Source organism: Pedococcus sp. NPDC057267 (assembly GCF_042668795.1).
GTDB lineage: Bacteria > Actinomycetota > Actinomycetes > Actinomycetales > Dermatophilaceae > Pedococcus.
Genome location: NZ_JBHUYG010000003.1, coordinates 1 through 57,671, shown reverse-complemented (window position 1 = coordinate 57,671; position 57,671 = coordinate 1). Strand labels below are relative to the sequence as shown.

Annotated in this window: 45 protein-coding genes and 1 riboswitch (1 of these 46 running past the window's edge); of the genes, 20 read left to right on the top strand and 25 right to left on the bottom strand. The window is 71.0% G+C overall.

The genetic code is table 11. The features are described 5' to 3' along the window. From ACFUC1_RS01495 to ACFUC1_RS01485, 3 genes are all read left to right on the top strand, one after another. On the top strand, nt 1-344 hold the end of the coding sequence (locus tag ACFUC1_RS01495; RefSeq protein WP_379116120.1) for a cation-translocating P-type ATPase. It extends 2,257 nt beyond the left edge of the window; 344 of the gene's 2,601 nt are visible here — the last part of the coding sequence; its start codon lies off the left edge, out of view; it ends in the stop codon at nt 342-344. A gap of 96 nt (nt 345-440) precedes the next feature. Beyond that, nucleotides 441-1,007: a Chromate resistance protein ChrB gene (locus tag ACFUC1_RS01490; protein WP_379116119.1), complete on the top strand. Its 567-nt coding sequence runs from the start codon at nt 441-443 to the stop codon at nt 1,005-1,007. Between the two features lie 1,441 nt (nt 1,008-2,448). Then, the gene (locus tag ACFUC1_RS01485) at nt 2,449-3,513 is read left to right on the top strand and encodes a sodium:calcium antiporter (protein WP_379116118.1); all 1,065 of its coding nucleotides are present in this window, start codon (nt 2,449-2,451) and stop codon (nt 3,511-3,513) included. 741 nt (nt 3,514-4,254) lie between these two features. Here ACFUC1_RS01485 and ACFUC1_RS01480 read toward each other — a convergent pair. Both ACFUC1_RS01480 and ACFUC1_RS01475 read right to left on the bottom strand, forming a co-directional pair. Beyond that, a complete protein-coding gene (locus tag ACFUC1_RS01480) occupies nt 4,255-5,004 on the bottom strand; it encodes a PspA/IM30 family protein (protein ID WP_379116117.1) in 750 nt (249 codons plus the stop codon). Nucleotides 5,005-5,130: 126 nt separating this feature from the next. Beyond that, nucleotides 5,131-5,721 (bottom strand): hypothetical protein, encoded by a 591-nt coding sequence (locus ACFUC1_RS01475; RefSeq protein WP_379116116.1) that lies wholly within the window; start codon nt 5,719-5,721, stop codon nt 5,131-5,133. A gap of 125 nt (nt 5,722-5,846) precedes the next feature. Here ACFUC1_RS01475 and ACFUC1_RS01470 point away from each other — a divergent pair, with 125 nt between their 5' ends. Further along, the gene (locus ACFUC1_RS01470; protein ID WP_379116115.1) at nt 5,847-6,047 is read left to right on the top strand and encodes an antitoxin; all 201 of its coding nucleotides are present in this window, start codon (nt 5,847-5,849) and stop codon (nt 6,045-6,047) included. 102 nt (nt 6,048-6,149) lie between these two features. On the opposite strand, the gene ACFUC1_RS01465 is transcribed toward ACFUC1_RS01470, so the two are convergent. The 4 genes from ACFUC1_RS01465 to ACFUC1_RS01450 form a co-directional block, all read right to left on the bottom strand. Further along, nucleotides 6,150-6,827, bottom strand: coding sequence for a DUF1345 domain-containing protein (locus ACFUC1_RS01465; RefSeq protein WP_379116114.1), 678 nt, complete (start codon nt 6,825-6,827; stop codon nt 6,150-6,152). Between the two features lie 39 nt (nt 6,828-6,866). Further along, a complete protein-coding gene (locus ACFUC1_RS01460) occupies nt 6,867-9,068 on the bottom strand; it encodes a lysylphosphatidylglycerol synthase domain-containing protein (protein ID WP_379116113.1) in 2,202 nt (733 codons plus the stop codon). 176 nt (nt 9,069-9,244) lie between these two features. After that, on the bottom strand, nt 9,245-10,657 hold the full coding sequence (locus ACFUC1_RS01455) for a hypothetical protein (protein ID WP_379116112.1): 1,413 nt from the start codon (nt 10,655-10,657) through the stop codon (nt 9,245-9,247). 682 nt (nt 10,658-11,339) lie between these two features. Beyond that, nucleotides 11,340-11,948 carry a mechanosensitive ion channel domain-containing protein gene (locus ACFUC1_RS01450; RefSeq protein ID WP_379116111.1) on the bottom strand — a complete coding sequence of 203 codons (609 nt, stop codon included), beginning with the start codon at nt 11,946-11,948 and terminating at the stop codon, nt 11,340-11,342. 454 nt (nt 11,949-12,402) lie between these two features. On the opposite strand from ACFUC1_RS01450, the gene ACFUC1_RS01445 reads away from it, so the two are divergent. The 3 genes from ACFUC1_RS01445 (at nt 12,403) to ACFUC1_RS01435 (ending at nt 16,241) form a co-directional block, all read left to right on the top strand. After that, entirely contained in the window at nt 12,403-13,893 is a 1,491-nt protein-coding gene (locus tag ACFUC1_RS01445) for an alkaline phosphatase (RefSeq protein WP_379116110.1), read from the top strand. 71 nt (nt 13,894-13,964) lie between these two features. Next, a complete protein-coding gene (locus tag ACFUC1_RS01440; protein WP_379116109.1) occupies nt 13,965-14,516 on the top strand; it encodes a hypothetical protein in 552 nt (183 codons plus the stop codon). 336 nt (nt 14,517-14,852) lie between these two features. Beyond that, nucleotides 14,853-16,241: a bifunctional DedA family/phosphatase PAP2 family protein gene (locus tag ACFUC1_RS01435; RefSeq protein WP_379116108.1), complete on the top strand. Its 1,389-nt coding sequence runs from the start codon at nt 14,853-14,855 to the stop codon at nt 16,239-16,241. Nucleotides 16,242-16,545: 304 nt separating this feature from the next. Here ACFUC1_RS01435 and mobF read toward each other — a convergent pair whose 3' ends face one another. After that, nucleotides 16,546-22,377 carry a MobF family relaxase gene (gene mobF, locus ACFUC1_RS01430; protein WP_379116107.1) on the bottom strand — a complete coding sequence of 1,944 codons (5,832 nt, stop codon included), beginning with the start codon at nt 22,375-22,377 and terminating at the stop codon, nt 16,546-16,548. Nucleotides 22,378-22,598: 221 nt separating this feature from the next. Between mobF and ACFUC1_RS01425 the strand changes: the two genes are divergently transcribed. After that, nucleotides 22,599-22,937 (top strand): hypothetical protein, encoded by a 339-nt coding sequence (locus ACFUC1_RS01425; RefSeq protein ID WP_379116106.1) that lies wholly within the window; start codon nt 22,599-22,601, stop codon nt 22,935-22,937. Between the two features lie 40 nt (nt 22,938-22,977). Further along, entirely contained in the window at nt 22,978-23,448 is a 471-nt protein-coding gene (locus ACFUC1_RS01420) for a hypothetical protein (RefSeq protein WP_379116105.1), read from the top strand. Between the two features lie 67 nt (nt 23,449-23,515). Here ACFUC1_RS01420 and ACFUC1_RS01415 read toward each other — a convergent pair whose 3' ends face one another. The 3 genes from ACFUC1_RS01415 to ACFUC1_RS01405 all read right to left on the bottom strand — a co-directional run bounded on the left by ACFUC1_RS01415 (nt 23,516) and on the right by ACFUC1_RS01405 (nt 26,150). Continuing rightward, the gene (locus ACFUC1_RS01415) at nt 23,516-23,803 is read right to left on the bottom strand and encodes a DUF932 domain-containing protein (protein ID WP_379116180.1); all 288 of its coding nucleotides are present in this window, start codon (nt 23,801-23,803) and stop codon (nt 23,516-23,518) included. After that, the gene (locus ACFUC1_RS01410) at nt 23,739-24,521 is read right to left on the bottom strand and encodes a DUF932 domain-containing protein (RefSeq protein WP_379116104.1); all 783 of its coding nucleotides are present in this window, start codon (nt 24,519-24,521) and stop codon (nt 23,739-23,741) included. The genes ACFUC1_RS01415 and ACFUC1_RS01410 overlap by 65 nt, the downstream gene beginning before the upstream one ends. Nucleotides 24,522-24,593: 72 nt before the next feature. Beyond that, a complete protein-coding gene (locus ACFUC1_RS01405; RefSeq protein ID WP_379116103.1) occupies nt 24,594-26,150 on the bottom strand; it encodes a ParB/RepB/Spo0J family partition protein in 1,557 nt (518 codons plus the stop codon). A gap of 257 nt (nt 26,151-26,407) precedes the next feature. Here ACFUC1_RS01405 and ACFUC1_RS01400 point away from each other — a divergent pair, with 257 nt between their 5' ends. Then, entirely contained in the window at nt 26,408-26,848 is a 441-nt protein-coding gene (locus ACFUC1_RS01400; RefSeq protein ID WP_379116102.1) for a hypothetical protein, read from the top strand. A gap of 857 nt (nt 26,849-27,705) precedes the next feature. On the opposite strand, the gene ACFUC1_RS01395 is transcribed toward ACFUC1_RS01400, so the two are convergent. Continuing rightward, entirely contained in the window at nt 27,706-28,662 is a 957-nt protein-coding gene (locus ACFUC1_RS01395) for a hypothetical protein (protein ID WP_379116101.1), read from the bottom strand. 437 nt (nt 28,663-29,099) lie between these two features. Then, complete coding sequence (locus tag ACFUC1_RS01390; RefSeq protein WP_379116100.1) at nt 29,100-29,957, bottom strand: hypothetical protein; 858 nt, start codon at nt 29,955-29,957, stop codon at nt 29,100-29,102. 226 nt (nt 29,958-30,183) lie between these two features. On the opposite strand from ACFUC1_RS01390, the gene ACFUC1_RS01385 reads away from it, so the two are divergent. The 5 genes from ACFUC1_RS01385 (at nt 30,184) to ACFUC1_RS01365 (ending at nt 35,572) form a co-directional block, all read left to right on the top strand. After that, nucleotides 30,184-30,540: a hypothetical protein gene (locus ACFUC1_RS01385; protein WP_379116099.1), complete on the top strand. Its 357-nt coding sequence runs from the start codon at nt 30,184-30,186 to the stop codon at nt 30,538-30,540. After that, nucleotides 30,537-32,021, top strand: coding sequence for a hypothetical protein (locus ACFUC1_RS01380; RefSeq protein ID WP_379116098.1), 1,485 nt, complete (start codon nt 30,537-30,539; stop codon nt 32,019-32,021). Before ACFUC1_RS01385 ends, ACFUC1_RS01380 begins: the two co-directional genes overlap by 4 nt. Before the next feature lie 277 nt (nt 32,022-32,298). Continuing rightward, on the top strand, nt 32,299-34,341 hold the full coding sequence (locus ACFUC1_RS01375; RefSeq protein WP_379116097.1) for a DEAD/DEAH box helicase: 2,043 nt from the start codon (nt 32,299-32,301) through the stop codon (nt 34,339-34,341). 23 nt (nt 34,342-34,364) lie between these two features. Then, nucleotides 34,365-34,607, top strand: a complete 243-nt coding sequence (locus ACFUC1_RS01370; RefSeq protein WP_379116096.1) for a hypothetical protein — start codon at nt 34,365-34,367, stop codon at nt 34,605-34,607. A gap of 224 nt (nt 34,608-34,831) precedes the next feature. After that, nucleotides 34,832-35,572, top strand: a complete 741-nt coding sequence (locus ACFUC1_RS01365) for a DUF5131 family protein (protein ID WP_379116095.1) — start codon at nt 34,832-34,834, stop codon at nt 35,570-35,572. On the opposite strand, the gene tcmP is transcribed toward ACFUC1_RS01365, so the two are convergent. The 5 genes from tcmP to ACFUC1_RS01340 all read right to left on the bottom strand — a co-directional run bounded on the left by tcmP (nt 35,569) and on the right by ACFUC1_RS01340 (nt 39,875). Next, a complete protein-coding gene (tcmP, locus tag ACFUC1_RS01360) occupies nt 35,569-36,714 on the bottom strand; it encodes a three-Cys-motif partner protein TcmP (protein ID WP_379116094.1) in 1,146 nt (381 codons plus the stop codon). The genes ACFUC1_RS01365 and tcmP overlap by 4 nt on opposite strands. A gap of 74 nt (nt 36,715-36,788) precedes the next feature. Further along, a complete protein-coding gene (locus tag ACFUC1_RS01355) occupies nt 36,789-37,538 on the bottom strand; it encodes a Fic/DOC family protein (protein ID WP_379116093.1) in 750 nt (249 codons plus the stop codon). Continuing rightward, nucleotides 37,525-37,797 carry a hypothetical protein gene (locus tag ACFUC1_RS01350; RefSeq protein WP_379116092.1) on the bottom strand — a complete coding sequence of 91 codons (273 nt, stop codon included), beginning with the start codon at nt 37,795-37,797 and terminating at the stop codon, nt 37,525-37,527. Before ACFUC1_RS01350 ends, ACFUC1_RS01355 begins: the two co-directional genes overlap by 14 nt. A 797-nt stretch (nt 37,798-38,594) precedes the next feature. Then, nucleotides 38,595-38,879 (bottom strand): hypothetical protein, encoded by a 285-nt coding sequence (locus ACFUC1_RS01345; protein WP_379116091.1) that lies wholly within the window; start codon nt 38,877-38,879, stop codon nt 38,595-38,597. A 114-nt stretch (nt 38,880-38,993) separates the two neighbouring features. Beyond that, nucleotides 38,994-39,875 carry an SDR family oxidoreductase gene (locus tag ACFUC1_RS01340; RefSeq protein WP_379116090.1) on the bottom strand — a complete coding sequence of 294 codons (882 nt, stop codon included), beginning with the start codon at nt 39,873-39,875 and terminating at the stop codon, nt 38,994-38,996. Nucleotides 39,876-40,029: 154 nt separating this feature from the next. Here ACFUC1_RS01340 and ACFUC1_RS01335 point away from each other — a divergent pair, with 154 nt between their 5' ends. Continuing rightward, nucleotides 40,030-42,162, top strand: a complete 2,133-nt coding sequence (locus tag ACFUC1_RS01335) for a hypothetical protein (RefSeq protein WP_379116089.1) — start codon at nt 40,030-40,032, stop codon at nt 42,160-42,162. Between the two features lie 65 nt (nt 42,163-42,227). Here the strand turns inward: ACFUC1_RS01335 and ACFUC1_RS01330 are convergent, their stop codons facing one another. The 3 genes from ACFUC1_RS01330 to ACFUC1_RS01320 all read right to left on the bottom strand — a co-directional run bounded on the left by ACFUC1_RS01330 (nt 42,228) and on the right by ACFUC1_RS01320 (nt 46,178). After that, entirely contained in the window at nt 42,228-42,416 is a 189-nt protein-coding gene (locus ACFUC1_RS01330) for a hypothetical protein (protein WP_379116088.1), read from the bottom strand. Between the two features lie 235 nt (nt 42,417-42,651). Then, a complete protein-coding gene (locus ACFUC1_RS01325) occupies nt 42,652-43,674 on the bottom strand; it encodes a ribonucleotide-diphosphate reductase subunit beta (RefSeq protein ID WP_379116087.1) in 1,023 nt (340 codons plus the stop codon). Beyond that, nucleotides 43,671-46,178 carry a ribonucleoside-diphosphate reductase subunit alpha gene (locus tag ACFUC1_RS01320; RefSeq protein ID WP_379116086.1) on the bottom strand — a complete coding sequence of 836 codons (2,508 nt, stop codon included), beginning with the start codon at nt 46,176-46,178 and terminating at the stop codon, nt 43,671-43,673. Before ACFUC1_RS01320 ends, ACFUC1_RS01325 begins: the two co-directional genes overlap by 4 nt. 144 nt (nt 46,179-46,322) lie before the next feature. Beyond that, nucleotides 46,323-46,551: riboswitch (cobalamin riboswitch) on the bottom strand. Nucleotides 46,552-46,716: 165 nt separating this feature from the next. Between ACFUC1_RS01320 and ACFUC1_RS01315 the strand changes: the two genes are divergently transcribed. Beyond that, nucleotides 46,717-49,500 (top strand): DUF4389 domain-containing protein, encoded by a 2,784-nt coding sequence (locus ACFUC1_RS01315; protein WP_379116085.1) that lies wholly within the window; start codon nt 46,717-46,719, stop codon nt 49,498-49,500. Next, nucleotides 49,497-49,865 carry a hypothetical protein gene (locus ACFUC1_RS01310; RefSeq protein WP_379116084.1) on the top strand — a complete coding sequence of 123 codons (369 nt, stop codon included), beginning with the start codon at nt 49,497-49,499 and terminating at the stop codon, nt 49,863-49,865. The genes ACFUC1_RS01315 and ACFUC1_RS01310 overlap by 4 nt, the downstream gene beginning before the upstream one ends. Before the next feature lie 13 nt (nt 49,866-49,878). On the opposite strand, the gene ACFUC1_RS01305 is transcribed toward ACFUC1_RS01310, so the two are convergent. Continuing rightward, nucleotides 49,879-51,573, bottom strand: coding sequence for a glycoside hydrolase family 13 protein (locus ACFUC1_RS01305; protein ID WP_379116083.1), 1,695 nt, complete (start codon nt 51,571-51,573; stop codon nt 49,879-49,881). 39 nt (nt 51,574-51,612) lie between these two features. Continuing rightward, a complete protein-coding gene (locus ACFUC1_RS01300) occupies nt 51,613-52,695 on the bottom strand; it encodes a helix-turn-helix transcriptional regulator (RefSeq protein ID WP_379116082.1) in 1,083 nt (360 codons plus the stop codon). A gap of 91 nt (nt 52,696-52,786) precedes the next feature. Here ACFUC1_RS01300 and ACFUC1_RS01295 point away from each other — a divergent pair, with 91 nt between their 5' ends. Then, nucleotides 52,787-54,346: an MFS transporter gene (locus tag ACFUC1_RS01295; RefSeq protein WP_379116081.1), complete on the top strand. Its 1,560-nt coding sequence runs from the start codon at nt 52,787-52,789 to the stop codon at nt 54,344-54,346. Between the two features lie 13 nt (nt 54,347-54,359). Here ACFUC1_RS01295 and ACFUC1_RS01290 read toward each other — a convergent pair whose 3' ends face one another. The 3 genes from ACFUC1_RS01290 to ACFUC1_RS01280 form a co-directional block, all read right to left on the bottom strand. Next, nucleotides 54,360-54,785 carry a hypothetical protein gene (locus ACFUC1_RS01290; protein WP_379116080.1) on the bottom strand — a complete coding sequence of 142 codons (426 nt, stop codon included), beginning with the start codon at nt 54,783-54,785 and terminating at the stop codon, nt 54,360-54,362. A gap of 148 nt (nt 54,786-54,933) precedes the next feature. Continuing rightward, the gene (locus tag ACFUC1_RS01285) at nt 54,934-56,163 is read right to left on the bottom strand and encodes a pyridoxal phosphate-dependent aminotransferase (RefSeq protein WP_379116079.1); all 1,230 of its coding nucleotides are present in this window, start codon (nt 56,161-56,163) and stop codon (nt 54,934-54,936) included. A gap of 109 nt (nt 56,164-56,272) precedes the next feature. Continuing rightward, on the bottom strand, nt 56,273-56,908 hold the full coding sequence (locus tag ACFUC1_RS01280) for a hypothetical protein (protein ID WP_379116078.1): 636 nt from the start codon (nt 56,906-56,908) through the stop codon (nt 56,273-56,275). Nucleotides 56,909-57,118: 210 nt separating this feature from the next. Between ACFUC1_RS01280 and ACFUC1_RS01275 the strand changes: the two genes are divergently transcribed. Further along, nucleotides 57,119-57,562, top strand: coding sequence for a MarR family winged helix-turn-helix transcriptional regulator (locus ACFUC1_RS01275; protein WP_379116076.1), 444 nt, complete (start codon nt 57,119-57,121; stop codon nt 57,560-57,562). The last annotated feature ends 109 nt before the right edge of the window (nt 57,563-57,671 follow it).

Sequence of the window (57,671 nt, the reverse complement as noted above, 5' to 3'; positions counted from 1 at the left end):
GCTCAGCCGCCACCGTCGCCTACCTGGCCTCCTCCGCGGTCGGGGCGAGCACCGGGCAAGCCCGGTGTGCCGCCTTGGTCGTGTGGTTGGTCGGGCACGTGGCGGTGGCCTGGTCGCTGCGGGCACGACCGGGACTGTCCTGGCGGGACAACCCGTACTTCCCGCTGTGGGCGTTCGCCGCCGTCGTCGTGTCCGTCGTGGCGGCGTGGACGCCGGCCGCGGCGCTGGTCCGGGCCGAGCCGCTGGTCCAGGCGCAGGTTCCGTTCGTGCTCGCTGCCGTCGCCGGGTGCGCCCTGCTGGGGTGGGCGGCACGCCCGGTGCTGGGCACCGGCACGGAGCTGTAGTTGGTGGAGGCTGTGTATCGTCCGAGCATGCCCCCCTCGAGTTCCTCTTGGCTCCTGGTGGCTCTGTCCACCGCAGCGGCTCCAGCCTCGACGCGCGTGACCGCGTGGCGCAAACTGCGATCCCTGGGGTCGCTATACCTGCAGCAGTCGGTGTGCATGCTCCCGGCCCGCCCCGACATCCGCACCGCCGTCGAGGCATTGGCCACCCGTGTGCGGACCGAGGGCGGCACCGCCCGCGTCGTGGAGGTCGCCGTTACCGAAGCCGCTGAGCAGGACGCCCTGGTGATCGAGTTGCAAGAAGCCCGGGACGCCGAGTACGAGGAGGTCCTGGCACGGTTCCCCGCGTTCTTCGCCGAACTCGACAGTGAGACCGCGAGAGGACGCACCACGTACGAGGAGCTCGAGGAGAGCGAAGCCGACCTCGACCGGTTCCGTGCCTGGATTTCCAAGATCGAGGCCCGCGACTACTTCGCGGCTCCCCGCGGTGAGGCCGCCCGTGCCGAGTTGACCCGCGCCGAGGCCGCACTCGCGGAGTTCGCGAACGCCACCATGGACGCCGAAGACGTCGAACCGCGGCCCGACCGTGAGGCAGCCACAGCGTCCGGGGCGCGCCGCGCGCGCCGCGGGTCCCGACTGGAGGCCGTCCCTCCCGCTAACGACTGACCTCGAGCCGGGCAACCTCCGGGCTGTTACGGGTGTAACGTGATTGCTCCCGAGGTTTGCGGGTGGTCCCGCGGCCGGAGTATCCGGAGGCTGTCATGCGATTCAAGCGAGTTCTTGTCCTGTTCGGTATGGCGGTGGCCGGCAAGCTAGCTGCTCAGCTGCTTGAGGGACGTGGTCATCACGTGTCCGCGCGCCGGGTCCGGTCGGTGGCAGCTCGACTGGACCTGCTCCGCGGGCGTCGGCGCCCCCGCCGGTGACCCGCGGATGACCCGCATGGGCTGCGCAGCTGGCGGGGTGTCGTGGTTGGCGGTTGGGGGCGCCTCGGTCGCTTTGGCCATGGTGTCCGTGCTGCCAACTCCCGGGTTCGTGTCGCTAGCTTCGGACCAGCGGGCCGCTCACGCAGCAGCGCTGGTGTGCGGGATTGCGACGTTGCTGGTTGCGGTGGCGGCTTCGGGTCGGTGCTGGGATCGGGTCGGGCTGCTGTTGTGGGGTTTGGCGTGGGCGGCAGGCACGTGGCTGGCGGTGGACGTGGTCGCCGGCGATGGGTACGCGTCCTTGATGGCGGCCGTGTTTCTTGCGATGTGCGGGGCTGGGGCGGTTGTGCGCGGTCAGGACTGAGCCGCTGACCGCTGCTGTGCAGTCCGGGGGCCAGGTGCTCGCGAGGGCGATGATGACCCCGCCGGACACTCTGGCACCTACGGCACCAGAGGAAGCCGAGGACCACATGACGCATGGTCGAGGTGGTGCGGCCCCCTTGAGGGTCAGGCGTCGGTGCTGGGGTCGCCGTCCGGTCGGCCCGCTGGTTCAGGGATTGTTCCCGCAAGGTTCGTGAGTGGCGACGAGGTCAGCTCGCGGTCGTGCGCGGCGAAGGGGGCCCCCACCCTGGTGTCGCGCCGTACCGTCGCGCACTTCAAGGCAAGTCGGCATGCCGCAGGCGCGCGCGGCGGTAGGTGGTCACCGTCGAGGCGGACGGCACCATTCCGGGCGCCCGCGTCCACGAGGGGGCCAGTCCTGGCGATCCGGCGCTGCCGGACCACGCAAGGTCGTGACCTGGCACATGGCCTACAGCTAGCGGGCTGTCAAGGAAGCCTCGGAAGTGTTACCCATCAATTGAAGCCGGTTGGTCACCCATCCTCCGGACCCAGACCCTGTGTTCGGCTATCCCTGCTGCACCGTCGTTGAGCCCTTCCTGCTGGGACGGCAGGACCTGTCTCGTCCGGTGGTTTGTGTAGAGTGGCGGGCGCGATGGGGAGTAGCCCTGTCAAAACCGGTCATCGACACGCTGGAGCATCATGCTTCCGGTGGCCGGGCTCGCCGCCAGGCGGGCGGGCGAGACCTTCGACCCAACGCCGATGACAACCAGTTGCGTCGGCGGGGTCGAAGTTGTCCGCCCCTCGCTGGAGCAGGCCTCGGATCCCGCCGTTGCGGAAAGGCTTGCCCCGTGATTCATTTCGTGCTCCTGATCGCCTGCGCCGTGGCGATCTATCTCTCGTGTGAGTGGTTCGTCAACGCGGTGGAGTGGCTGGGCGAGCGGCTGAACGTCGCCCGTATGGCCGTTGGCACCATCCTCGCCGCCTTTGGCACAGCTCTCCCTGAGTCGGTCGTGACGCTTGTGGCGGTAACCACCGGTGGCACGGAGGAGGCCAAGAACATCGGTGTTGGCGCGGCCATGGGCGGGCCGCTCGCCCTCGCGACGGTCGCGTACGGCGTCACCGGAGCGATGTTGCTGCTCAAGCGGCGCAAGGATCGCGCAACCGTGCGCGCCGCCGTCGGCGCGGGCCTCTCCGATGGTTCGGCCGGTTCAGCAGCGCTCGACGAGTCGGGTGTGGGCACTTCGGCAGACATGAGGCGGCTAACGAAGGACCAGGCGTGGTTCCTGCCCATTTTCGTTGTCAAGGTCGCCCTCGGACTGGTCGCCTTCGCCTTCAAGCCAGCTCTCGGCCTAGTCTTCTTTGCCGCCTACGCCATCTACTTCTGGCGCGAGATCCGCAACAACGACGAAAGCGGCGAGGATGAGTTCCTCGAGCCGCTCAAGCTGCAGCCCAAGGCAGCGTCTCCCAGCACCGGGGCCGTGGTCGCTCAGACTCTTGCCGCCCTCGTGGTGATCTTCTTCGCCTCGCAGTACTTCGTGCAGCAGCTGGACGCCGTCGGCCCGATGCTCGGCCTGTCCGCATCGGTCACCGCTCTATTGCTGTCCCCCGTCGCAACCGAGCTGCCCGAAATCATGAACGCCGTCATCTGGGTGCGCCAAGGGAAGACGAAGCTGGCCCTGGCCAACATCTCCGGCGCCATGATGATCCAGGCCACCGTCCCCTCAGGTCTTGGCCTGCTCTTCACGAGCTGGAAGTTCGACAGCGCCCTTCTGTGGTCCGGGCTCATCACGATGTCCGCGATCGTCTACCTGCTACTTGCCATGACGGCTCATAGACTGACCCCCACCCGCCTCACCGCGGCTGCGGCCTTCTACGCGCTGTTTGTAGTCGGATTGGTTCCGATCCTGATGTGAAAGGCCATGCGGACTCGGGGCTGAGGTGCGGAGGTGCTGAGGTGCTGAGGTGCTGAGGCAAGCATGGCCATGATTGACCAGGTCACCCCTGACGTCATAAGCCGAGTGCATGCGCCGCGACTGGGCACCTATGCCCATAGCCATTTCAGGTCCGAATTGAGCGGTGGTCGACGCGGTACAGCTCGTGAAATCTTGCACACCGGTGTGCCGATGGTCGCGGCCGGCGGGGCAGGCGCGTCCGCGACGCTGCGCGACCCCCGGCATCCGAGTCACGAGTGGGCTGCGGCACCTTGCGGCGGGCGTGGCCATCGCGGCCGCAGCCTCAGGGCTGCCGCCGAGGAGCTGGTAGCCGCGACCACCCAGCGGGGGATTACGTTGACAGGGGCGGATGACTGCTCACGGCCTTTGGCCAGGCAGGTGCTTTAGTGGGCGTTCGACCCGGTCGGCCGGAACCTGGCAGCGCTCGGTTCCGTGCCGCCACGCGGAGGCGCGGACACCTCCCCGAAGAATACGCCGCCGGGAAAGGGCTGTACCTCGTCGGCGGACGACGGCCTATCAGGTCCAACCCAACGGCGTCATCCGGCGGCTGGAGGAACCCCCCCAACGCCCTGGCCATGACTCACGGCGACTGGCTAGGCATGACTGAGCCGATGCACCATTCACAACGGCTCAGATAGCCCGTGATCGTCCGACCGTGTCGCTGCCAGGGTGAGCAGGCAAGCCCGGCTCCGGGACGTGTTGCTAGGACGGCGCGGTGTCTGGCCTAGCGGTCTCGCCCGGAGTCGCGGGCTTGTGTCCGATGTGGAGAGATGACTCCCGCAGCTGTTGGAGGCGCTGGTCGACGTCGTCCTCGCGTCGCAGCCGGTTCAGTTGTTCGGTGAGTTGCTCTGCGCTGTCGCTGGGACCGTAACCTCGCTCACCGAGTTCGTGCAGCGCTGCGGCACGCGCTTGGAGGTCCTGTGTGCGGTCCTGTGCCCGGCGCAGGGCGATGCCGAGGTCCGCCATTTCGGCGGATGCGCCCGTGATGGCTTCGCCGATGCGGACCTCGGCCTCGGCGGCCGTGTACTGGGCCTTCATCTGCTCCTTGGCCGTGCGGAACTGGCTGACCTTGGCAGCCAAGCCGTGTTCGGATTGCTCAAGGTGCCTCTGCCGTGCCCGCAGATCTCTGGCTTGGTCTTGGGCCTGGTCGAGCTCTGCCTGCAATTCGGCCTGCCGCGTCAAGGCCAGTCGGGCCATGTCTTCTTGGCCCCGGTCCAGTGCTTGGCGGGCGACGCTATCCAGCTTGGGTAGTTCGGCCCGGATCTCATCGCTGCGCAGTTCGAGCCGCTTACCCGCCGTGGCCACGTCGGCCACGCCGCGCCGCACGTCGGCAAGCAGGCGCAGTTGACGCTCGTAGGCGTCATCGAAGGTGTCCCGTGGATCCTCGACCCGGTTGAGGGCCTTGGTGGTCCGAATGCTCACCAACCGCATGATCCGCTGCAGCAGTCCCATCGGCGCGATTCCCTTCACTTTCTGGTGTGGGTCTTCCACTTTCTGGTGTGGGTCTTCTTGGTGTGGCGAAGGCGGCCGGACGATCGCGGCGAGTCGCCGACCCCACTCCTAGACCATCGGGCCGGGTCAGGCCCGGTGCAGCCTTTGATAGGTGGACACCCAGGTGTCTAGGGCTTGCACTTCGCCGTCGATGCGGGTTCGAGCCTGCTCGAGTTCGTCGGTGGCCACCGCCATCTCCAAGCGGGCCAGTTGCTGCCGAATCTGTGAAGCGACGTTCGCGGTTTGCTCGACCTTCGGCGCCAAATCGGTGCTCGCCTGCTGACGCACCGCTTGGCTGGGATCGTGGGCGGCGGTGCGGAGTTGGTTGTCGAGGTGGCGCGCGGTGCGGCTCAGGGTCGCGGCGATGTGCGACAGGTCGCCTGTCTCCGAGTGGGCGCCGGCTGCCCCGGCCAGGGCCTCGTTGGTCGCCCGCATCTCGCGTCGCAGGCGGTACCGTTGGGCCGTCAGTGCCCGTGCCGAACGGTCGCCTGTGACCATGCGCAGGGCAAGGCGGCCGTTCGTGCCGAGCTGAGCGCGCCGTGCGCGTCGCACCGCGACCCATAGCAGCACGACCGCCATACAGAACAGCAGGAGAAGGATCAGCCCTGCCGTGATGGCGATCCCCGGCGTCAGCAAACCCAGTGGGTCTGACGTCTCGATCTCACCGTCCGTGACCATCCTCGCTCACCTTCCTTCTGCCGCCGTGGTGATACGAGCGTAACATCATGGGGGTCGCTCTCCGGAGCGGCCCGCGTCTGCAACGGACGTCGGTTGCACACGGAAGGGACACATAGCTGATGGGAATGCTTAACAACGCTCTGCAGCGGGCGCGCCGCTACGCCCAGGAGCACCCGGACAAGGTCGACCAGCTGACCCAGAAGGCGGCAAACGCCGCGGACCGGCAGACCAAGGGACGGTATCGACGTCAGATCGACTCGGCCGCGCGGAAGGTTGGGGACTGGACCGGCCAGCCGCCGAGCGAGGGCCGGCCGGGTGGGCGCTGAGGGATGCTGAAGCTGTCATGCAGGTAGCAGGGGCATCCTGCCCCGGCCGCCGAACTCACCACCGGGTCCGTGAGGAATGTTGCCTGTCCTGGGTTTGCCCGGTTAGGACTGACCACCGCTGCTGCCCAAGCCGCCGATGAGGTTGATCATGGTGGCGATGATCACAGCACCGAACAGGTACGACACGAGGGCCTGCCGTAGAACGTTGCGGCGCATCGTCCAGGACCGGACCAGGGTGTCGGAGACCTGGAACGTCATCCCGACGGTGAATGCGAGGTAGGCGAAGTCGCGGTACCGCGGTTGGGTGTCGTCGTTGAAGTCCAGGCCGTCCTGGTGGTTTTCGTAGTAGGTGCGCGCGTACCGGGTGGTGAAGACGCTGTGCACCAGGGCCCAGGCCAAGGCCACGCCGAGCACGGACACGGCGGCCTGCTCGTCCTTGGTGCCGGTGGACCCGGTCAGGAGCAGGGCGACGGCGGCCAGGCTGAACAACGCGGCGGTCAGCATGGTGGTGTCGGACAAGGACTGGCGGGGGTCCTCGCGGCGGGCATGCTCCCTCGTCGCGTGCTGGTCCATGGGCCAGATGGCCCACCAGAGCCGGGTCAGGAACACGGCGGCGGCAGCCATGAATCCCAGCAGCGCCCCGAGCTGCCAGTGCCAGGCGAGACTGGCGCCGACCGCCACGACTGCACCGGCGGTGGCGGCGGTGGCTACGGCCGCTGTTGCGGACGGCCCCTTGCCGTGGGGGGAGTGGGGGTTGGTGCTGCGGTGCAGGAGGTTCACGGTTTGGCTTGTCCTTTCGGCCGGGTGGGGTTGCGGTGGTCACAGAGCACCGTGCCGGTGCAGCCGGCGCATGGCTGCCCACCCCAAGGGGATCGGCAACCAGTAGGTCGCGACCCGGTACAGCAGGACCGCGGGCAGGGCGGCGGAGGCGGGGGCGCCGATGGCGATCAGCCCTGCGGTCAGGGCCGCCTCGATGCCGCCGAGGCCACCTGGGGTCGGTACGGTGGAGCCGAGGATGGCCCCGGCGAAGTACACGACAGCGACCGCGGCCAGGGGCGGGTGGGCGCCCGCGGCGCGGGTGGCGCAGTACAGGGCTGCGACGAACGACGCGTCCAGCAGCAGTGCCCCACCCAGCAGCCGCACCAGCTTGCGTGGTTGCTGGGCGACGTCGACGACGAGCGGCAACACCTCGCCAAGGCCCGGCAGGAACCGCCGGGCGACGGTTCTGCGTCCTTGGGGGGTGCTCAGGACCAGTGCGGCGACGGCGATGCACCCGGCGACGGCGATGATGGCCGCGGTCGGTGGGGTGAACGCTGCGCGGGGACCGAACCCGGCCAGCGTCCCGGACAGGGCCAGCAGTCCCGCGTAACTGCCGAACTGGGCCACCTGGGCCAGTCCGATGGTGCCTGCGGCTGCAGGGGCGGACAGCCCGGCCCGGCGAAGGTACCGACCGTTCAACGCCACGTTGCCGACCAGGGCGGGCGCGACGAGCCCGCTGAACGCGATGGCCAGCTGGGTGGCGTAGGTGCGAGGGAAACCAAGCCGGGTCGGAGCTGCGCCGGCCAGGGCGAGCGACGCCCCCGCAAACGTCAGCGCCGACATGAACCCTGCGCCCGCGGCCCACCGCCAGTCGACACCAAGGAATGCGGCCCGGATGTCTATGCGCGACAGCTGCCCCACGAGCACGTAGACGGCCACGAGGCCACCCACGCTGGACAACAGGGTGGGCAGGCTGACTCGGCGCAGCTGCACTTCCGGTGGCGGTTCGGGCGTGTCGGCCAAGGCCAACAACGCCTGCCGTACCTGCTCGAGGACCTGCGGCCGGGACCGGAGCAGAGCCCGGGTCGAGGCGGTCAGCGCGAGGGGTTGAAGCACCGGCAGGGCGGCCAGGACCCGGTCACGGCCCAACGCCGACACGGCCTCGGCGACGGCCGCCTTCGGGGTCCAGGCGATCGCGGCTGTGGCCAGCGCTTGGGCCAGGTCCAACCGCAGCGCGAGGTCGGTGGCGGCGATGTCTCCGTTGCCGACATCGGCCAGGGCAACCGTGCCGCTAGGGCCGACGAGGAACGTCTCCATGGACAGCCCGCGGTGGGCGATCTTCGCATTCTGCAGCGCGGCAACGAGCTCCCACAGCGACCGTGACGCAGTCAGGTCCGACAGTTGCCCACTGGTCGCGTCGACTTGGAGGCGGGGCCTGGGGGTACCGGGGGGTGTTGACCACACGACCATCAGGGAGTCGCCGCCAGCGGGGCGCACGGCCAGCGGGCGTGGGCAGGCGACACCAGCAGCGCTGAGGGCGCCGCCCATCAGGACGCGGTGCTCCACCTGTCCGCGCAGGGTCAGGGCGGGCACTCTGGCACCGCCGGGGCGAAGCCGCAGCAGCCGACCAAGCCGCGACAGAACGTCACCACCCACCTGCTCCCGGTCGAACACCTCCACAACGAGGGTCGGGTCCGTGCTGAGGGTGAACCGGCGCGTGGGCGCCGACGTCGGGGTCAACGCAGTCAATGTCCCGTGACGTCCGGTGGCCTCCTGAAGTTGGGCCTCGAGCGAGGACTGCGGAGCGCGAGTGGACTGCCGCCCCAGGACGTAACGGCTGCCCAACCCCACGGTCGCACCGAGCAGCACGCTGACCACCACGGCGACGACCGTCATCTCACCGCCGAGGAACAAGCTGGCACCCAGGGCCGCTAGGACCACGGCACCTGCCCGCGACACCCGCTGCGACGGTGAGGCCCCAGCAAGCAGCGCCGCGCACGCGACCGCGACCTCCGACAGCGGGGAGGTGCGGCCTACTCCGGTCAAGGGGCGGGTCAGGGCCCCGATGGTCTCCCTCGGCACGGACCCGCTGGTCACCGCCCACTCCAGCACGGCCGCCACGGCGGCGCCAGTGCCGGCCGCGACCAGCCCCACCACCAGGTCACCCCAGCGCCCCCGCCGGCCCAAGCTCACCGCGACGGCAACCGGCAGAAGCAGCGCACCACCGCCCGCAGCGAAACCGACCAGCGACACCCCAGCCATGGACACCCCACTCGTCGCGACCGTCAAGCCCCTTTCCAGTGCGTCCGCTGTTCCCACCGACGACGCCGCCACGAGCAATACCGCGACCAACACCAGACCAGTCAGCATGAACAGGCCCGCGTCAACCGGCCGTCGGGCCCGCGCAGTGGGTGCTGTGGGCCCGCGTCCGGCGGGCCTCACGACGGGCCTCCTGGTGCGCAGACCATGCGGTCTGAGTCCGCCCGGGCGAAGGACGCGACGAGCAGCGGCAGCCCCACCATGGCACCGGCAGCCCCAACCGCGACCCCTGAGTCGTTGACCAGCATGCCCACCACCAGGACCACGACGGCACCAACCAGCGCCGCGCGCGGTGCGCGTCCGTCGGCGACCAGCGCGCGACGCAGCCGCTCCAACTGTGGCGCCTGCGTCAACCACACGACCGACACCGCGGCCACTACGACCAACACCGTCAAGAAGGACGGAACCAGAGCCAGGTTCGCCGCAGCCTTGCGCCCCACCACCTGCACGGCGTCGCCGTCCATGATGCTCTGCACGAACCGGCCCAAGTGGGTTCGCTTCCCCGGTGGTCGCGCCCAGTCCGCAACGGCGACCGCCGCCACCAGCACCACACCTTGGCCCACGAGGAGAATCACGCGCGACCAGGTGACGCGCACCCCGGCAGCGGTCACGATGCACAGCCCCAGCCCGGGGGCCAGCGCCAAGGGGCCGCCACCGTCGGCGCCCAGTCCCGGCGCGGCATCCACAACCACCGCTGCTGCGGCGACACCAACCCCACACAGCACCCCCAGGCGGGGGTGCCGCCGCGCACCGGCAGCCACGGCGGCGCACACCACGACGGTAGCCACCGCGAACACCGCGAACGCGGTGTTGCCCAGCCCGTAGAACCGCCCACCCACCACGGGCTGCACGCCCATCAACGACGCCATCTGCAACCGCGACCCGGTCACCACATCGACCCCGAGGACCACCATGGTCACGACTGCGACCACCAAGGCGGAGCCCATCGGGGACGACGGCCGCGGCCAGAACCACGCAACCCCGGCCAGCGCCGCTGCCAAGGACGCAACCAGCACGGCCAAGACCACCGGCGCCGCGGGGGCCTGCCACCACGGCACCAGGGTCACCAGGAAGCTCGACACCGGCACCGCGCCCAGCCACAACGCGGCCCACCGCAGCCACCGCCGGCACCGAGACGACCGTGGTTCGCGCAGCGTCCACCACGCGTATGCGGACAGGGCGGTGCCAGCCAGCACCATCGCGTTGAAGAACCAAGGAACCGCAGCCCTCGTCGCGTGGGCCTGCCGCTCAAAGTCGGTGAGCCGGGCGGCCCTGCGTGGCCCGGACAGGCCAGCAGTGGTGGCCAGCGGCGCCCCGACCACCTCGTTCGGGACGGGCGCGCCCACAACAGACAGCACGGTGGCGGTCAGGTCCGCGCTCTGCACCAGCCCGTCCCGTCGGGTCGATGCCGACCGCAACCACCCGGGTGGCACCCGGGTGCCGGTGGCCGCAACCACCCGCAGGTCCTCCCCGCCGTCGTCGCCCACGCTGGCGAACAGCAGCGTCGCCTGTGCAGGTGCGGCACGCGTCACCGCCCCGAGCCTTTCGTCCACCGCCCGAACCTGACCCTCGCGAACCGCCCCCTGCTGCGCTGCGATGACCAGGCCCGCGTCGATCAAGGTCACCTCGCACACCGACAGCTGCACAGCCACGTTCCTGGCATCCCAAGGTGCGTAGTGCTCAACCACGCCGTCGGGGCGGGCGGCCGCTACGGCCGCGCCCGGTCCCACCGCCTGCACGCACCCGCCGGCGCCCTTCACGGCGGTGTGCAGTGTCCCCAGCTTCGCGCGGAACGGTCCCGCCAGCGCGGAAGCGTTCCACCGGTCCCACCCAACCACGCGTCCACCGACCGGTGGCGCCAGGCTCGCGCAGGTGCCGGCGGTGGTCCGCGCGGCGGCCCGTTGCCCGGCACCCAAACCCAGCCACCCATCGGAAGGGCAGGCCACCGTGGTCGTGGACCGCACCGACAGCGCAGCCACCGACCCGGCCTGCAGCATGGCCCACACGTGTGGCGCGCTCGTCGGTGAGATGTCCGACCAGGACAAGCCTGAGGTCCCGACCACCACCACGGGCCCGACACCTTCAGCCGTTACGCCTCCCACGGCGCCCTGCGCGGTGGGGGCAGCCGGGAGCATCATGGTCAGGACCGCCAGGGCACTCAGCGCTACCCGAGGGAACGCTCGAGGCATGGGCCGCATCGGGGTACGCCGACGCTCAGGCGGCTGCCGACTGGGGCGGTGTGCGGCGACCCGTCGCCGCAGACACCACTGAGGCGTTCGGCAGCACCAGCGGGCCCTCGGAAGTGACTAGGCGCGTGAAGGCGAGCCCGACCTCCTCGATCCGGCCCTCGTACGTTCCACCCAGCGCACCGGAGTGGACCACCACCCAGTCGCCGACGGCGAAGGGGCGGCTGAACAGCAACACGACCCCGGCGAACAGGTTCGCCAATGACTGCTGACCCGCCACGCCGAGGATGACCCCGGTGATGGCCCCGGACAGGGCCAGCTTCTGCAGCGAGGCCCCTGCCAGCACGAGCACGGATGCCGTGACCACCAGCACCCCGGTCAGCTGGACCAGCAGACGGACGGCGCCGCCAGCGGCAGGTCCACCTCGGACGGCCGCGAGCAGCGACAGCTCACGAGCCAGGGAGCGCACCGCCATCGCCGACAACGCAGCGAAGGCGACCAAAGCACCAAACGCGGTGAGTCGCCATTGCCACGCCGCAGCATGGACACCGCCCGTGAACGGCACGGCGACCAGAGCCACGGCGGCCGTCGCGGCCCACGTGGCCGAACGGCGCAAACCCGCCCCGATGCTGAACACGAGCGCTCTCCTTTCCGCAGCGCGAGCCGCAGACTCCCTATGGACGTCGAGCACAGACGAAGACCGCTTCAGAGGCATTGTTACGACTGTAACGAGCAAGGCTGAGAGAACTCTCAAGACGCGCGTGCGGTGCGCCGCCCCGGCAGGGGAGAGGAACATCAGGGGGTCCCTGCCGGGGCGGCATCACAGCAGCCTAGAGACATGAAACGCCCGTAACAAGAGTGCGGCCCAGCGCGAACCGGCGCACACCCTCAATGCACCCGCTGTTGCCGCAGCAGGGGGCCAGGGCATCACCGCGCAGTCACCACTCGTCAATTGTCCGGCGTCGGCAGTCTGGTGGCCGCCAACAGTTCACCTGCCGGTCATTCGAGCGGCCTCGGGCGCGTGGGGTGCCGCTCCTAGGTTGAGCGTGGCGCCGTCCATGGCGCCTCTTGGGAACTGTGAAGGGATTCTCATGCGAAGCTCGATGAAGGCAGCCGGTGCTGCCCTCGGCGTGATGGCGGTTGTCGCCGGTGCGGCCGCTTCCGCCTCCGCCGCCCCTGCGGCCGACGGCAACGACGGCCGGGTCAAGAACGTGATCTACCTGCTTGGCGACGGCATGGGCCGCACCCATGTCGACGCAGCGCGACTGCGCTACTACGGCGCGAACGGCAAGCTCAACATGGAGCAGATGCCGGTCGTCGGTCAGAACGCCACCTACGCGGTGGAGAAGAAGTCGGGTCAGCCGGGTCAGCCCGACTTCAAGCCGAACCTGGTGACCGACTCCGCGTCGGCCGCCACCGCGTGGTCCTCCGGGGTCAAGACCTACAACGCCGCAGTCGGTGTGGACGCCAAGGGCAAGGTCGTCCCCACCGTGATGGAGCTGGCCAAGAACGCCGGGTACGCCACCGGCAACGTCTCGACCGCGGAGATCACCGACGCCACCCCGGCCGGGCAGTTCAGCCACGCCCTTGCCCGCGGATGCCAGGGGCCGTCGTACAGCGCATCCTCGTGCCAGGACCTGGCGATCACCGGACAGGCACTGCCCACAACCGACGTCCGGGTCACCCCCATCGCCAAGCAGATCGCACGCAACGGCACTGCCGACGTCATCCTCGGTGGCGGCCTGTCCCGCTTTGACGCTGCGGACGAGGACGCCCTCAAGGCCCAGGGCTACGACGTCCTCTCGTCGCCGACCACGCAGACGGTCGCGACTCGCGCTGACCTGCAGGCCGCCAAGGCCCAGAAGGTCTTCGGCCTGTTCAACAAGGGCAACCTGACGATTGAGAAGTTCAAGCGGGAGAACCCCGCCGCCCCGCAGGCGGCAGAGCCCTCGCTGCCCGAGATGACGTCCAAGGCGATCGACCTGCTCAAGGACCGCAGCTCCAAGGGCAACGGCTTCTACCTCCAGGTCGAGGGCGCCCTCATCGACAAGAGGTCCCACGCCAACGACGCGGCCCAGACGCTGGAGGAGACCAAGGCCTTCGACGACGCGGTGAAGGTCGCGCTGGACTTCGCCAAGCGTGACGGGCACACCCTGGTCATCGTCACCGCGGACCACGAGTGCGCCGGCTTCAACATCATCGAGAAGGGCACGTTCACCAACGCCGAGGCTGCGGCGCCGCCCACGAACAACGACGGGGGCAACCCGGCCAACAACTCCGCGACGCTGCGGACGAGCGGCAACGTCAAGGACCCGTCCCGGTCCACGGGACCGATCAACGGCACGGGTGCCGGCAACGTCAAGAACTTCGCCCCGGCCACCTTCCGCACGGCCGACGACCCCGCCGGGGTCACGGACGCAAGCACCGACGCCAGCCTGTGGCTGACCTACCTGTCGGGCAACCACACCGGGGCCGACGTGCCGGTCTTCGGCTACGGGCCGTCCTCGGAGCAGGTCTCCGGCGAGATCGACAACACCGACCTGTTCCACATCGTCGGCAACGCCCTCGGCGTCACCAAGTAGGCGGTCCTCAGGGTTGGTCCCGGGCGCTGCGAATGCGCCCGGGACCACCCGAAGGTCTTGAGAGGAACACGATGCGATCCGTCGCGAACAAGAACCGCGCCCTGGTCGTCGGGTTGCTCGCCCTGGTGGGCCTGTTCGCCGCCGGGTGGATGCTGGAGCCCCTGACCGGGCGTGCGGACAGTACGCCGCACCGGGCCCAACCTGCGGCACGAACCTCCCTGCCGGGACTGTCCCCGGCCTCCGGTGAGCCCACGCTGGCCTCCCTGGACGCCCCGGCCCCGCCCCGCGGCAAGGCCGTCCAGGCGCCCGGCCCATTCGACGACCGGTTCACCCTGACCGGTCTGGCCTTCGATGGCTCACGGGTCACCGGCACCGCCACCATCACAAGCGACGTCAGCGACATCCTCGAGTTCGAGGCACTCGCCGGCTTCTACGACGCCAGCGGTCGCCTGCTGGGCACGGCACGTTCCACCTACCACCACGACGAGGCCCAAGCGCATGCCAGCGATGGTGAGCAGGGCACCCCGAACGAGCTTGAGAAGTTCAGCATCTCGGTGCCGGCGAACATGCGCGGCAAGGCCGTCTCAGCGGCGGTCGGAGTTCCAGTCCTCGTCAACGAATAGCCCGGTGCGGTGCACGATCGTTGTGCTTGATGAATGAGGCAACGGCCACGAAGTCGTGGCCATCGTCCGCACGTTGGGCCCGGGGAACTGCCGGGATCGCCGCCTTTGAACGTGAACTGCGAGTCATGAGCGCCCGGGGCACGTTCCGACGGGCCTGCACCGCTGTCGGCCTACGCGACGACGTCGGTTCCCTGCTGGCAGCAGGCGATCTCCCACGCGTTTAGGCCACCGAAGCGGCAGCGAGCGGCGGCGACGCGACGGCGACGCGACGGCGCTCTAGGTTACGATCGTAACTAGGACCCGTGGAGGGTTGGCGCGATGGCAAGGACTGTTTTGATGGCTTCGTTCGACATCGTCACTCCCGTGCTGACTGCTCTGGACTCGCTGTCGCGGATGAGCGGTTGGCCGGTCTACGTGGTGGTAGGCGCCCTCGTGTTTCTGGAGTCGGCCGCGTTCGTCGGGCTGGTACTGCCGGGGGAGACTGCGCTGCTGGTGGCCGGGGTGATGGCGGCGGGCGGCCGCGTATCGATCGGCGTGTTGCTGCCCCTTGCCGCCGTGATGGCGATCGCGGGAGACAGCGTCGGGTACGGCGTAGGGCGCCTTGGCGGGCCGCGACTGCGAGGCAGCGCCTTGGGACGCCGGGTGCCCGAGGCCAGCTGGGACCGGACGGAGCGGCTGCTGGCCCGACGGGGGATGTTTGCGGTCATCGGCGCCCGTTGGGTGGGCGTGCTGCGTGCGCTTGTGCCGACCTTCGCAGGCATGGTGAGGATGCCTTGGAGGGCTTACCTGCTGGCCAATGTCGTCGGCGGCCTTGTGTGGTCGGTTGCCGTCACGTTGCTCGGATACACCGCCGGGACGTCGTTGGTCGGCGCACACGGTCTGCTGCGTACGATCTCGATCGTCACGGGCGGTGGGCTTCTCCTAACAGCGAGTGGCGTCGCAATCCGCCTGGCGCGCCGCCATGTGGTGAAAGGAACGGTTGGGTCTGATCCGGACAAGTCGCGCGCACGAGACCGCCGGGGCACGCGTTGGGGCCACGCCTCGCTCACCACGAGTCGCGCTGGCGCTGCCGGTGCATTGGCTGCCGTCCTCGCCATCGGGACAGCGGCGAGCATCGCCATCGGGGACTCCGCTGCGGAAGGGGATGATCTGGCACGCCTGGACCGCCCGATCGCGGCCGCCCTGGCGCCCTACCGGGTCGGGCCCGGCATCCAGATCGCCGATGCCGTGACCACTGTGGGAAGCGAGCCCGTGCTCGCGGTCATGGCCCTCGTGCTCATGGCAATCGCAGGAGCGCTCAGCCGCTCATGGTGGACGCCGGTGATGGCGGGGGCGACTGCTGCCGGTGCCGTGGGCCTGACGTGGGTGATCAAGTGGGCCGTCGCCCGCCCGCGACCGCTGCCTGCGACTGGCCTCCTGCCTGAGACCGGCTACAGCTTTCCGTCCGGTCACACACTCGGGTGCACCGTCGTGTTTGGCCTGGGTGCCTACCTCGCTGTGACCCGGCTGCGGAACCGCCGGACGGCCTTGGGCGTCGCTGCGGTCTGCATAACCGTTCCCGTGGTCGTCGGTGCAAGCCGCGTGTTCCTGGGGTACCACTGGACCAGCGACGTCCTTGGCGGGTGGGTTGTCGGAGCAACCTGGCTGACCGCCGTGATCGGTGTAGAGAGAACCGTGGCCGCGGGTGGGTTCGACGCTAGGCCTGCCGACCCGACAGTTCCGTGACCGGCGGCGCGTCGGAGGCGCCGGCGCAGCCGCCTCATTACGCCTAAAGCGCGGACATGACTGTGGCTTCAGCGTCAAAGCCAGCGCGGTTTAACCGGCCGGACTTCCGATCTTCAGGCGGACGAGGATGCGCAGGTGAACAACGTGGATGCACGCCGCGTGCGGCATCTCGTGCAACAGCAATCGAAGGATCGCGTCGGCGCTCTCATTCCGTGTGCCGGACGACCGGTCAGCGCGGCGCCGGGCTGCGTCAGTCGACCATGTCGAATGTATTCCTCGGATCCGGAATCAGCGACGGGGAGAGTCAGCGACGGGTCGAGCGCGGCGCCGGTCGAGGCCGGCTCTGGATCGCCCGGCCGGCGTGCTCCGTGCCAGGGCTCTGGGGACGCGCCGTGGCCTCTGGAGGTGCCGATGGCGCGACATCGATAGGCAGGGTCGCCACGAGCCGATACCGCAGGTCTTGAGCAGGCAGATCCGCCGCCAAGGGCTCGTTCTCGACGAGCCGCCGTACCGTGGAGGGCACGTCGTGGCCGTCGTTGTGGGCCAGCTGCATCATCGCGGCAAGGGCTGGCCAGTCCGCCTGGGAAGTCAGTCGCGGGTGGACCTCGGAGGCAAGTGCTGCCCACCGCTGAGCCGGGGACTGCTGGAGCGCGGCGGTGAGGCGATCGTTGACGCGGGCGGTCTCGTCGAGCCGGGCCCGGGCCGCGGCCCGCGGGTCGCGGTTCCATGCCACGACACTGGCCGCGAGCCGGGAGCGGGCCGCGGCGGGGGACAGCGTCAGCCGGGAGGCGACGGTGTCGATGCCGGGGATCCAGTGCTGCTCCGGTCGGGCGGCCAGGACCTGGGCGGCGTCGTGGAGCGCGACCTCGCCGGCGAGGTTGGTGAGTCGCTCCTCGAGCAGGATGTCACCCAGTGGCTTCGCGGTGACCAGCGCGCGCTCCAGGGCGGCGGCCCCATCACGCGCGAGGATGTCGGCCGGGTCCAGCCCGGCCGGGAAGGTGGCCGCGGCCGGATCCAGCCCGTGCTGGGTGAGGAGCCAGTAGTCGCGTTCTGCGGCGACGCGGCCGGCCAGGTCCGCGTCAGTGGCCACGACCAGCGGCCGGCCCAGGGCGACGAGCTGGGTCGCCTGCTCATCGGTGAGCGACGTCCCCAGGGGGGCGACGCCGATGCGGCGGCCGCCGGTGGCGAGTGTGACCGCCCAGGCATCCAGAGGACCTTCGACCAGGACAAGCGTCGCGGTGGTGGAGTCCAGCTCGGGCACGAGACCGAAGACCTGCGCACCCTTGTGGAACAGGGCCGTGTCCGCTGTGTTGAGGTACTTGGGTCCGGCCTTGTCGTCGTCGGCCAACGCGGGGTTGCGACGTGCGACGAACCCGAGGACCTCGCCCTCGTGGACGATGGGCATGACGGCACGGTCGCGGAACCGGTCGATGAGCCGTCCGGTCCGTGCCGCAGTCGCGACGCCGGCCGCCGTCATCTCCTCGTCTGTGACGCCGAGACGGCGCAGGTGCGCAACCAGGCTGGTCCACCCGGCCGGCGCGTACCCAGGAGACAGGCCCGGCGTCCGGGCGGGATCCTGGCCGAGCCGTTCGGACAGGTACTGCTGCGCCCAGCTGCCGTCGTAGTGGTGGCGGTAGTAGTCCAGCGTCAGCCGGTTGATCTCAAGCATTCGTGCGGCCGTCACGGGCGCGAAGTCGAGTTCGGCGGCCCGGGTCACCTGAAGTTCGATCTCGGCGTCACTGGGCTGCAGCGGACGCATGACGGATCGCTCGAGCGCAGCCAGCTGCAGCTGCGCGTCGACGGAGAGTTCCGCCTGGTCGACGAGGGCCAGATCCTCCTCGAGGTCTTCGAGCTCGGGCTCGAGGAGCTCAAGCGGGGCGAGGCCGGGTTCAGCGTCGCCGGCCTCCGGCGGCCGCCATGCCTCGGGCGACCCCGGGTGTGGTGCCTCCGCGCCCGGGGCGACGTCCCAGACGTCGTGCGGGGCGTCGTCGTCGGGGTGGGGGATGTCGAGGTCCTCGGTCACGGGTGGCGGGTCCGTCAGCACCGACAGACGCCAGACCATGGCCTGTGCGGGGTCGGTGTCGCTGTCGTCGACGACGGCGACACCCATGAGGTCAGCCAGGGACCAGCCACGTTGCAGGGCGTGGTCGACGGAGCTAACCAGCGCGGACCACCAGCTGCTGCTGCGGAACTGTTCGAGGGCGGCTGTGCCCACCTTCGCTGCGAGGTCGGAGACCCAGTCCGAGGTGAGGTTGTGTGCCTGATCGACCTCTTGAGCGACTGCCGGTGCGATGTGCCGGCTCATCCGCCACCACAGTGCGGCGGCCGCGTGGTCGTCGGGCAGGGCGCCTTCACCGATGGCGTTGCCCAGCAGCTGCCGGGTGGCGAGCCCGGCCCGGGACATCGCTGCCAGGCGCTCGGCCAAGAGCGGGGCGAAGTCGTCCCCGGCCGCGGCCGGGGCGGCCCGGCGCAGCAGGTCGCCCCACTCCTGCAGGGCGGGGGAGCGGTCGCCGACGACAGCGCTGTTGAGGCGTTGCTGCCACCGCGCTGGAGCCTTCTGCAGCTGGGGTGCGCCGGTGGGCCGGCGATCCTCCTCGGGCACCTGCATCGCGGCGCGCCAGACCGCGACGTCGCCAAGCGTGGACGTGTCGGGACGGGCCGCGCCCTGCCGTGCCCAGGCACGGGTGGGCGCCGCCTCGGAGCCGGCTCGGACGCGGGCGGCGAGGTCGGACACCAGGTCGGCGCGCTGACGCAGGTATGGACCCCATTGGGGGTGCTCAGCGAGGCGCCGCGGGATCGCAGGGATCCACGGCAGGGGGCCGCGCCCGGAGTTGCGGAGGCCGGTGTCGTCCAGCCGCCAGTCCAGGACGGCAGCCCGGTCGCCGGCCGTGTCGAGCTCGCGCCCGCGGGCGGCCTCGGCGAGGGCCAGCGCCGGGTCGGGGCCGGCGGCGGCGAGCAGGATCAGGTGAGCGCGCAGGGTGGGCCACGCCGGGTCGCCGGTCAGGCCGTCAGCCACGGCCTCGGCGGCTCGCTCGAGACCCTCGAGGGTGTCGCGGTCGAGTAGATCCTCGGCGGCGACATAGAGCGCGTCGGTGTAGCGCGTCGTCGCTTGACCGAGCAGGGTCCCCGGGTCGGCCGCCTGCCGGGCCAAGGTCGTCGCCGAGAACGGGGAGTCGTCTCGGGCCAGGACGCGCTCGAGCAGATCGGTCGCGGTGGGTGGGGCGATGCTGTCCGGGCGGATCGCGTTGTGCGGATCGCCGTCGCTGACGACCTCCAGGTAGACGTGGTTGGCCAGCCGGCCCCGGGTCAGCATCGTGTACAGCTGCTGGCGCGATTCCTGGCCAGTGGCCAGGCCGTGGACTGCGTCGACGGACACGCCTTGGGCGCCGTGCACGGTAGTGGCGTAGCCGAGCTCGGTCGATGTGGCCACATAGTCGGCCGGGAGGTCGATGATCCGGCCGCTGCGAGTGTGCTGCACGGTGAGGGACCGGGCGCCCGCCGCGGGTGAGTCGGCACCTAGGACGGTCCAGCGGTCGCCGTTCTTGACCCAATCGGATGCGGTCACTCGCAGCCGCCGGTCGTTGGCGCGGGTGATGACCAGGTCCCCGACGGATGCCTGGTTCCCATCGGCCAACGCGACCGCGCGGGATGCTTGTTCGCTGGGATCGGCGTGCTCGAGCCTGTGTGCACGAGCACGGCTGTTGAGGTCGGAGACCAGGTCCCGGGTGGGCGCGAGCATGATCGCGTCGTGGCCGGCTGCCAGGTCGGCCTCCCAGGCCGTGAAGACGTCCTCGGTCATGGTGGCGAGGTCGCCGACGTGGACCCGGCCGTTGTCGAGGTAGAAGCCCAGGGCGTCGGTCTGGCCCTCGCGCAGGGCCAGTGAGGCGGCCCCCTCCGCCGGGTCGGCGAACCGCATGAGCTCGGTGAGCCGCAACGCGCCGCAGGTGGCGTCGATGTCACGCAACACCCCGCCGGCTCCGATCGCGGCCAGCTGCTGGTCGTCGCCGATGAGGCGGACGCTGCCGCCGCGAGCAGTGATCCAGTCGACGGCGACGTTGAGGGAGAGCGTGTCGGCCATGCCGGCCTCGTCGATCACCACGAGGGTGTCCAGGCCGATCTGGGTCGCCCACTCGGGCACCTCGCCGTTGGCGAGCTCGTAGGTCAGCTTGGCCAGGGTGTCGGTGTGTACGGAGGCGTCCGTGGCGATCTGGTCGCGCAGGGCCGCGGCCGCCGCAGCCGAGGGGGCGAGCCCGATGAGGACACCTCCACCGTTCTCCCATGCCCGCGCCAGGGCCCTCATCGCCGTGGTCTTGCCAGCTCCGGCAGGAGCGATCGCCAGCTGCAGGCGGGCACCGGAGGTGGCCATCCCGCGGACCAGTGCGACCTGCCCAGCGTTGAGGGTGACTCCGTTCGCGGCCGTCTCCAGCAGCGCCAGGTCGACCGCTTCGAGGCTGATCCTGTGGCCATCGGCGCGCCCTGCCGCGGCGACCAGTCGCTGTTCCGCGGCGAGCACCCGCGAGGAGGTGTAGTGCTCGGCCCCGTGCACGGTGTACACGCTCTGGTCGTCGCGGCGACGCAGCTGTGCCGGCTCGCAGATCCCGTCGCCGTCGGGCGACAGCCGCACCGAGTGGCGGCGCAGTGCCTGATCGACCAAGGCGTCGACAACCCGGTCGACGTCGTCGGCCGGCAGGTCGGCGGCCCGGGCGCGCCGCAGCGCTTCGGCCCGGAGGTGCCACACCTGCCAGGTGCTGCGGCGGGACTCGACGGTGGTCACGATCTGCTCGGCTGTGCTGGTCATCCAGGCCTCGTCGATCATCGTCGGCGCGGCTGCGGTCGACGCCATCGTCGAGCTCACCATGGACGCGAGGGCCGCCTCGTCGCCGAGGACCTCGACCGCCTGCTGATGCCACGACTGCCGCTGCTCGGCCAGGCTGCGTGGAGCCTTCTTGGCCTCCCGCGTCTCCAAGGTGGCCTGCTGCGCCAGCTGGATCGACTCGACCTCGGTGGGTGGCCGCCCGTGGGTGGTCTGGAACTGCTGTGCCAGCTCGGCCCGACGGGCCTCGATGCTGGCTCGCCGGGCAGACCAGCGCTCGTTCAGGCGTGGGTCGACCCCGACGACTTCCCGCACCGGACGCTTGCGAGCATCGGGGTTCGGACGCTCCTCGAAGCGCAGACGCAGATCGGTCCGAAGGTGCTTCTCCAGGGAGGTGTTGTACTGCTCACTGGCCGACACGTTGGCCTTGAACAGCACCCGGCCGTCGATGCTGAGCCACCGGCCATCAGCGGTCTGGACCTTGTTCGCCACCGCGACGTGGGTGTGCAGGTCGGGATCGCCGGCGCGGGAGTCGCGGTGGGTGAACGCAGTCGCGACGAGGCCCTTGACGTTGACCTGCCGCACGCCGTTGGTGCCCAGCCGGGTGAACAGGGCGTGCTCCTCGAGGAAGGTGAGTGCGTCCTTCACGGCCAACTGGTGTGCCCGTTCGATGCGCGCCGCAGTGGCCGGGTCGGCGACCGCCCACAGGGTGCTGACGCTCTTGACGGGTGAGAACGTGAGGTCGTATCCGGCGACCGCAGTGGTGCGGGGGCGGGAGTGCTTGGCGATCGTCGCGGCGATCTCTCGGGCATCGGCCGGGTCCCGCCCGTATTCCTTGCGGAAGAACTCGACCGCGACCTCGGATCGGATCCGGGCACGTTCCTCTACGGACACGGCCACCTCGCGCACGGCGCGGCCCGTTGTGCCGCGGCTGAGGTTCAGCTCGGCGATGCGTTGGGCGACCTCGAGCCGGAATGCGGACACGTCCCCGCTGTAGACCTTGTAGGGGACGCCCAGCCGGGTGACGGCCTGGCAGTCCTTGTCGGTCAGATCCGGCCCCTGCAGCTGGTCGCGGCGCTGCTGCGCCAGCGGGTGGTGACCCGACCCGAACAGCGCCTGCATCTGCTCGGCGGTGACGACGTCACCGGCCGACAGTCCGTCGATGCCGGCCATCCCGGACCCGACCCACTGGCCCGGTGCCTCGCCTTTGGCGGCGTAGTAGCTGGTCAGGCCGGTGTGCCCCTTCTCGGTCACATCCTGAGCGGCGACCTGGCGGGTCAGGTAGTCGTACCCGCTCCCGGCCGTCAGCTTGTGGATGGACATGGTCACACCTGTAGGAAGCCTCGGCAGGCCGCCCTAGTGGTCAGTAGTTGCACCTTCAACGACCGGGAATGCATGAGGTGTGTGGGACATGGGCTCCGGCGGTTTCGGGTGGGGTACGTCAGGGCGTTCGGTGGTTGTCGGAGGTGCGGTGTCCACTCGGGGGATTGGTCGCGGCCTTAGTCGGGTGACAGGTTCAGCGATTCGGAAGGGACAGACGGGCGATGAGTCAGGCACTGGGCAAGCAGGGAGTTCGGCAGACGGCACGTCGGGCGGCGCTGGATGCGCAGGCCAAGATGCGCGAGCAGCGGGTGGCTCGGGAGAAGCGGCTCAGTGCCCGAGGGGTCGAGGTCGTGGTGGCGCTCAGCGAGCGGGACGAGGTGATGCGGCGTTACGAGCAGCGCGCGGGGGAGGCGCTGCTCCAGATGACGGCGGTCGAGGGCCTGAGCGTGGACGAGGCGATCCAGTGGTGCGGGGAGGGGCTGAGCCGCCGGGACGTGGCGCGGTTGTGCGCGCTGGCCGCCTCGGACGGCTCGGCGGCCGACGAGGAGCGGGGCGACTGAGGCGCGTCTTGTGGGTGCTCGACGGCTGGATGAGGAGGGTTTGGCGCTGCTCGGCGTGGCGGTCGCTGACGCCGACACCGTGGCGCGACGTGAGCGCAAGATCGTCCGGGTCGCGGGCAGTGAGTGCTGGTGGTGGACCGGTGCCATCAGCGGCAAGGGGCACGGCCGGTTCTGGTTCGCCACCAGTCGTGTGATCGTGGCGCACCGCTTCGGCTTCGCCCAGGTGCACGGCGTCGAGGCTCTGGCCGCGACGGAGGTGCTCGGGCACCGATGCGACAACCCGTTGTGCCAGCGGGTGCACCCCGAGCACGTGGTCGCCTCGACGTACGTCGAGAACCGGCGCGAGTGGGCCATCCGTCGAGCCTTGACCGGCTCGCCGTTGGTCGACCCTCGGGGCGCGCGACGTCGAGCCTTGGAGCTGCGCGACATGGCGCGTGAGGATCCTCAGCTGGTGGCCGCCGGTCTTCGGCGGCTGCGCCGCATCTTCGGCGAGCAGCTGCCGCTGTGGTGAGCATTGATCAGGGCCCGGAGCGCGGCTCGTGGTCGAGCGCTCCGGGCCCTGGGCTGAGGGCGCGCGCTCAGGTCGAGGCCAGGGCGTCCCAAGCGGCGCGCTTGATGCGGTTCGGGCCTTCGGTGGTGAGCAGCCGCTGGGCTCGGGCGTCGTCGGCGGCGACCTTGGCGCGCACGGGCGCGAAGTGGTCGACGTACTCGGCCACTGCCTGGTAGCCAGCCCACGCGGTGCCCCGGATGCCGGCCTGTGTGTCGGCGTCGTGGAAGAGCCGGCTGAGGGTGGCGAAGCGGTCACCGGAGGCCCGACGGACCCGACGCGGCACGTCGTCGGGCGTCGTGCCGAACGTGGCCCGGATCAGGTCGAAGAACTGCGCGTCGGTCCTCCTCCTGCTCGAGGAGCCGTTCGGCCTCGGCCTGGAACGCCTCGGCGTAGGCGAAGGTCAGGCCCAGAGCGTCGCGGGCGGCCTGCACAGCGGCCTTGGCGTTGCTGGTGTGGCGAATGCTCCAACTCGACACGTGGTCACGCAGGACTGCGGCCTGAGTGTTGGCGCAGACGACCCGCACGGGGGTGACCACGAGCCGAAAGGCGCTAGACCCGTCGTGGCTGTTCAGGGCCGCGATGCTCAGGTCGACGCGGTCCGTCCCGCCGATGACGAGGGAGTCCGGTAGCCGCATGGTGACGAACACCTGACGCCCACCGCGCAGCGAACCGGCCGTGTCGAAGATCGCCCCGGACTCGTCGGCGAGCAGGTTGAGGAACTCGGCGTGCTCCTCGTTCTGCAGGGGCAGGTACCCGGACCCGACCACGCCCAGAGCCTCCGGCCGCTGGGTGAACGGGTTGGTGCGCACGGTGGCGAAGGCGGGAACGTCGAGGGTGGTGACGCCGTCCTCATCCAGCACGTTGGCGCTGAGTGGGACCTTGTGGACGTTCCACCCGCCGAGGTGGCCCAGTCGCATGGCCTCCTCGGCGGTGAAGGCCCGTCCGGCGACGGTCGTCCCGAGCCGGTGCCAGGCGTCCTGCCGGGCGAAGACGGCGGCCGCGAGGTCGCCGTGGGTCTCGATGTGGTGAGTCATGGTGAGTGCTCCTTGTAGATCTATTCGAGGGGGTGTGCGGGTTGCCCGAGGACAACCCGCACACCCGGGGGATCAGGCGGCGGGGGAGGCCGTCTCGGCGTCGTCCTCGGACTGGGCCTCCGCCTCGTCGGGGCCTTCGGGCTCCGTGCCGTCGGCAGCCGGGGCGGCAGGCGCGGCCTTGGTGCGGCTGCGTCGTGCGGGCTTGGGCTTGAGCAGGCCTGCCGCGCGCTTCTCGACGTCGGACAGGTCGTAGCCGTTGGCGGCGATGAAGGTCAGGTAGTCCGCCGTGGCGGGCCTGACGCGTCGCCACGACTGGCGGCTGGTGCCCTTCTCCAGACTCGCGAGCAGGCGGCACAGGGCGATCACCTGGGCGCGGCCGTCGGTCGCCTTCTCGATCAGCGCGGCCCACCCGCTGCCGTAGCCGTAGCCGACGTGCTTCAGACCGAACCACTCGGCGGCCAACTGCGACCCGCCCACGTCGGCGACGACCTCGGGGTGCTCGGTGAGCACGCGAGCGACGAAGGCCGATGTGCCCTTGGGCGCGGCCTTGCGGGCGGCGAAGGCGGCGAGCCAGTCGCGGCGCACCGGTTCGGCGGTGTCCCAGGCCTTGTTGGAGTCGATCACGTCCCGGCGCTCGGCGCGGGCCTGCTCGCGCTGCTCGGGGCTCATGTCTGCCGCTTTCGGCTTGGACGAGGCGCCACCGTGGTTCCACAGGTCGACGTGGCCAGCGCCCCGCCACTCAGTGCAGACGTACTGCGGCACCGCCTGCCGGACCCGGACGTCCTTGCCCTTCTCGTCCTTCTCCCAGGCGATGCTGATCCGGAAGTACGCGGCGTGCGCGGCGCACTTGGCGTGCGTGGTCTTGTTGTAGGCGCGACCGCCCTCCTTCGCGGCCAGGCGGTCCAGCCCGAGGGTGGTCTTGTCTTCGTAGCTCGGGCGGTCCACGATGCGCACGCCCTTGCCCGTCAGCTTCTCGGTCGCGGCGGCGATCGCGGCCGCGTCCTCGCGCTCGTCGCGCAGTCGCTGGGTGGTGTGCTCGAACCCGTGGCCCTCCTTGGCCGCGAGCATCAGGGCCTTGACCGCCTCGGCGTCGTCCTCGAACTCCGCCAGCGTCGCGGCCTGATCGAGGGTCAGGTAGTCCCAACGCTGAGCCGCCTTCTCGGCCAACTCGCTCCCCGCGATAGTCAGGGCCGCGTCCACCTCGGCGCGAGGCCGGGCGGTGCGGCGCTTGATCTGCGCGGCCGTGAGCCCGAACGCGGCCAGCTGTTTCACGCCGGAGATACGGTCGGCGGTGCTCATCCCTGAACGGTGGTCGTTCTCTGCCATCTGGTGCACGATCCGGTCGGCGTCCTCTGGACGGTCGACGACCACGGCGGGGATGCTGGCGCTCTTGGCCTCGACGGCGGCGAGGGTGCGACGCTGGCCGCGCAGGACCACGAACCGCCCCTCCTCGTCGTAGTGACCGACCACGGGCTCCAGCACGCCGAGTTCACGGATGCTGGCCACGAAGTCGGCGGTCAGGTTGGCGTCGGTGCGCACGTTCAGGCCGACGACGGCCGCGGCCGGGTCGATCTGAACGAGGGTGATCTGCTCGGCGGCGGTGGCCTCCGGCGTGGGGTTGGTGTCCATCTGTGCTGCTCCTGTCGAATAGAACGAACTGACATGCGCTATTCTCATCGGAGCCACGGCGCGGCTGTAGAGCGTCTGGTGAGCCTGTGGATAGGGCTGCGGCACCTGCTTGACTGTGGAAAAGGACGGTCCGAACCGGCGCGCTCCTGGCCGGCGGCCGAGGCCTCATCGCGTTGGCTTCGACTGCACGAGAACGGCGCCACGGGCCGGGAATGCCGCACGGGTGGGTGTTAGGCCGCGAAGGGAGAAGAGTGGTTGTGGAGACCGTCGAGGACACGATCTCGACCGGTGCCTACTGGGACCCGGACCTCTGGGAGCTGGCGCGAGCGGCATACGTGGCGGACCTGGACAATGACCCGAACGCACCCGGTGCGTTCATCGGCTGGATCCACCAGGCCATCGAGCTGCACGCGGCCCTGGGGGTCGACGATCGGGCACGGCTGCGGACCGAAGGCTCGAGCTCTGTGGTCGGCGCCGGCCGGCGAGGGTTCAATCGTCACCATCCGCTGCGGGCGAGCACTCGTTCGGCGCTCGAGCAGGCCATCGTCGAGGACCGCCGAGCCGGAGGAGTGGTCCTCAGCCGCTCGGCCTTTCTCCGCGAGGCCGTCGTAGCCGCAGTCGACGCCGCGCGAGGACGTGCGGGCGGTGAGCTGACGCCGATCCTTGGCCGGCTGCCGAACCACCCCGTTCGTAGCTGATCGCGCCGAGCCCACGGCACCGGAATCCGTCAGCTCGCGAAGCGGCCCGCGCCACCGCTCTGGCGACGAGTTGGTGACAGTGCTCGTTCATATCGCTCTGGTCTACGCGGACCCAGACCGGCGCCAGCGTTCACCCCTGCTCGTGCTGGAGGATCCACGTTGTCATGCCGGGCACGAGGAAACGCACGCTCCGCCCGTCGGAGAAGATGGTTCCTTTGACCAGGAGTCGGGAGCGCAGGTAGGACAGTGCGGAGGGTTATTGGCCGAGTCGGCGGGCGATGTCGGCGTGGGCTACGGCGCCGTGGTCGACGAGATGGGCTGCCATGGCGGCCATGTAGTCGCGTTCCTTGGGGCTGGCGTCGTGCCATCGGCCGGCGAACAAGCCGCCGGCTAGGTCTGCCGGTGCGGCGCCTTCTGCGTGCCGTGCGTGGTCGAGGGTGATGGTGGGGAAGCCGGCGGACGCGCGCCACGCGTGGTGACCGAACACCTGGATGGCGTAGGGCTAGCCGCCGGTGGCCTCGCTGAGGATGCCGGCGGCGTCGCGGTCCATCGGCCGGCCGGCCATCTCGGCTGGCCGGGTCAGAGCCTAGCGGGTGTCGTCTGGTCCGAGGGGGCCCAGTTCGTGCCATTCGCCGCGCTCGAGGTAGGTGACCGAGGACCGCGGGTCGCGCAGGCTCGGGAGGCCGGCCACCGGCGTTCTCCGTCTGTGGGCATGGCTGCGACCACAGCCCCGTCGGAACCCGTGTCGTCGCGGACCGCTGAAAAGCCACCATGACCCGGGCGGCGGCTCCGGCTTCCAGCGGGGCGGCGTGCGGCCCCGGGTCTCCCAGTTGCGGCGCGGTGTGAACGTCGAGCGGTCAGGTGCCGACCGCTCGGGGTGCCGTCCCGCCTCCTGGTCCGGGACCGGGGACGGCTGCCTTCTCCACTTGGATGACCCGAGCGAGCCGCGCCGCGCCGGCGGGATCGGCGCCGACGATCCTCCGTGGCGATGGAACGTGGCTGACGTGGTTGGAGGCGACGCCGGGAGCGATGTCGTGTCGGTGTCGCAGGCGCAGGACGGTCCGGTCCGAAACCCCGAGAGCGTGAGCGATCTCGGTGTCGAAGGATCCGCGTGCGGCCATCTCCCGGGTGGCTGCGACGCGCTCCTGCGGAGTTAGCCGCAACCTGGTATCGCAACCCAGGTGGGCACTTGCGGTGGCCACGACCCGGTCGACCGCCACCCGGTCCACGAGTGCCGGCGTCGCCGAGTCGACGTGCGGGGCGCAGCGGGGGTCGTCGATCGCGTCTTCGTCCCAGGCCAGCGGTGGCGCGTACCCCCGGGCACGAGCTCGGTCCCGACAGGTCTGGGACGGCCCAGGCGTCATGCTCAACCGTTCGTACACGTCCCGCGTCCGGCGCCAGCCCTGGACGCTGACAAGGGCCCGGGTGCGTGTGACGAGCTGCGCGGCGGGCACTCCGGCCACCTCGAGGTCCGCCTTCCGCCACCCGATGGCCATAAGGGCCTGGATCCGCCGGGTCGCGCCGATACTGGGCACGTTGCCGCTGGCCCGGTCGAACACGTCAGCCAGGCTGAGGTCCGCGACGAGCTCGGCCGTATGCCGGTGCACGAGTTCGCGGCGTCCGGCGACGAGGTGGCCGACCGCGGTGTCGCTCAGGCCAGTCGCCTGGGCGATCGCGCGAAGGGGCACGCCAGCGTCGACCAGGTCCATGAGTCGGGCGCGGGTCTCGTGGGCGGCGACATACCGCGGCCGACCACAGGCGCGGTCTCGGCTATAGGCGACCGCCCACGCCTTGTTGTAGGTCATTCGGTCCACCCCGGACTCCTCGACAACACGCGTCGAGACCCAAGGCCGCGGACATGGCGTCAGGTGGACGTACGGGGCACCCGAGGGCGGCCGGCCGGCTCTGTGCCGCCGCCGACGACCTCGCAGCGGAAATCGAGACCGTGCAGGCAGGCGGACACTCGCGTCGCCGGGTGTGCCTCGTCTGCGGGTGCACCGACCTCCACGCGTGTCCCGGCGGGTGCCACTGGGTCTGCGCGCCGACCGGCGTGGACCTGTGCAGCCGATGCGTCCCCCTCGTAGGCCTCAACTACGTTCCGCACCGGCGCATCGACCAGCTGCTGGCCGTCGTGGCCCCGGACGACGCGGGCTGCTGACTCCTACAGAACGTGTCCGATGGGCGGGCCCAGACACCAAGGCTGCCGCCGTCCCCTTTGTGGAGGCCCACGTCCAGCTGAGTCGACCCGGATCTACGGCGCGGAGGTGACCAGAGCCGGCCGCGGCCGCAGGGCCGGACCCGTGAGGGCGTGGACCCGCTCGTGTGTCGATGGCGACCTTGAGCACCGGAGCAGAAACCGAGCCAGGGCATTGGCCAGGCCGGCCCGAGCGACCTGCTCGTCTCCGATGTCCATGATCGTGGCCGCCCACGCGCGACCTCCCGCGCACGCCGCGTACGTCAGGGCCGTGGCCGTCACCAGCACGAGCGCCACGACGGGCTGACCGGCCGCTACGGCCTGCACGGCGGCGACGACGGCGAGGACGAACCGGACCTTCCACGCCATCGCGGCCAGGGGAAGCCGCCGACACGCCACGGCGAGGGCGGACGCGGGGCGCTGGATGACCTGCCACGGCAGCGTCCAGAACGCCAAAGCCGGATCCGAACGCACCGCGCCGCTGAGGACGACGCCGGCCCCGTGCCCGAGCACCGCGGCCGCCTGGTCGACGGGGAGCTGCCCGTCGCGGACGGCGCCGACCAAGCCGGCCGAGACCACCGCGGTCCGGCGACCCACCCCGCAGGCGGAGATCGGCACGACCCCGTCTCGCACACGAAGGTCAAGTCGGTTCATCGGGATTCCGCGCTGACAGAGCAGGGCTACGGCCGGCGCAAGGGCATCAGCCTCCGCGAGCGTGAGGCCTCGTGCGCGGAACAGGACGCGAACCGCCGAGGACTCACCCACACCGAGCAGCAAGGCGACCATCACGGTCAGGCCACCCACGAACACCGCCAGCCCCACCGGCGGCGGCAGCACAGCCCCTACGACGAACGTCAGCACCACGCTCACCACCACGGCGGGACCGTACGCCCCCACCTTCTTCAGCGTCGTCATTCCCATCACCTCGCATCCGACCCTCTGCACTAGTGCCTCTATCTCCACTGTCGGCGGTGGTGACCGCCAGGAAGGCACCCGTGGCCTTAAGGCTCACGAAGAGTGTCATCCCCACCGACGACAGTCTCGGCCGCTTCATCCACAGCCGAACGTTCGTGCCGCCTGCCGCGCCGCGACCTGAGTCGATAGACCAATCGACGCATCCCCACCCACGAGGAGATCAGCCATGATGCGCACCGACCCCCGCACCGCCGCCACCATCGATCCCGCCGCGTGCCTGGCGACGGCCGCCGCCCTGCTGGCCCGGGCCTCAGACCTCGCTTGGGCGCAGGCGCGGTCAACGCCCGACCCCCGCCTCCGCTTCCGAGGCCTCGGACTGGATCTGGCCGCAGCCCAGGCGCTCGAACTGCTCCCCGCAGACGTCAGCCTCGGGACGGTCGAGGACATCACCGGCGACGACCCGCTCGCGCTGCTGCGCGCGGCCGAGAAGGTTCTGCGCCGGTGCCCGGTCGAGGACCTGCCTGCGGGCGGGTCGCAACTGGTCGTCGAGGTGTGCGACCTGATGTCCGAGCTCGCCTCGTGAACAGCACCGACCAGCGCAGCGTCGGCGAGCTGCTCCTGCACGCCGATCACACCGCCAGAGACATCCTGATGGAGGTACACGACCTGGAGGCCGCCACGATGCTGCGCGCTTGGGGCGAGGTCGTCCAAGCCGCTGGCGAGCTATGGCGGGCCCTGCCAACCACCGCTCCGCCCCAGCCGGGCACCGAGGACAGGCTCCCCGACCTCGGGGACCTGACGATGCAGCGACTCCAGGCAATGACCGACTCCCACCACCGGCGACACCGGACAGGCTGGCCGGGTCAGGGCCGCGCCGACGAGCGCCACCTGGAGATCGCCAGCAGCTTCGCCCGCGCCGATGATCTGGTCACCCGGCACCGGACCCCTCAGCCTCCGCTGACCGACGCACAGCTCGCGGACCTGAAGGCCGCCCGAACCCGGATCCTGCACACCCTGTACGTCGGCTCCCACGGCGTCAACGTCGCGGTCGGCCGTCACCTGCGGGAGCTGGAGGCGAACTTGGCGGCCCACCGTCGTGTGCCGGCCGGTGAGTCGCTGCGGCAGGTCCGCGCCGCCTACGAGCACATCGCCGCATTCGAGCACCTCGCCGGCAGTGTCGTTGTCCAGCTCTACCCGGGCGATCTCGCCGGGGAACACCGCGACCCGCCGGCGGCCGGCCGCCTCGCCCAAGCCCTCGCTTCCTGGGACGTCGTCAGCCACCGCGTCCTCGCCGGCAGCACCCATACCGCGGACCTCATGCTCGCAGCCCGCACCCAAGCCGTCATCCTGACCGGCAGCAGTGTCCTGCTGCGTGCCGCCGCGGAGACCGGGCACGTCGACCAGGCCCAACACCGCGGCCACCTGGACCGCGCCCTCGTCACCGCCCAAGCGCGCTGGGAGACCCTCGCCCGCACCTGGTCGGCACTCACCCCACCCGCCGACCGCCGCACAAACCCCGATCTGGCCGCAGCCGGTAGGGAAACCAGAGCCGCCCTCCTGGAGATCCTCCACGAAGGCGCCGCCACGTCACGGACGGCGGTCATCGCCGCACGGACCGACCTCAGCCGCATTCCCGCGCTCGTCGGGCAGGTACTCTCCGCGAACGTCGACCTCGCCCACGTGACCAGCGACGCCGTACATGATCGCCGGCTCACCGGCGCCGCGAGAGCCGTCAACAGCATGGCCATGGCCGCCCATCGCCAGAGCCTCGGCAGCCACGTCACCGCCGATGACAGTCCCCGCGCGGCCGCGGCGACTCCCCAGGACCTCCTCGCCAACCGCGCCGTCCGACTTCCCTACAGCGTCCGTGGCCAGCTCATGGACACCATCAGCGCTCTCGTCAGCGACGCCCGGTCAGCGATGTGCGCCGGCAGCCATCTGGGAACCAGAATGCCCGCGGGCCAGCCTGCCATTGAACAAACCCCTTGCCTCGGGCGAGCGTTGCACGACCGGTGCCCGCCGAAGCCGGCAGTGGACGTGCCAGGACCGCGCTGCGAGCGGTAGCGACAACGCAATAGTGCGCGACTCAAGACTCACGGGCGACGATGCCCGAGTGGCTGGTCGTGTCCACCCAACCGGCGACGAGCCCAGCCACCGCAGCCCAACCGAACACCGACACCGCGACCGAGAGAGCAGCCGCAGACTCAAACGGTGCGGGTGTGACCTATCGGCCCACATTGACGCGCGTCGCACGGACATGCTGGATCCGTTGACTCCCACCTGTGTCCTTTCGGCATTAGTGGTAGTTGTGCGGCTATGGTAAGAATGTTAGATTAGTTAGGTGAGTGATAATCCTGACTCTGACTTCGTCCGCGTAGCCGAGGCTGCGGAGTATGTCGGCGTTTCGGCGCAGACCTTGCGCCGGTGGGATCGCGACGGCAGGCTCCCCGCCGTGCGGCGGCCTGGCAGCAAGCACCGGTATTACCGTCGCGCCGACCTCGAGCCGTTTCGGCTCGAGTACCGCCGGGCCGAGGACGCCACCAGCCAGACATCGGTTTTCACCACCGCAAACGCCGACATTGAGGCCAACGACTTGCTTCGCGAGCCGCAGAAGGAGGCGCACCGCGCCGTCCGCGAGCACTTCGCCAACTCCAAGGAGCCTGGCATCCTTCAGATCCCCGTCGGCTGTGGGAAGACCGGCATCATGGCCACCCTGCCTTTCGGAATCTCCGAGGGTCGCGTCCTGGTCATCACCCCGAACCTGACTATCCGTAAGGGAGTCACGGACGCCCTCGACGTCACCAGTCGCGAATGCTTCTGGACCAAGACCCGAGTGCTATCCGACTTCACCGCCGGCCCTTGGACCGCAGTCCTCGACGGCGCCAGGGCCAACGTCCACGACGCCATCGAGAGCGATTTCGTCGTGACCAACGTCCAGCAACTCGCAAGCCGTGCCGATAGATGGCTCCCGCAGTTCCCCCCCGACTTCTTTGACATGATCCTCGTCGACGAGGGGCACCACGCTCCGGCCGAGAGTTGGCAGAAAGTCTTTCGCCGCTTCCCCGACGCGAAGGTCATCAGCCTCACCGCAACGCCGTTCCGTGCCGACCAACAGCAGATGCACGGTGACGTGCTATACCGCTTCTCATTCGCACGCGCGATGGTGAATGGCTACATCAAGCAGATCAACTCTCGCAACGTCGCCCCGGCCGAGCTCTACTTCACCTACGCCGACGACAGCCGCATGCACACCCTCGATGAGGTTCTCGAGCTTCGTGAGGAGGCGTGGTTCCGGCGCGGCGTGGCCCTCAGCGAGGAGTGCAACCGCCACATCGTCGAGGCCAGCATCCAGCAGTGCAACACCATGCGCGCCGACACCGGCATCAAGCACCAGATCATTGCCGCCGCATGCTCGGTCGACCACGCTCGACAGGTCCGCGCCCTATACGAGGAGTGCGGCTACGTCGCCGCCGAGATCCACAGCGGCATGGACGAGGACGACATCGACGCCGTCCTCGAGAGGCTAAAGACCGGGACGCTCGACTGCATCGTCCAGGTTCAGATGCTTGGCGAGGGGTTCGATCACCCGCGTCTCAGCGTCGCCGCGATCTTCCGCCCCTTCCGCTCACTTGCGCCCTACATCCAGTTCGTCGGCCGGGTGATGCGCGTCGTCCAACAGAACATGCCCGACCACCCCGACAACCGTGGCTTCGTCGTTTCCCACGTCGGCCTGAACAACGACGAGCGATGGTCGGAGTTCCGCGAACTCGACCTGGAGGACCAGGAGCTCATCCACGACTGGACCACGGGCACGTCGGGCACCGCGGTCGAAGAGGCCGACGCCGACGGCCATGGTCGCGCGCGGCGCTTTGACAACGGGATGTTGGTCAACAACGAGGTCCTCGCGAGCTTCATCGACCAGGCATACCTCGACCCCACCGACGACCGGGTCCTCGAGGAGATGCTTGACCGTGACGTCGCCCCGGGTCTTCAGCTGCGCGACATCATCACCCTCGAACAGCTACGGGCGAGCCTGCTTGCTAAGCAGACGACCCAGCCGGTGGACCAGCCGCTGCCCATCCCGGTCCCGCCGCAGCGCAAGCGCCAGAGCGCTCGGACCCGGCTCAACGAGCGGACGATGTCGGTGGCAAACCGGGTCCTTGAGGACCTAGATGTGCCGCGCAATGGCTTCACGCTGATGAAGGTCACCCGGGGGCCCCGCCAATCCAATCTACGCGTCGTCACCCGACTCTTGAACGCCGCGGTCACTACGGAGCTCGGGGACGCTCGTGGCAAGGCGTCCGCGGCCGAACTCACTCGGGTATTCGACGACCTCGACGCGATCGCCGACCGCGTCCGCGACGACATCGCCAAGAAGCTGTAGGACCACACGAGAGGAAGCCCTCCATGCCCCAGATCAAGGCCGTGCTCGGCAATGTCAAGGTCGAGACCGCAAAGCGCAAGCGGGGTTGCTCGCGCCACAAGGCAGGGAAGCACAAGCACGACATCCTCAAGGACGAGACCTGCCTCGTCGTCACTGACGCCGACGGCAGCAAGCACAACTACTGCCAAGAGTCGGCCAAGGACATCCTTGACCGAGCCGAAATGGACCTCGAGACGTTGCGGTCGGACATGCGACTCACCCCGTAACCCAGCGGGAGCTACCCGCACCGACCGGTTCGGTGCCCACTCGACCAAATGACCGCGACACGCGGCTCCCCACCGACGATGCCTCGAAGACCAGCGACCGGCTGGACGATCAGCTTGCTTCCTTAGCCAGCGCGCCGCACGACAACCGGCCGCCCGGCTGCGACGATGACTGACACCGGGTACCGATACAATCGAACACACGTTCGAATGCCAAGGAGGGCGCGATGTCGAGCCGATCGGGCATCGAGTGGACCGAGACGACCTGGAACCCGGTAACAGGATGCGACCGCATCTCAGCGGGCTGTGACAACTGCTACGCGCTCACGTTGTCCAAGCGCCTCAAAGCGATGGGGGTCGCCAAGTACCAGAACGACGGAGACCCACGGACCAGCGGGCCGGGCTTCGCCGTGACCACTCATCCCTCCGCGCTCGAAGCGCCCTACGGCTGGCGATCGCGGCAGCTGGTATTCGTCAACTCGATGTCGGACCTGTTCCACGCCCGGGTGCCGGTGAGTTTCATCCAGGACGTGTTCGCCGTCATGGCTGACACCCCGCAGCACACCTACCAGGTCCTCACCAAGCGCGCCGTGCGCGCCCGCCGCCTCGCGGACCAACTCGACTTCCCGCCGAACATGTGGCTCGGCGTCTCGGTGGAGTCCAGCGCCTACTTCCATCGCATCGACCAGCTGCGCCGGATCCCAGCGACCGTCCGGTTCCTGTCCTGCGAGCCCCTGCTGGGTCCGCTCGACGGCATCAACCTCGGGGGGATCGGCTGGGTCATCGCCGGCGGCGAGTCGGGACCCAACTACAGACCGATGGACATCGCCTGGGCGCGCGGGATACGTGACGCCTGTCTAGGTGCCGAAGTGCCGTTCTTCTTCAAGCAGTGGGCCGCCCGCAGTCCCAAGCGACTCGGCCGCGAACTGGACGGCCGCACCTGGGACGAGTATCCGGTTTCGGCTTAGTCAACGGTAGGAGTGAGCCGCACGCGCGAACCACGGCGTATTGGATCCATATCCGCCTGCACGATGCCAGCCTCGACTAGCTTCGTCAGGGCAGGAATGACGTGGGGCTCGCGGTAGATGGTCTCCTCCAGTGCCCAACGTCGCAGGATCTCCACGTAGACGTCGGGCTTACCCTCGGCATGGACGACCGCCAGGTGATCGACCAACAGTCGCTCAAGCTGCGCGGTTTGGGGGTCGTCGACGACGAACAGCGCCTCGTTCATGGTGTCGCGAGGATCGCGAAACCTCACACCGAAGTTCGGGTCAACGTTCCACATGGCCTCCTTCATCACAGACAGTCCCTTGTGGTCGTTGGTGCCGAACACCAGGTACAGCGACTCCCCTCGCGTGTCGACGAGTTCGAAGTCGACAAGGTGGCCGAAGCCCGCCTTGCCGACACCTGCGCGATAGGCAGTGAGCAGGTGCCGCTTCTTGGTCTCCCCATCGGGCATACCGGCAATCTGTCGCCACGCGGGATCCCACCCGAACATCTCGTCGACCTCCGGTCCCTTGTCCGCGTGGAACCGGATGAAATGCTGCGGCCCGAACGTGACGATGACCTCGCTCGCGCGGTTGGCGGCGACGCGCTGCAGGATCTCGTATGGAAAGGTCGGCAGCCCCCACGTGTCGAGCACGGCCAAGATTGGCGTGTCCCAAGCGCCAGCCTCGTCCAGTTGCTCGAGGAAGCGATCGCCGCACTCCCCTCGCGCGATCGCCACAGACGTCTCGCCCGCGCGACCCGGGATGGACCCTCGCACAGTCTCATCATCGCTGGCCTCATCTGGTTCCATCCCCACCGCGGCGAGCCGGTCAGCGAGCAGCGCCGTGCACCTGGGGTCCTTGTCGACGAAGACCAACGCCACCGGCCTCGAGCAGGTCTGCATCTTCGTCGAGGCCATCAGGGCCTCGACTGCATGCACCGGCGAGCCCGCTTCACCCCCGCTGTAGATCCCTGGTCCTGCGTAGCCCTCCGCGTACGTTGCGGACCGGAAGGCGTTTCTGGATGTCAGCAGGATTTCGAACCACGAGCTCAGGTACCGCTTGTAGATTTCGTGCTTCACCACGGTGTGCGGCGCGATCGGCCACGGCACGGTCGTCGACAAACTCTCATCCCCCTCTGCGCGAACGATGAGGCTCAGAATCGCAGACCATCCGGACCAAAGGCCGTCAAACGCAGCTATTGGCCCCCGCGAGTTGGTCCGCGGCCGCCGCCCGGTCCTGGAGGCAGGTCCGCCGGTGGTTCCGGCATCTTGGTGCGCCGCCGCGACATGGCGGTGCCCAGCGTCAGGCTTGGCATGACGCCGGGGGCGCGGCCATCGGCCGGCAGGTCGCGAACGATGTCGTCGAGCATCCGCTTCAGCGGGGTCAGGTCGCTGTCGCGTGTGGCGATGCGGCAGGCGTGGTCGTTCACCTGGCCACTCGTCTTCGACCAGTCGAGCACCCAGCCGGCGTTGACGGCGATCCGGTCCCAGAAGAGACGCTGGGTTCGTCCATTGCCTTCTCGAAACGGGTGGAGGTAGTTCACCTGGTCGTAGTGGTGTGCGAGTCGTTCGACAAACTCCTCGCGAGAAAGGCCGGTCAACATGTTGTCCTCGCGCAGCTGCATGAACGCGTTGCCGGCGGCGGGCCGCAGCAGCTCGACGGGAAGGAACAGGTCGGCGCCAGGTACGGACTTGCGCATGTTGATGGTCCGCAGCTCGCCCGCCCAAGTGTATACGTCCTGGAACAGGTGTCGGTGGATGGCGCGCAGCTCGTCCAGGTCCCCGGTCGGCGCCACTGGGTGGTCGACCAGTTGGACCAGCCGGGCAAACGAAAGGTCGCCCTCGATCTCCTCGAGCGCGACCTTCGTCTTGGCACCTACGAGGTTCCGCAGAACCCCGGTCGCCGGGTCGATGTAGGGATCATCGGCCGGCTCAGTCAAGGCCATACCGGGCCCGCGCCCGGGCGACCAGCTGGTCGGAGTCGATGTGTCCGGCAACGTACTCATTGGCGTCCTCCCGGCCCTTCTCTGACACGTGGACGCCCTCCATCTCGCCGCTGTGGATCGCCTTCTCGACGACGACCTTGCGGCTCGTCTTCGTGACCTTGACCGGCTTGAAGTTTCCGCTCTTGGTGAACCCGGCCTTCTTCTTGCCAACCTTCACCGTCTTGAACGAGCCCTTGTCGGGCGAAGTGCTCTGACCCATCGTGTGCCCCTCCTTCGTTCCGTCCAATTCTACCGGCCCCACGCCCCAAGACCCTGCTCAGTCGGCTGGCTCCTCTGGGGGTCCCAGAGAACCGTGCCGAAATGCCAAGCGTGATCACAGCACCGGCACGAACGTCGAGAGGTGACTCGGTTGCGTCGATGCGCTCCGGAGCGTGGTTCGCGGCGTCGTGAGGCAGACCCGTGATGAGACCGCATTTAGCTAGCGAATCGAGTTGGATCGCGGGGCCATCACTCTGCGCAGGCCGCCCGCAGGGACCTCCTCGATCCCGAGATCGCTCTCCTCCAAGGTTTCGCGGACCGCCAATGGATTTTGCTAGCGACCCGGTGAGGAATCGTTCGAATGTCTCACCCAAACGCACTGGGCTTCCGCGATCCTTCGGCGCGTCATACCGGCCTTTGGGGCACGCGGCGTCTCGCCCATGTGGCCGGCTGCTGGCCGCTCTTGGACGGGCGGCCCTCATGGAGCCTCGGCCCAATTTCGGCCCAAATAGGCCGGTGAGGGCTCGGTCGCGCGACCCTGCCCGACCTGATGGGCATAGTCCCGACACTATGGCTGGCGTGGCGCTGACCTGCTACTTTGTCCGGGTTGAGGTGTCGGCCGTGGGCGCGCCGGGTCGGCTCCCGTCCCCTCCAAGGATCCCTACGGATCAGAAGGTTAGGGGTTCGAATCCCTTCGGGCGCGCTCTGAGTTGAGACAGACGACGCAGCCCCGGCCCGCCACAGGCGGCCGGGGCTTTGTCGTCGCCGGTCAGGGTCCGGCGACGTCAGGGGATGCCGTCACGAGGCCGGCGGGTGGGTGAGCAGGGCGCGGGTGCGCCGGTACCCGTCCTCGTCCACCTCGCCGCGGGCGAACCGCAGGTCGAGCTCCTGCAGGGCCTCGTCGGACGGGCCGGGAGCCTGCCCCTGGACCGGCGGGGTGCCGGACGTCGTGCGCGTCTCCCTCGGCGGCCGGCCGGCCACCACGATGGCCACCACTGCGGCCACGAGGACCAGCAGGAGCAGCAGCACGCCGCCGCCCATCATCCACCAGCCCCAACCCCAGCCGCCGTCGCCGTACATCATCGGACCTTCAGCTCCTTCGTCCACGCAGCCGCCCGCTGGCGACCTGCCTCCACGCTGCCGGGTGCCGCGACGGCGGGAACAGGGCCGAAGGACCCGGGTCGGGACACCGGCCCGTCAGAACACCGGCTTGCCGCCGGTGACCCCCAGCACCGTCCCGGACACGTAGCTCGCCTCGTCGGAGGCGAGGAACACGTATGCCGCTGCCACCTCCACCGGATGCCCGGCGCGGCCCAGCGGCACGTCCGCCCCGAAGCCCTCGACCTTGTCCGCCGACATCGTCGCCGGGATGAGGGGCGTCCAGATCGGGCCCGGCGCGACGGCGTTGACCCGCGTGCCCTGGGCGCCGAGCTCCTGCGCGAGGTTGACCACCATGTTGGTCAGGGCCGCCTTGTTGGTCAGGGCCGCCTTGGTCGCGGCGTAGTCGACCAGGTGCGAGCTCGGCTGGTACGCCTGCACGGACGTCGTCACGACGATGCTGCCGCCGTCGGCCAGGTGGGGCGCCAGCTCGTGGACCAGCCAGAACGTCGAGAACACGTTCGTCTCGAACGTCCGGCGGACCTGGTCGGGCGGGAAGTCGCGCAACTCGTCGTGCGACATCTGGAACGCCGCGTTGCACACGAGCACGTCGAGGCCCCCGAGGGCCGACACCGCTCCGGCGGCGAGCTCGACGTTCGCCTGGTGCTCGCGCAGGTCCGTGGCGAACGAGACGCCGGTGCGGCCCTCGGCGCGGACGGCCGCGACCGTGTCGTCGGCGTCTGCCTGCTCCTGGGGGAGGTGGGCGATCGCCACGTCCGCCCCCTCCTTGGCGAAGGCGATGGCGGTGGCCCGGCCGATGCCGGAGTCGCCACCGGTGACCAGGGCCCGACGACCGGCGAGCCGGGCCCGGCCCTGCCAGGACGTCTCGCCGTGGTCGGGTCGCGGGTCCAGCGCGGCGAGGCTGCCGGGCCACTCCTGCTGCTGGGCCGGGATCGAGGAGAGGTCTGCGCGTTCGCTCATGGCCGCGTCCTACCCGCTGGCGTGCGGGGTATGCCTGGGACCCTCGGCCAGCGCGTCCTCGGCCGAACGGGCGGAAACGGGCACATCCGCCAGGGTCCGGCCGCTTCCCGGCATACGGTCGACCGGACCGCACCAGCACGACGGAAGCCGCACCATGACGCCTGCCCCGCGACGGGCACCGACCAGGTCCGCCGCCCTCGTCGGCGTGCTCGCGCTCGCCTCGCTGGCCGCGTGCACCTCGGACCCCGCGCCCACCAGGGCGACGCCGGCTGAGGCGGCCGCCCCCGCGAGCTGGAAGCCGGCGCCTGCCGACCCGCGCTCCTGGGCCCCGGCCCCCGCGACCACCGGCGGGCTGTCCACCGTCGCCGCCGCCCGGGGCGACCGGCTGCTCCTGCACACCCGGCACGGCGACGTCGACTTCTGGTCCGGCGTCAACCTCGGGAGCACCACCCCCGGCCACAGCCCGGGCGAGCTCGCGATCAGCCGCGAGGAGTACCGCCGCTGGTTCGCCCAGATGGGTCAGATGGGCGTGCACACGCTGCGCGTCTACACGATCCACCCGCCGGCGATGTACGAGGAGCTCAAGGCGTACAACGAGGCGCACCGGGACGCTCCCATCTACCTCGTCCAGGGCGTCTATCTGCCGGACGAGTCCTACCTGACCAGCCACGACCTGTTCGCGGCCGGGCCCACCGCCGCGATGGCCGCGGAGCTGCGGGACGCGTCCGCGGCCGTGCACGGCGACCTCACCCGCGCCGCGCGGAGCGGGCGCGCCGGGGGCACCTGGACGGCCGACGTGTCGCCCTGGGTCGCGGCGTGGATCGTCGGGGTGGAGTGGGACGGGTACGCCACCCGCGCGTCCGACGCCCGCAACGCCGCCGCGCCGCTGCACCGCGGCCGGTACTTCGCCAACACCGCCGACGCCAGCCCGACCGAGCGGTGGCTGGCCGCCCGGATGGACGAGCTCGCGACGCGCGAGGCGGCGCGCGGCGTCTCGGCGCCCATCGCCTTCGTCAACTGGCCGACGACCGACCCGCTGCACCACCCGGCGGAGCCGCTCCCCAGCGAGGACGCCGTCGGCGTGGACGCGGCCCACGTGCTGCCGACGACGGCGTGGCCCGGCGGGACGTTCGCCAGCTTCCACGCCTACCCGTACTACCCGGACTTCCTGCGGCACCAGCCCGCCTACGCCGGGGCCGACGACCCGTACCTCGCCTACCTCCTCGACCTCAAGCGGCACTTCGCCCCGCGGATGCCGCTGCTCGTCAGCGAGTTCGGCGTCCCCTCCTCGCTGGGCTCGGCCCATGCCGGCACCAGGGGCCGGGACCAGGGCGACCACAGCGAGCAGGAGGCGCTCGCGATGGACGCCGCGATGCTGCGTTCCTTCAAGGACGCCGGTCTCGCGGGCGGCCTGCTGTTCTCCTGGGTCGACGAGTGGTTCAAGTTCACCTGGAACACGCTGCCGCGGCAGGCGGTCGTCGACGGGGAGCGCCGGTCCCTCTGGCACGACCCGCTCACCAACGAGCAGCACTTCGGCCTCGTGGCGCAGGACCCGTCGAGGGTGGGCCAGAGCGTGCCGTGGGAGTCGCGCTCCGGTGTCCAGCGGGTGGCGCTCGACCACGACGAGTCGTGGGTCCACCTCACCCTGGACCTCGAGAAGGCGCCGACGGCACCGGTGCGCCTGGGCTTCGACGTCGTGCCCGGGGGCCTCGCGCTGCCGGGGAACGCCGCGAAGCAGGCCGGCGTGAACGACTACGCGGTGACGGTCGACCCGCGGAGCGCGACTGCGACGATGGTGGTCGACGGCGCGATCGACCCGCTGCTGCTCGACGGCCTGCCGGCCGGCGCCGTGCCGAGGCCGGCCGCCGACGGCTGGTCACTGGAGCGGCTGACGACCAACCGGCCGTTCGTCCTGCCGCTGACCAAGGAGAAAGCCCCGGCGGAGTTCCTCGAGGTGGGTCGTCTCCGGCGCGGCACCTGGGACCCCGCCGCCAGCGGCTTCGACGACCGCTCCACGTGGCAGCTCAGCGGGAAGCGGCTCACGCTGCGGCTCCCGTGGTCGATGCTCGGCCTGGGCGACCCGTCCTCGAGGACCGCGGTCGTGCCGAGGGGCGGGCGTCCGGTCGGGGTGCCGGTCACGGACATCGGCGTCGTCGTCGACGCCGGGCCGGGCGGGAAGGCGCAGCTGCGGATCCGGTGGGACGCGTGGAACCAGGCGAGGCACACCGAGCGGGTGAAGGCCGGCGCGCAGGCCTTCGTCGACGCACTCACCGCCGTCTCGCGCTGAGGCGCCCAGCGGGCGCCGTCGTCCCCGGTCGGGCGTCGACCTGACCGCCGCCCCCGGTCCGCGGGTCAGCGGCGGAGCCGGGCCCCCCGCAGCGCCAGCGCCAGCCCGACGAGCGCCACCACCGGGCCGACGACGGCCCACAGGGTCACCCCCGTCATGGGGCTGCCGCCGACCACCCCGAGCCCCTGGAGGGTCCACAGGACGCCGACGGCGAAGACGGCACCCCCGAGGGCGAGGGCGAGTGGCCGGGACATGCGGCCAGCGTATGCCGTCGCGCCCCGCGACCACGAGGGTGCCACGGGCGCACGGGACTTCACGGACATCACCGGCATACGACCCTGCGCCTCTTGACCACAGGCACCCGCAGGAGGACCGTCGCGAACGAGCCCAAGCGCGCGGCGGGCAGCCGGGGGGCCGTGGCCGCCGCGGCGGGGCGGGGTGTGCCGGGTGGTCTTCGTGGTACGACCACCTGGCACACGACCCGCCGGATCAGAAGTCGTCGTCGAAGCCGACCTGCCCGGACACGCCCACCTGGTAGGCCGAGACCCGGCGCTCGAAGAAGTTCGACAGCTCCTGCACGTCCTGCAGCTCCATGAACGCCAGCGGGTTGGCCGACCCGTACTCGGGCTCGAGCCCGAGCTGCTGCAGGCGCCGGTCGGCGACGTTCTCGAGGTAGAGCCGCATGTCCGTGGTCGACAGCCCGGCCACCCCCTTGCCGAGCAGGTCCTGCGCGAACTGCGCCTCGGCGTCGACGGCCTCGCGGAGCATCGCCCGCACCTGCGCGGCCATCTCGTCGTCGAACAGGTCGGGCTCCTCGGCCCGCACCGTCTCGACCACGTCGAACGCGAACGCCATGTGCATCGACTCGTCCCGGAACACCCAGTTGGTCCCCGACGCCAGGCCGTTGAGCAGCCCCCGGGAGCGCAGGAAGTACACGTAGGCGAACGCGCCGTAGAAGAACAGGCCCTCGATGCACGCGGCGAAGCAGATCAGGTTGAGCAGGAACGCCTTGCGGTGCTCGCGGGTCTCCAGCCGGTCGAGCTCGAACACCGAGTCGATCCAGCGGAAGCAGAACTCCGCCTTGTGCCGGATCGACGGGATCGTGTCGACCGCCGCGAACGCCTCGGCCCGCTCGTCCTCGTCGGGCACGTAGGTGTCGAGCAGCGTCAGGTAGAACTGCACGTGCACGGCCTCCTCGAACAGCTGCCGGCTCAGGTACAGCCGGCCCTCGGGCGAGTTGACGTGCTGGTAGAGGTTGAGGACGAGGTTGTTGGCCACGATGGTGTCACCGGTCGCGAAGAAGGCCACGAGGCGCGAGACGAGGTGCCGCTCGGCCTCGGTGAGCTTCCTGAGGTCCGCGAGGTCGGAGTGCAGGTCGACCTCCTCGACCGTCCACGTGTTCTTGATGGCGTCGCGGTAGCGCTCGTAGAAGTGCGGGTACCGCATCGGCCGCAGGGTCAGGTTCATGCCCGGGTCGAGCAGCATCCGGGTCTCGCTGTGGGAGAGGGTCATTCGCACGCCTCGCAGGTCTCGGGGTTCTCCAGGGAGCAGGCGATGGCCTCCTGGTCGGTCGGGGTGCTGGGAAGCGGTGTCGCGGTGGGCGACGCGCCGCCCGCGGTGGGCGCCTTCGCGGCGACGGACACCGTCGCCTGCTGGATGCGCGTCGCCGGCCGCGAGCGCAGGTAGTACGTCGTCTTCAGCCCGGCCTTCCAGGCGTAGAGGTACATCGAGCTGAGCTTGCCGATGGTCGGCGCCGCCAGGAAGAGGTTGAGCGACTGGCTCTGGTCGATGTACGGCTGGCGCGCGGCGGCGAGGTCGATGAGCGCCCGCTGCGGCAGCTCCCACGCGGTCCGGAACAGCAGGCGCACGTCCTCGGGCAGGTCGAGGACGCCCTGCACCGAGCCCTCACTGCGCTTGACCGCCTCGCGCACCTCGGGCGTCCACAGCCCCCGGTCCTTGAGCTCGCGGACGAGGGCGGTGTTGACCTGGAGGAACTCCCCGGAGAGCGTCTCGCGCTTGAACAGGTTCGACACCTGCGGCTCGATGCACTCGTAGCAGCCGGCGATCGAGGCGATGGTCGCCGTCGGCGCGACCGCCACGAGCAGGCTGTTGCGCAGCCCGTGGTCGGCGACGGCCGCGCGCAGCACGCCCCACCGCTCGGTCTGGGTCGGGGTCACCCCCCAGAGGTCGGGCTGGAGGTCGCCGCGGGCCGCCCGCGTCTGCCCGTATGCCGGGTGCGCGCCGTGCTCCGCCGCCAGCTCGGCGGAGCGCTCCAGGGCCGAGAGGTAGACCTCCTCGGCGATGCGGGTCGACAGCTCGCGGGCCTCGTCCGAGTCGAAGGGCAGCCGCAGGGCGAAGAACACGTCCTGCAGCCCCATCATCCCCAGGCCGACCGGGCGCCAGCGCGGGTTCGAGGCGGCCGACTGCTCGCTCGGGTAGTAGTTCACGTCGATGACCCGGTCGAGGTAGGTCACCGCGCTGCGGACCGTGGACCGCAGCGCGCCCCAGTCGATCCCGTCCCGCCCGGGCGTGAGGTGCCGGGCCAGGTTGACCGAGCCGAGGTTGCAGACCGCGGTCTCCCCGTCGCTGCTGACCTCGATGATCTCGGTGCACAGGTTCGACAGGTGCACGACGGGGGCGCCCGGGCCCTGCTCGTCCGAGGTCTGGTTGCAGGTGCGGTTGCTGGCGTCCTTGAAGGTCATCCAGCCGTTCCCGGTCTGGGCCAGCGTGCGCATCATCTTCCCGTAGAGGTCGCGCGCGCTGACGGTGCGCACGACGCGCCCCTCGCGCTCCGCCGCGGCATACGCCCGCTCGAAGGCGGGGCCCCACAGGTCCGGGAGCTCGGGCACCTCGCTGGGGTCGATGAGCGACCACGGCTCGTCGGCCTCGACCCGGCGCATGAACTCGTCGGGGACCCAGTTGGCGAGGTTGAGGTTGTGGGTGCGGCGGGCGTCCTCGCCGGTGTTGTCGCGCAGCTCGAGGAACTCCTCGACGTCGGGGTGCCACGGCTCGAGGTACACGCAGGCGGCGCCCTTGCGCCGGCCGCCCTGGTTGACCGCGGCGACCGAGGAGTCGAGCGTGCGCAGCCACGGGACGATGCCGTTGGAGTGGCCGTTCGTGCCGCGGATCAGCGCGCCGCGACCGCGCACCCGCGACCACGAGATGCCGATGCCGCCGGCGAACTTCGACAGCTTGGCGACCTGCGCGTAGCGGTCGTAGATCGAGTCGAGCTCGTCGCGCGGGCTGTCCACGAGGTAGCAGGACGACATCTGCGTGTGCCGCGTGCCCGAGTTGAACAGGGTCGGCGAGCTCGGCAGGTAGGCCAGGCTGGACATGAGCCGGTAGAAGTCGATCGCCTCCTGCGGGGTGTGCGCCAGGCCGCAGGCGACCCGCAGCAGCCAGTACTGCGGCGTCTCGATGACGTCGCGGGTCTGGGGGTGGCGCAGCAGGTAGCGGTCGTAGACGGTGCGCAGGCCGAAGTACTCGAACCGCCGGTCGGCGGACGGGTCGACGGCGTGGTCGAGCTTACGCGCGTTGGCCTCGACGAAGGCGGCCGTCTCGTCGCCGATGAGCCCCTCGAGGTGGCCGAGCCGGACGGACTGGCTGAACGACGCGACCTGGGCGCCGCGGACCTCCTTGTCGATGTAGTTCGACAGCAGGCGGGCCGCGAGCCGGCTGTACTCGGGCTCGGTGGCGGTCATCTCGGCCGCCGTCTGGATCGACAGCCGGTCGAGCTCGGCCGTCGTCGCGCCGTCGTAGAGCCCGCTGATGGTGCGGGTGGCGACCGTCATCGGGTCGACCTCGGGGAGGTCGTCGCACCACCGCTCGACGGCGCGGACGATCTTCATGACGTCGACGGGTTCGGCGTCGCCGTTGCGCTTGCGCACCTGCATGGTGCTGCGGCGCGGGGTGGGGCCGGCCGCGTCCTGCGCCGTGCCGGTGCCGGGCGCGTGCTGCGCCGCGGCGGTGCCTGTGGTCTCCTGGGCGCCGGGCGCCCGGTCCTCGACCTGGGTCATCTGCTCTCTCCTCGCGAGCGGTTCCGGAGGAGCCGGGACACGGGGAGGGGACGACGACACAGGGCGCGTCCACGGCATACCGCTGCCGCACACGTCGCACCGCTGTCGCTGGACCCGCCCTCGAGGCCACGACTCCACCACGCGCGGGTGCGCGTGGCCGCTGGCAGGTCTTCGGACTCCCGGGCGTGCCGTGGACGGCAGGTGCCGACCACGGTTCCTACTGGCCGTCGCTTCCCACGCCCGGGGGCGCAGTGCTTGGTTGACGGCGGTCGTTCCCGGTCACCGCTGCGGGGCAGTCCCGGAGTCGCACCGGGTTCCCTCTTGCCCCGGAGCCGATGGATCTCGGCCCCGGACCAGCTGTGGACCACCATATGGGGTGGTGGGCGCAGAACCTCGGCACCAGATGTTGTGCCCGCGTGTCCCGGCGTGTCGCGGGGTGTCCCGACGTGGCCGGACGTGGCCCGGGATGGCCGTGCACGGCCGTGCCCGGGGTCCAAGGTCCCTGTCCCCGCTGGCGGCGTGCGCCCACCATGGGGGCGTGTCCGCGACCGGCCCGGCCCGGCGGGCGCGGTCGCCGCTGCCCGCCAGCCGTGGCGCGCGCCTGCTGAGGGAGGGGGAGGCCGTCGCGGCCGCTGCGCTGGCGGTCGCCCTCCTGGCGTTCGGCCTGCCGCGTGTCGCCGGCGTGGGATGGGGCCAGGTCGGTGCTGTCCTGGCGCAGCTGACCGTGGCCGAGGTCGCGCTGCTCGCCGCGGTGTGGCTGGCCGGTCTCGCCGCCCAGACGGTGGCGCTGTCCGCTGCGCTGCCGGGGCTCTCCCACCGCCGGGCGTTCTTCCTCAACATCACCGGCAGTGCCGTGTCGAACCTGCTCCCGCTCGGCGGCGCCGCCGGGTCGGCGGTCAACTACTGGGCGGTGCGGGGCTGGGGCTTCGGCACGCCGGCGTTCCTGCGCTGGGCGCTGGTCACGAACATCTGGGACGTGCTGGGCCGGCTCGCCGTCCCGGCGGCGGCGCTCGGCTGGTTCCTCGCCTCGGGGACGCACTCCGAGGCCCTCACCACCGCGGGGCTGGGTGCCTGCGCCACCCTGCTCGCGCTCGTCGTCGTGACGGCCTTCGTGCTGCGGGAGCCCCGGCGGGTCCGGTGGCTGGGGCGGGTGGTCGACCCCGTGGCGACCCTCGTGCGCCGCCCGCCAGCACCGGGCACCTCCTACTCGGACCGGGTGGTCGCCGCCGTCGCGTCGGTCGCCGACCTCGTGCGGGTCGCGTGGGTGCGGCTGACCGTGGGCAAGCTCATGTATGCGGTGCTGCAGGCGGTGCTGCTGTGGCTGTGCCTCGACCTGCTGGGGGCGCGGCCCCCACTCGTGGTGGTGGCGGGGGCGTTCGCGGTCGAGCGGCTGCTGTCGCTGGCAGTGATCTCGCCGGCCGCCACCGGGATCGTCGAGCTGGGCATGACCGGGCTGCTCGTGGGCCTGGGCACGGCACCCGCGCCCGCGGCGGCTGCCGTCCTGCTCTACCGGCTCTTCGTGATCGGGATGGAGGTCCCGGTGGGCGGGGCCCTGCTCGGCTGGTGGCTGCTGCAACGGCTGCGGGACCGGAGGCGAGAGCCCGTGCGCGAGGCGGTCGCGAGGTCCCGCCGGTGGCCGACACCGGGCCCAAGGACCCTAGGAGACCCACGGTGGCGGCGCGACGGTCGAGGTGACACAGGAGGTCCTTCCATGGCTGCGTTCCCGACCGCACCGGCGGCGCCCGCACCGCGCCCGGTCACGTACCCCGTCCACCTCGACGCGGACACCACACCCCACGCCTCCCGCTGGCTGTGGCTCGTGAAGTGGCTGCTGGCGATCCCGCACGTCGTCGTGCTGGCGCTCCTCTGGGTGGCCTTCGCCGTGCTGAGCATCGTGGCGTTCTTCGCGATCCTCGTGACCGGCAGCTACCCGCGTGCCCTGTTCGACTTCAACGCCGGGGTGCTGCGCTGGAGCTGGCGCGTGGCGTACTGGTCCTACGGCGCGCTCGGCACCGACCGGTACCCGCCCTTCACCCTGGACGAGGTGCCCGACTACCCCGCCCACCTGGAGGTGGACTACCCCGAGCACCTGTCGCGCGGCCTCGTGCTCGTCAAGTGGTGGTTGCTGGCCATCCCGCACTACGTGGTCGTCGCCCTGCTCGTCGGCTCGGGGACGTATGCCGTCGAGACCGCGGATCGCTGGCGCACCGTGGGCGCGCAGACCGGGCTCATCGGCGTCCTCGTCCTCGTCGCGGGGGTGCTCCTCGCGGCGACGGGCCGCTACCCGCAGGCCCTCTACGACCTGCTCCTCGGGCTCAACCGCTGGGTGATCCGGGTCGCCGCCTACGTCGGGCTCATGACCGACGCCTACCCGCCGTTCCGCCTCGACCAGGGCCCGCACGAGCCGCTCGCCATGGGCTTCGCGACCCCGGGCGCCCCTGCTCCCACCTCCGGCTCGTCGGTTGCAGGACCCGCGACGGGGCCGGGGGCCGGCTGGGCGGCGGCGGGCACCGGCTCACCGACCGGCTCCACCCCCGAAGGCGCCGGCGGCGGACCGGGCGGGGCGTACCCACCGGCACCGATGGGCCCACCCCCCGGTGCGGGCGGCGCGCCGCCCCGACGCTCCGGCTGGGGCGCCGGCCGGGTCGTGGGGGTCGTGGCGGGCTCCGTCGCCGTCCTGGTCTCGCTCGGTCTGCTCACCGGTGGCCTGGCGCTCGTGGTCGCCGACAACGCCGCGCGCGAGGACGGGCTGGTCACCGTGGTCGACCGGAGTGTCCGCTCGGCCGGGTATGCCGTGGTCACACCGTCGGCGGTCGTGGACAGCAGGTCCGACGGCACCGACTGGGCGGCCCGGGTGGTGGGGGACGTCCGCATCCGCGTGACGCCGCAGGCTGCCGGTCAGTCGGTCTTCGTCGGGATCGGCCCGACGGCCGACGTCGACCGCTACCTGGGCGGGGTGGCGCGCACCCAGGTGGCCACCCGCTCCTCCGGTGACCGCGACCTGGCCGGCGCCGCCCCGTCGACCGCACCCGCCCAGGCCGGGTTCTGGGTCGCGCAGGCCCAGGGCGCCGGCACCGTCGACCTGCGTTGGCGTCCGAGCAGCGGCGACTGGTCCGTGGTCGTCATGAACACCAACGCCTCGGCCGGGGTCCTCGCGACCGTGGTGGCGGGCGCCGAGCTCCCGTGGCTGGGCACCGCGGGCGCCGTGCTCATCGTGGTCGGCGTGCTGCTGCTCGTCGCCGGTGCGGTCCTCGTGGTGGTCATGGTCCAGCGCGCCTCCGCCAGGCACACCGGACCGCCCGTCCAGGCGGGCGCGTCGTGAGCGGGCGCCGCGGCCTGGGGACCTCGGTGCGGTCGGCGCTGGCGCCGGTCGTGATGGGTGTCGCAGTCCTGCTGCTGGTCGGTGCGTGCGCGGCCGACGCCAACCCGTCGGTGTCCTCGGGGCCGGGCGTGCCGGGCTTCTGGCTCGGGCTCTGGCAGGGGCTGATCAGCCCGATCACGTTCCTGGTGTCGCTGTTCCGCGACGACGTGGGGATCTACGCGGTGCGCAACTCCGGCGGCTGGTACGACTTCGGCTTCATGCTGGGCGTGTCCATCTTCTTCGGCGGCAGCGCCCGGTCGGGGGCGGCAGCCACGCGGGCGACGGGCCCCCGGCGACGGGGCCCGGGCCGGCGCCCCACCGGCTGACGGTGGCTGCGGGTCAGGCGGGGCGGACCCAGGCTGCGGCGTCGACCGGCAGCATCCCGTCGTCGACCGGCGCGCTGGCGAGCATCACCTCGGCGTCTCCGGGCAGCGGGACGGGAGCCGGCGAGATGTTGACGACACACCGCAGGACCGACCCCCGCTCGAAGTCGAGCACTCCCTCGGCCGACTCCCGCCACCGCAGGCCCTGGGCGCCGAGGCCTGGCAGGTCACGTCGGAGGTGCAGGGCGTCGCGGTAGAGGGACAGCATCGAGCCGGGGTCCTCGCGCTCGCGCTCGACCGTGTACCGGTCCCAGCCCTCGGGCTGCGGCAGCCAGGTCGACGCACCCGCGGGGCTGAACGCGTACGGCGGGTGCTCGCCGGCCCACGGGATCGGGACGCGGCAGCCGTCGCGGCCGCGCATCGTGCCGCCGCTGCGGGCGAACATGGGGTCCTGCAGCACCTCGTCGGGCAGGTCGTCGACGTTCGGCAGACCCAGCTCCTCGCCCTGGTAGACGTAGGCGCCGCCCGGCAGCGCCAGCATGAGCATCGCCGCCGCCCGGGCCCGGCGGGTGCCGAGCTCGAGGTCGGACTCCTCGCCGGCGCCGTCGGTGATGAAGACCGAGCTCGTCGTGCGACGGCCGTACCGGGTCACGAGCCGGGTCTCGTCGTGGCTGCTCAGCACCCAGGTCGACGGGACGCCGATCGGCTCGTACGACGCCAGGGTCGCGTCGATCACCGACCGCAGTGCACCGGCGTCCCACGCCGACTTCATGTACGGGAAGTTGAAGGCCGAGTGCATCTCGTCCGGCCGCAGGTACTTGGCGAGGCGCTCGGGCCCGTTGACGACGGCCTCGGCCACGAACACGCGGTCGCCCTCGTAGGTGTCGGCGATCCGGCGCCACCGGCGGAAGACCTCGTGCACGGTGTCGACGTCCCAGTGCGGGTTGTCGGTCCACTCCAGCGTGCGGAACTCGGCGATGTCGCCGTAGTCGGCGTCCGGCAGCCCGGCCGCCTTGCCCATCGCCGGGGCCGCGTCGACACGCAGTCCGTCCACGCCCCGGTCGAGCCAGAACCTCAGCACGTCGTCGAAGTCGGCGAGCACGTCGGGGTTGGTCCAGTCGAGGTCGGGCTGCTCGAGCGCGAACATGTGCATGAACCACTGCCCGGGGCGGCCGTCGGCCTCGGTGACGCGCTCCCAGGCCGAGCCGCCGAAGCAGCTGATCCAGTTGTTGGGCGGGTCGTCCCCACCCGGGCCGCGGCCGTCTCGGAAGAGGTACCGCGCCCGCTCGCGCGACCCCGGGCCCGCCGCCAACGCCGCCTGGAACCACGGGTGCTGGTCGGAGGTGTGGTTCGGGACGACGTCGATGATGACCTTGAGGCCGAGCTCGTGCGCCCGGGCGATCACGGCGTCGGCGTCGGCGAGCGTACCGAACATCGGGTGGATGTCGAGGAAGTCGCTGACGTCGTACCCGCCGTCGGCCATGGGGGAGGGGAACCACGGCGAGATCCAGATGCCGTCGACCCCGAGGTCGGCGAGGTAGGGCAGGCGCTCGAGCAGGCCGGGCAGGTCGCCCTCGCCGTCGCCGTTCCCGTCGGCGAAGCTGCGCGGGTACACCTGGTAGATCACGGCGTCACGCCACCAGGCGCCGGCCGAGCCGGCCGAGACGCGCGTGGCGGCGTCGGGGGACGCGCTGGGGAGGGTGTCGGTCATGCTGCGCTCCTGGGGCCGCGCCGGTGGGGCGATCCGAACCTAGTGGGCCGGGTCCTCCGTGTGCACCCCGCTGACCGCGACCCGGCCGGAGGACGACGTGCAGCCGCTGCCGTGCCCCGACCGACGGCGCGGGGTCCCAGCCCACGGTGGGCCTCCGGCCACCGCGGCGGCGAAACGGGCCGACCAGTCGGCGAGCTCGGCAGGCACCTCCGGCGTGGCCTCCTCGATCGTGAACGGCGCGCCGACCACCCCGAGCCCGAACAGAGCCCACCGCGGCTCGAGCGCCTCCATCTCGATCCGGCACGACCGCTCGTCCACCGGCGTGAGCGTGGCCCACGGCCCGGTCCGCGGCCCCACCTCGGACGCGGGGGCGTGCACCAGCACCCGCACGGTCGTGCGGACCTCGTTGCGGGACAGGCCTTTCCGCACGTATGCCGCCGCGTCGCCTCCGGGGACGTCGCGCGGGCGGAACCGCGCCCGGGTGCCCTCGGGCTCGCTGAGCCGGTCCATCCGGAAGGACCGCCAGTCCTGCCGGTCGAGGTCGTAGCCGAGCAGGTACCAGCGGCGCCCGACCGTGACGAGCCGGTGCGGCTCCACGTGCCGCAGCAGGTCCGCGCCAGCCGCCTGGCCGCCTCGAGCCCGGTAGGTGAACCGGATCCGCTCGGTGTCGCGGGTCGCCTGGGCGACGACGGCGAGCACGTCGGCGCGCACGGTCGGGGCCTGTGAGAAGGGCGAGTCGTCCGTGACCGCGCGCAGGGCCTCGGCCCTGCGCCGCAGCCGGGGCGGCAGGACCTGGACCACCTTCGAGAGCGCGCTGACCGACGCCTCCGACAGGGCACCGCTGGTGAGCTGCGCGGCGCCGTTGAGCGCGACCACCATGGCGATCGCCTCGTCCTCCTCGACGGTCAGCGGGGGCATCGAGGCGCCGGCGCCGAGCTGGTAGCCGCCCTCGGCGCCCCGCACCGAGTCCACCGGGTAGCCGAGCTCGCGCAGCCGCTCGATGTCGCGGCGCAGGGTGCGCTCGGACACGTCCAGCCGCCCGGCGAGCTCCCCGCCGGGCCAGAACCGGTGGGTCTGCAGCAGCGACAGCAGCCGGAGGGTGCGCGAGCTCGTGTTGGCCATGGGTCCAGAGTCTCGCACCATGCGGTCAGGAAGTGGCCGGAATGCTCCCTAGCGTCGTCGGTGGAAGCAGTACTCGACGAAGGAGACCCCGATGAGCACCACCGTGGACGCCGACCCTCCGGCCCCGAGCCCGACGACCGCCCCACCCGCCCTGTCGCAGGAGCCCCGGCCGACGGAGGTGGCCGTCGCGCGCGGCCCGCTGCCGGTCGGGCGGGCCCGCACCATCGCCCTGCTCAGCCTGTTCCTCGCCTCGACGATGGAGCTGCTCGACACGACCATCGTCAACGTCGCCCTGCCGACCATCGAGGCGGGGCTGCGCGCGACCGACACCCAGCTGCAGTGGATGGTCGCGGCATACCCCCTCGCCTTCGCCCTCGCGCTCATCACCGGCTCGCGGCTCGGGGACCTGCTCGGCCGCAAGCGCGTCTTCGTCGCCGGCCTCGTCGGGTTCACGGCCACCTCCGCCGCCTGCGGCCTCGCGCCGAGCGCGGAGGCGCTGGTGGCCTTCCGCGCGGTCCAGGGCGTCGCCGCCGCGGCGATGATCCCGCAGGTGCTCTCCAGCCTGCAGGTGATGTACCGCCCGCACGAGCGGGCCAGGGCGATGGGCATGTTCACCGGCCTCGCCGGCCTGTCCGCGGTGCTCGGGCCGGTCATCGGCGCGCTGCTCACGCAGGCCGACGTGGTCGGCCTGGGCTGGCGCGCGATCTTCCTCGTCAACGTCCCGTTCGGGCTGCTCGCGGTCGCGGCCGCGCTGCGCTGGGTGCCCGAGTCGGTCGCCGAGCGGCGCCCGCGGATCGACCTGCGCGGCGTCGCGGTGCTGGCCCTCGGCCTGCTGGGCGTGCTCTACCCGCTCACGCTTGGGCGCCAGCTCGGCTGGCCCGCATGGGTGTATGCCGCGATGGCGGCCGGCGTCGCCGTCCTCGTCCTCCTCGGCCGGGCCCAGTGGCGCGCGGAGCGGGCCGGGCGCGAGCCGCTGGTGGCGACGAGCCTGTACCGCGGCCGGGGGTTCGCCGCCGGGTCGACGATGAACGCGCTCCTCTTCGCCTCGATGTCGTCCTACTTCCTGTGCCAGACGGTCTACCTGCAGGCCGGACTGGGCTGGTCGGTCCTTCGGGCCGGCCTCGCGGGGGTGCCGTTCGCGCTGACGACCACGGTGTTCGCAGGGCTGGGGGTGGCCGTCCTCGCGCCGCGGATCGGCCGTCCGGTGCTGCAGGTCGGTGCCCTGACCTGGGCTGCCGGCGCGGTGCTCATCGGCGTCGCCGTGCACGGGGCGGACGCCTCGACGTCGCTGTGGGCGTTCCTGCCGGGGTTCGTCGTCGCGGGTGCCGGGTTCGGGCTCATGGTGTCGCCGATCGGCGTCTTCACCCTGGCCGAGGTGCCGGTGGACAAGGCCGGCTCGGCCTCCGGGCTGTTCAGCACGACCGGCCAGCTCGCCGGGGCGACCGGGGTCGCGGCGGTCGGGTCGCTGTTCTTCTCGGTGGCGCAGTCCCACGCCTCGTCCTCGACGGTCGAGGTCTTCCGCCCCGCGGTCGAGGCGTCGCTGGCGGTGCTGGTCGGGCTCATGCTGGTGGCCGCCCTCGTCGCCCGGGCCCTCCCGCGCCACCCGTTGGTCGTCGCTGAACCGGCCGTCACCGCGGCGGACGCCGGCTGAGGCGCCAGGGCCGTCAGGCCGGGTGCGTGGCTGGCCTCGCCAGCTCGCGCACCCGGCGCCCGGCGGTCACGACCAGGGCCACCGCGAGGGGCAGCTCGACGAGGACCGCGCTGAGCACCGAGCCGAGCCGGTCGCCCGTGTTGGCGGTGGCCACGTCGAACCACGCATCGGCGCCCAGCATCCCGGCGGCCGCCACCGCGGCGAGGACGAACTCGGGCCGGCGGCGCAGCCCCAGCCACGCCGTGACGGCGAGGAGCGCGGCGACGAGGACGTCGAACCCGACCCAGGCGAGGCTCCACGTCGACACCGTGTAGCGCGTGGGCAGGGAGACGCCGAGGTATGCCGTCCACGGCACGAGGGCGGCCGCGGCGACGAGCAAGAGCAGCCGCCGGGTGTCCTCGGGGTGCACGTGCTCCCGCAGCTCGTGGATGACGCTCATCTCGGCCTCCTCGTTCCCGTGCCCGGCCCCTGTCGGGCCACCGGCACGGCTCGAGCATGACCCCGCGGGCTGGCCGCCGGCCGGGCTGGCCCTGTGCGTGCGCTGTGACCCTGGCGGGCGTCCGCGGCACCCCTCGGGTGCGGCGCGGTCAGCGCCGGCGGGTGTCGAGGAACTCGCCGATGCGGCCGATCGCCTCGGTGAGCACCTCGACGTCCGGCAGGGTCACGAGCCGGAAGTGGTCCGGCTCGAACCAGTTGAAGCCGGTCCCGTGCGTCACGAGGATCTTCTTCTCCCGCAGGAGGTCGATGACGAACGCCTGGTCGTCCTCGATGGGGAACTGCTCGGGGTCCAACCGCGGGAAGCAGTACAGCGCCCCGTGGGGCTCCACGCAGGACACGCCCTCGATCTCGTTGAGCAGCCGCCAGGCCGTCTTGCTCTGCTCGTAGAACCGGCCGCCGGGGTGGATGTACTCCTCGATCGACTGGTACCCGCCGAGCGCGGTCTGGATGGCGTGCTGCCCGGGGACGTTGGCGCACATCCGCATGTTCGCCAGCAGGGTCAGGCCTTCGAGGAAGTCCGAGGCCATCGACTTCGGCCCCGACACCATGACCCAGCCCGCGCGGTAGCCGCACACCCGGTAGGCCTTGGACAGCCCGCTGAAGGTCAGGCACAGGACGTCGTCACCGGCATACGTCGCGGTGTGGTGGTGCACCGGCTGGTAGTGGTCGTCGGCGAAGAGGATCTTCTCGTAGATCTCGTCGGACATCAGGACGAGGTCGTGGCGGCGCGCGATGTCGACGAGGCCGCGCACCGTCTCCTCGCTGTAGACCGCGCCGGTCGGGTTGTTCGGGTTGATGACGACGAGCGCGTGCGTGTTGGGGGTGATCTTGGCCTCGATGTCCTCGAGGTCGGGGTTCCAGCCGTTGGACTCGTCGCAGCGGTAGTGGACCGGCGTGCCGCCGGCGAGGGTCACGGCGCCGGTCCACAGCGGGTAGTCGGGCGCCGGGACGAGGATCTCGTTGCCGTCGTCGACGAACGCCGTCAGCACCATGGAGATGAGCTCGGAGACGCCGTTGCCGATGAAGACGTCGTCGACGTGCGTGTCGGTCAGGCCCCGGGACTGGTAGTAGTGCGCGACCGCCGTGCGGGCCGAGTAGATGCCGCGGGAGTCGCTGTAGCCCTGGGCGTTCGGCAGGTGGTGGACCATGTCCTGCAGCACGGCCTGGGGGGCCTCGAACCCGAACGGCGCCGGGTTGCCGATGTTGAGCTTGAGGATCTTGTGGCCCTCGGCCTCCAACCGCTGCGCCTCGACCAGGATCGGGCCGCGCACGTCGTAGCGGACCTGGTGCAGCTTGCGGGACTGGGTGATGCGGCGCACGCGTGCAGTGTGCCAAACCCCGGTGGGTACGGCCGGTCAGGCGCCACCACCCGGACGGTCGCGGGTTCCCACGCACCACCTGCCACGCCTGCCGGGTCGCGCACTCGGGTCAGCGGCTCCGCGACGGGCGCAGCAGCTCCACGGTGGTGACGACCCGCGTCACGCCGGGCGTGCGCGGGGTCGAGGAGAAGCCGAACGAGCACGGCGGGTCGACCGGTGCGAGGTCGCCGAGCTCGGTGCCGCGCCAGGTGCCCGACAGCGCGGTGACCCGGTGCAGGTCGGTCGCGCCGTACCACTCGCGCCGACCCTCGAGCGCCGCCCCGCGGGTGCGCACGCCACGCAGCACGGTCCGCGCGACGGGGTCCACCGCCTCCGCCCACCACGTGCTCGTCGCGACGGGCGCGGGCACGGCACGCAGCAGCCAGCCCAGGGGGGCCCGCCGGCCGAACCCGAGGTGCAGCGACAGCACGTCCCCCGCCGTCACCCGCCAGCCCCGGCCCCGTGGCCCGGCCTCGTCGGCGACGGTGACGGGCGCCTGGACGACCTCGTCGAACGCATAGGTCCGTGCCACGAACTCGGCCACCCCCGGCGACGGCGCGAGCAGCGTCCGGTGGCCCTCGGCATCTTCCACCATGACGTCGGCGAACGCGCCGAGCGGCGAGTCGAGCCACCGCCCGACGACGAGCCGCACGCCCGAGGCCGAACCCGCTCCCGCGATCGCCCCGCTGAACCGCAGCCGGCTCACGGCGCCGGCGTGCGGGGGCCGGGCGTGCGGGTTACGGGCGTGCGTGGCGAGGGCGTGGGTGGAGCGGGCACGGGGTCTGCCTTCCGACGGGGCCGCGCCGGCGCCCGGTGCGGTCGGCCCAGTATCGCCCGGCCCGCCGGAGGGCGACACGCGACCGGCCGGCCGCGGGCGACGTACCGGCGCCACGAGCGGCGCCCGTACTCTGTGGCCATGTCCCGTTCCCAGCTCGGCGAGCTCGAGGTGGAGCTCACGCGGCTCATGCGGCGGGCACGCAGCGCCCAGCAGCGGACCGCCGCCGAGGTGCACCCGGACCTGGACGCCGCCGGGTATGCCGTGCTGGTCGCCGTCCGGGACCTGTCCGCCTCCGGCGGTGGCGCCCGCGGGGGCGAGGTGTCCGAGGTGCTCGGGCTGCACAAGTCGACGACGAGCCGGAACCTCACGACCCTCGAGGACCTCGGCCTCGTCGAGCGGATCCCGGACCCCGACGACGCGCGAGCCCGGCAGGTGAGGCTCACCCCCCAGGGAGCCGAGGCGCTCGACCGCTCGGTCCTCGGGCGCCGCGCGCGCCTGCGGGCCCAGCTGCAGGAGTGGGAGGCCGCCGACATCGCCTCCCTCGCCCGGCTGCTGCGCAAGCTCAACGACTCCGGCACCTGAGACTCCCGGCGGGCTGATCCCACGGCGGCCCGCCCCCGGGACCCCCTGCCCTCCCGCAAAACGGCAGTTGCTGACGTGAAACGGCAGTTCCCAACGCACGTTTCACGTC

Excerpts from the sequence above, each read along its gene's own strand:
- ACFUC1_RS01355 (WP_379116093.1), bottom strand. The coding sequence starts at position 37,538 with ATGGCCTTGACTGAGCCGGCCGATGATCCCTACATCGACCCGGCGACC.
- ACFUC1_RS01300 (WP_379116082.1), bottom strand. The coding sequence starts at position 52,695 with ATGGCCAACACGAGCTCGCGCACCCTCCGGCTGCTGTCGCTGCTGCAG.
- ACFUC1_RS01330 (WP_379116088.1), bottom strand. The coding sequence starts at position 42,416 with ATGTCCCGGCCACTCGCCCTCGCCCTCGGGGGTGCCGTCTTCGCCGTC.
- ACFUC1_RS01370 (WP_379116096.1), top strand. The coding sequence starts at position 34,365 with ATGCCCCAGATCAAGGCCGTGCTCGGCAATGTCAAGGTCGAGACCGCA.
- ACFUC1_RS01295 (WP_379116081.1), top strand. The coding sequence starts at position 52,787 with ATGAGCACCACCGTGGACGCCGACCCTCCGGCCCCGAGCCCGACGACC.
- ACFUC1_RS01440 (WP_379116109.1), top strand. The coding sequence starts at position 13,965 with ATGCGATCCGTCGCGAACAAGAACCGCGCCCTGGTCGTCGGGTTGCTC.
- ACFUC1_RS01320 (WP_379116086.1), bottom strand. The coding sequence starts at position 46,178 with ATGACCCAGGTCGAGGACCGGGCGCCCGGCGCCCAGGAGACCACAGGC.
- ACFUC1_RS01410 (WP_379116104.1), bottom strand. The coding sequence starts at position 24,521 with ATGACTCACCACATCGAGACCCACGGCGACCTCGCGGCCGCCGTCTTC.
- ACFUC1_RS01435 (WP_379116108.1), top strand. The coding sequence starts at position 14,853 with ATGGCTTCGTTCGACATCGTCACTCCCGTGCTGACTGCTCTGGACTCG.
- ACFUC1_RS01425 (WP_379116106.1), top strand. The coding sequence starts at position 22,599 with ATGAGTCAGGCACTGGGCAAGCAGGGAGTTCGGCAGACGGCACGTCGG.
- ACFUC1_RS01480 (WP_379116117.1), bottom strand. The coding sequence starts at position 5,004 with ATGGGACTGCTGCAGCGGATCATGCGGTTGGTGAGCATTCGGACCACC.
- ACFUC1_RS01350 (WP_379116092.1), bottom strand. The coding sequence starts at position 37,797 with ATGGGTCAGAGCACTTCGCCCGACAAGGGCTCGTTCAAGACGGTGAAG.
- ACFUC1_RS01325 (WP_379116087.1), bottom strand. The coding sequence starts at position 43,674 with ATGACCCTCTCCCACAGCGAGACCCGGATGCTGCTCGACCCGGGCATG.
- ACFUC1_RS01405 (WP_379116103.1), bottom strand. The coding sequence starts at position 26,150 with ATGGACACCAACCCCACGCCGGAGGCCACCGCCGCCGAGCAGATCACC.
- ACFUC1_RS01305 (WP_379116083.1), bottom strand. The coding sequence starts at position 51,573 with ATGACCGACACCCTCCCCAGCGCGTCCCCCGACGCCGCCACGCGCGTC.
- mobF (WP_379116107.1), bottom strand. The coding sequence starts at position 22,377 with ATGTCCATCCACAAGCTGACGGCCGGGAGCGGGTACGACTACCTGACC.
- ACFUC1_RS01385 (WP_379116099.1), top strand. The coding sequence starts at position 30,184 with ATGATGCGCACCGACCCCCGCACCGCCGCCACCATCGATCCCGCCGCG.
- ACFUC1_RS01475 (WP_379116116.1), bottom strand. The coding sequence starts at position 5,721 with ATGGTCACGGACGGTGAGATCGAGACGTCAGACCCACTGGGTTTGCTG.
- ACFUC1_RS01340 (WP_379116090.1), bottom strand. The coding sequence starts at position 39,875 with ATGAGCGAACGCGCAGACCTCTCCTCGATCCCGGCCCAGCAGCAGGAG.
- ACFUC1_RS01345 (WP_379116091.1), bottom strand. The coding sequence starts at position 38,879 with ATGATGTACGGCGACGGCGGCTGGGGTTGGGGCTGGTGGATGATGGGC.
- ACFUC1_RS01290 (WP_379116080.1), bottom strand. The coding sequence starts at position 54,785 with ATGAGCGTCATCCACGAGCTGCGGGAGCACGTGCACCCCGAGGACACC.
- ACFUC1_RS01460 (WP_379116113.1), bottom strand. The coding sequence starts at position 9,068 with ATGGCTGGGGTGTCGCTGGTCGGTTTCGCTGCGGGCGGTGGTGCGCTG.
- ACFUC1_RS01275 (WP_379116076.1), top strand. The coding sequence starts at position 57,119 with ATGTCCCGTTCCCAGCTCGGCGAGCTCGAGGTGGAGCTCACGCGGCTC.
- ACFUC1_RS01445 (WP_379116110.1), top strand. The coding sequence starts at position 12,403 with ATGCGAAGCTCGATGAAGGCAGCCGGTGCTGCCCTCGGCGTGATGGCG.
- ACFUC1_RS01390 (WP_379116100.1), bottom strand. The coding sequence starts at position 29,957 with ATGACGACGCTGAAGAAGGTGGGGGCGTACGGTCCCGCCGTGGTGGTG.
- ACFUC1_RS01470 (WP_379116115.1), top strand. The coding sequence starts at position 5,847 with ATGCTTAACAACGCTCTGCAGCGGGCGCGCCGCTACGCCCAGGAGCAC.
- ACFUC1_RS01335 (WP_379116089.1), top strand. The coding sequence starts at position 40,030 with ATGACGCCTGCCCCGCGACGGGCACCGACCAGGTCCGCCGCCCTCGTC.
- ACFUC1_RS01365 (WP_379116095.1), top strand. The coding sequence starts at position 34,832 with ATGTCGAGCCGATCGGGCATCGAGTGGACCGAGACGACCTGGAACCCG.